Origin of the sequence: Pseudolysinimonas yzui (assembly GCF_014653215.1) — a bacterium.
GTDB lineage: Bacteria > Actinomycetota > Actinomycetes > Actinomycetales > Microbacteriaceae > Pseudolysinimonas_A > Pseudolysinimonas_A yzui.
The window spans coordinates 112,500-169,172 of record NZ_BNAI01000001.1 but is presented as its reverse complement, the minus strand read 5'-3'; the positions used below and the strand labels follow the sequence as shown (position 1 = coordinate 169,172).

Sequence of the window (56,673 nt, the reverse complement as noted above, 5' to 3'; positions counted from 1 at the left end):
GTAGAGGGCGAGTTGCAGCTGCTTGCGCTCCAGGTCTTCCGGCTCCTTCGGCGCCCGCCCGGTCTTCCAGTCGATGATGCGCACGCGGCCGTCGGGCTCGGAGTACACCGCATCGATCTTGCAGATGACGACCCGACCGTCGAACGGCAGATGGATCTCGCGCTCCACCTCGAGCGGGCGGCGCTGCGCCCACTCCGACGCCTCGAAGCGGGCCTGCAGCGCCGCCAGTTCGCTCCCGCTGATGTCAGTGCCGGCATCCTGCTCGTCGACGAGCGCGTCGATCTCCTCCGCCCCCGTACCGAACCCGAAGCGCTGCTCGACCCAGGCGTGGAACAGGGTGCCGAGCCGGGTCGCCGAGAACGGCCGCTCGGGCATCGGGCGCCGCAGCTCGCCGGCGACCCGCTCGGGCTCGGTGACGTAGTCGTGGAATCGGGATGCCGGAACGCGGGTGGGGATCGCGACCGGTGTCGGCGCGAGCCGGGCCTCCCGCTCGGCGAGCAGCAGCTCGAGGTCGCGGGTCCACGGTCCGGTGAGGGCCGGGTCGGCGGTGCGCACCTGCTCGGCCGCCCACTCGACCGCCGACCGGCGCGACCCCAGCGGATCGAGGGGCCAGACGATGCGTTCCAGATCGTCGCCGAGTGGATTCTCGGCGTGCCCGCTCGCGTCGGGCAGGGCGGGTATCAGCCCGGCGTCGGCGAGATCGCGCAGGAAGACGCTCGGTTCGCGCGGCTTGGCCTGCGTCGCCCAGAACGACCCCGACAGCAGCAGGTGGTGGCGAGCGCGGGTCACCGCGACGTAGGCGAGTCGCCGCTCCTCGTCGAGGGCCCGCTGCCGCACCGAGGCGCTGAACTGCTTCTGCTCGTCGAGCAGCTCTTTGCGGGTGGTCGCCCCTTCCCAGGCGAAATGCGGCAGCTCGGCGGCGTCACCGCGCAGCGGCCACGGGTACTGCCCGAAGCCGAGCCAGCCCTGAAACCCTTCGCGTGGCTTCGCCGGGAACTCGTCGGTCACCATCCGCGGCACGGCGACGACATCCCATTCCAGACCCTTCGCGCCGTGCACGGTGAGCACCTGCACCGTGCCGGGTTCCGGCGGCTCGGGGCGCGGCGAGAGGTCTTCGCGCAGCTCGGCCTCGCGCAGCCAGCCGAGGAAGCCCGAGAGCGTCGCGATCTCGGCGATCGCCAGATACCCCGCGACCGCGTCGGCGAAGGCGTCGAGGTTCGCCGAGCCGAGCACCCGGTACTCATTGGCGGCGACCTCGATGTCGAGCCGCAGCTCCTGGATGACGAGGGCCACGAGATCGGGCAGGTCGAGGCGCACCCGGGCGCGCAGACGGGTGAGCAGCGCGCCGGCATCCCGCAGTCGCTGCAGCCCCACCGCGGTGAAGTTCTCGAGCGCGACGTGGCCGACCGGGGCGGTGGCGAGGAAGTCGAGCGCGTCGACGATCGACCCGCCCTCCCCGGGTGCGACGGCGGTGTTCAGCAGTTCCCGCACCTCGTCGTCGTGCTTGCGTTGCGTGTGGTCCCGGGAGCGCAGCCAGGCGGCGAGCCGGTTGAGGGCGTGCAGGTCGGCGACCCCGACCCGGAACCGCGAGCCGGCGAGCACCCGCAGCAGCTGGATGCCGGCCGCCGGGTCATCGATCGCCGACAGCACGCACACCAGGTCGGCGATCTCGGGTTCAGCGAGCAGCCCCCCGATGCCGAGAACGTGGAACGGGATGCCGCGGTCCCGCAGCGCGGCGAGGAAGTACGGCTGCGTGGCGCGGGCCCGCAGCAGCATCGCCGCACTCGTGGTGGGGTCGACCCGAGCCGCGAGCCAGTCGGCGACGGCCGCGGCCTCCTCGGCGACGGTCTCAGGGAAGACGGCCTCGACCTCCCGGTCGGACGCGACCGGGCTCGGCTCGAGCCGCTCCACGGTCACCCCGCGGCCGGCGAAAGGGGCGACCAGGTGATTGGCGGCGGCGAGGATGCCCGTGCCGTTGCGCCAGCTCGTCGAGAGCGCGAAGCGCGCCTCGGCCCCGAAAGCTGTGCCGATGAACTGCTCCGCGAACTGGTCGAGGTTCGCGGCGCTCGCGCCGCGCCAGCCGTAGATCGACTGGTTCGGGTCGCCGACCGCCATCACGGGCGCCTCCCGGAAGAGCTCGGCGAGCAGCTGCGTCTGCACGACCGAGGTGTCCTGGTACTCGTCGAGCAGCACCACCCGGTAGCGGTCGCGCAGGTCGGCCCCGAGCGCGGGCTGCTTCTGCGCGATCCGCAGCGCGAGAGCCACCTGGTCGGCGTACTCGACGACGCCGCGCCGCACCTTCTCGGCGTCGTAGTCGGCGGCCAGGTCGGCGAGCACCTCCAGTGCGCCGAGTTGCGCGGCGAGTTCGACGGCGGGCAGTCGCTCGAACCGGTCGACGGGGTCGTTCGTCGGCAGGTCGCCGAGGGCGCCGAGCCGGGCGCTGAGCGCGCGCACCTCGTCGAGGTCACCGGCATGCTCGGCCACACCGCGGGCGACGGCGAGCACGGCCCGGGTGAGCGCGTCGAGGTTCTTGCCGAGGTCGGGCAACCGGGCATCCCGGCTGCGGATCACGACGCCGCGCGCGAGCTGCCACGCCGCCGCCTCGCCGAGCACCGGCGCGTCGCCCTCCCGACCGAGCAGGATCGCGGACTCGCGGTAGAGGGTGTTCGCGAACGAGTTGTAGGTCGCCACGACGGGGGCGTCGAAGACATCCCGCGGCGGCAGCAGCCCGGCGGCGTCGAGTTCGGCGATGCGCTCCCGGATGCGCAGCCCCAGCTCGCCGGCGGCCTTGCGGGTGAAGGTCAGCCCCAGTACCTGCGCCGGCTCGACGAGGCCGTTGGCCAGCAGCCACAGCACCCGGTTGGCCATCGTCTCGGTCTTGCCCGACCCTGCCCCCGCGACCACCAGCGCGGGGGCGAGCGGTGCCTCGATGACGGCCCGCTGCTGCGGGGTCGGATGCTGCGGCGCGACGCCGCGCACGGCCGCGAGCGCCTCGGCGATGTCGATCGCACTGACCGCGCTCATTCGCCGCTCACCGCCCCGACCCGGTGCAGACGCAGTTCGGGCACCGCGCCGAGGCCGTAGCCGCCGACCTCGAGCACGCCCTCGAAGGAGGCCGCCGCCATCCCGATCGCCACCTGCCGGATCCGCTCCCGGAACGCCTCGAGCCCCTCCTCGCCGAGCGGCGCCTGCACCCCCTCGCGGTATCGCTTGCCGTCGACGCCCGACTTGACGTAGAGCAACTTCGCGCCGCCGGGCCGGTGCTCACCCAGGTCGGCGAGCACGTCGTCGAACAGCCCTGCCCGGTAGGCGAGCTGGTACGCCCCGAGCTGGGCGGTGGCGTCGATCTTCGCCTGGTTGGTCACCGGGGTGCCGGTCTTCAGGTCGACGATCACGACGCTGCCGTCGGCGGCGCGCTCGACCCGGTCGATCGTGCCGCGCACGGTCGCGCGGTCGACCTCGAGCTCGAACTTCTTCTCGGCGCCGACGACGCTTCCGCCGCTCGCGGCGAAGTCGCCGAGGTAGGCGGCGATGCCATCGGCAAGCACCCGGGCGCTGCGCCGGTGATGCTCGGCGAGCCACGGCGACTCGAACAACAGCTCGCCCCAGCGCTTCTCGACCCGGGCCCACACCGCGTCGGCATCCGGCGATTCGGCGGTCTCCATCGCCCAGTGCAGGATCGTGCCGACATCCATCAGCGTCGTCGACGACGAACCGCCGATCGTCTCGAGGAACCAGTCGAGCGGCGACTCCTCGAAGCGTTCCAGCCGCGACGGCGAGACGGGCACCTGCAGGCCCTCGAACAGCGGCGCGTCACTCGAGGGCGCGAGCAGGCCGTGCCAGTCGTCGGGGTGCGCCCCGGGCACGCCGAGTTCGGCGAGCCGGGCAAGAGAGGATGCCGCTGCGGCCCGGGTGCGCGGGTCGATCCCGCGCGAGGTGAGCAGTCGGCGCAGCCGCCCCGTCGTGCCCCGCAGGGTGAGCGGCGGCGCCTCCGCGAGCACCGGGGTGTCGGGCGGCAGCAGGTCGACGAACACGCTGCGGGATTCGTCGTCGTTGACGACCGCGGCGAGCAGCACCCGGTCGCGCGCCCGCGAGACGGCGAGGGCGAACATCCGCAGCTCGTCGTCGAGCACGAGCCGTCGCTCGTCGAGCACGCCGTCGTCGCCGTCGAGGGCGCGCGCGAGCGCCTGCGGGGCGAGGAGCGTGCCACGCGGCCGGCGGTTCGGCCAGGCGCCGTCTTGCAGCCCGGCGACGACGACGGTGTCGAACTCCAGGCCGACGGCACCCGACGGCGTGGTCACCAGCACGGCGTCGTCGCTGCGGGTCGGCACGATGAGGTCTTCCGACACGTCGGTGTCGCGCAGCTCGGCGAAGAACTCGCTCGCCGCGACATCCGGCCGGCGTTCGGCGAACCGCTTCGCGGCGGCGAACAGCCCGACGATGCCGTCGAGGTCGCGGTTCGCCTCGGCCGCCGCGACCCCGCCGCCGAGGGCGTGCGCGCGCCACGGGCCGGCCAGGCGGCTGCGCTCCCAGGCGAGCCAGAGCAGCTCCTCGGCTGTCGCGGTCGCATCCGCGGTGCGCAGCGCGTGGAGGGTGCCGGCGAGACGCTCGGCGGTGCGGGCGACGGGGGCGTCGATCGTCGCGAACCGGCCGGGGGCGGCGAGCGCCTCGACGAGCAACTCCCCGCTCGGTCTCATCCCGCCCGCGAGCGCCTCTTCGGTGCGTAGCGCGATCTTCAGCCGGCGCAGCCCGATCGGGTCGAGCCCGCCGAACGGACCGGTCAGCAGATCGGCGGCGACCTCGGCGGTCAGCTCGAGTCGCCCGGTTCCGGCCTCGACCACGGCGAGCAGCGCCCGCGCCGCGGCGTCGTCGCGCAGCGCGAGCCCGCCGCCGCCCGTGCGGGTCGGCACCTCGGCGAGGGCGAGCGACCGGGCGAGCCCCGGCACGGCGGCGCCGCTGCGCACGATGACCCCCAGCCGGCTCCACGGCACCCCGTGCAGCACGTGCTCTTCACGCAGGGCCCGGGCGATCACGGCGGCCGTGCGTGCGGCGGTCGGTGCCTCGATGCGGGCCAAAGGCGGCCGCGGCGTCGGGGTGCGATCGGCGACCGCACGCCGCTGACCGCCGGCGGCGGCGGTGCCGATGCGTTCGGTGATCGAACCGGTGAAGGCCCGGATGGCGGTGTTCGGTCGATGCGTGTGCTCCAGCACGAGCGTCGGGATGTCGGGCACGCCGAGCACGCTGGCGAGGCGACCGAGGGCATCCGGTTCGCCGCCACGGAACGCGTTCGTCGCGACGTCCGGGTCGCCGAACGCGATCACCGGAATGCCGCGCCGGGCGAGGGCCGCGAGCAACCCGAGCGTCGCCTCGGTGGCTTCGGGCAGGTCGTCGATGACGACGAGCCGCAGCCCGGCGACACGTTCCCCGCCTCCCCCCGCGTCAAGGGTCGCGATCGCGAGGCGCGCGAGTTCGGCGGGGTCGCGCTGCTCGGGCCGGGCCGAGGCGACGACGTCGAGGTGCTCGTCGAGGAACTCCCCCGCGGCGACCCACTCCGGGTGGCCGGTCGCCCGGCCGAGGTCGCGCAACCGCCGCGGGTCGACCCCCTGCTCGGTCGCCCGCGCGAACAGGTCGCGCAGCTCCGAGCGGAACCGGGCGGTGCGCCGCACGTCCGGCGTGAGCGGTTCGGGCCAGTCCGGGCCGGACCCCGTCGCCAGGTGCCCGTCGAGCAGCGCCGCGAGGTCGGCATCCTGTTCCGCCCCGGTGACGAGTCGCGGCGGGGTCTCGCCGGCCGCCCGCGCCGTCACCCCGACGATCTCGTAGGCGAGCGACGGCGCCGTACGGGCGAGCGGCCCGTCGGTCGGCACCCCGAGCCGCACCGCGATCAGGTCGCGCAGCCGCGCCGCCGCCGTACGAGCCGACGTGAGCACGAGCACCGACCGCGGATCCCACCCCCGCTCCAGCACCCGGTCGGCCACCAGCTCGACGATCGTCGTCGTCTTGCCCGAGCCGGGCGCCCCCAGCACGGCCGCCGACGCCCCATCCGCCAACCCCACAACCGCAAGCTGCGACGCATCGAGCTCGAAACCGCGAGCTGTCGCGGGTTGAGGAGCGCCCGGCTCCGCCGGACGCGTCTCGAAACCCAGCCCGCTCACTCAGCCGAAGATAACCGCGACCGCCGACCCCGGCATCCGTCACCCGTCTTTTCCGCCCCAGGCGAACCGGGCCATGACCGGGATGCCGCCGACAGTACGATCGCATTCGTGGACATTCGTATCGGCATCGCCAACTCGCCCCGTGAACTGAACTTCGAGTCGACCCAGTCGGCCGCCGAGGTGGAGAAGATCGTGTCGGCTGCGCTCGACTCCGATGCGAAGTACATCAAGCTCAGCGACGACAAGGGCAAGGTGTACATCGTGCCCGTCGCCTCGTTCTCGTACCTCGAGGTCGGCAGCGAGTCCAGTCGCCGCGTCGGCTTCGTCGCCTGACCCCGCCGGAGACAGCCATGGAAATCGTCTACGTCACCGTCGTCGGAGCCGGGATCGGGCTGCTGCTGCGTTACCTGCTTCCGGGCCGCGAGGTCTACGGCGTCGCCCTGCTTCCGGCGCTCGCCGCGGCCGTCACCGTCGCCGCGTGGGCGGGTCTCACCTGGCTGGGCTGGAAGGCCGACGGCGGATGGATCTGGCTCGCGTCTCTCGGAGGTGCAACGGTGGCGTCGCTCGTCGTCGCACTCGTGTTGAGCCGACGCCGCCACGCCGCTGACGCCCGCGAACTGCACGTGCTGTCGGGCGGCAAGGCGTAACAACGCCTCTCAACGCCACATCTGGGCCGCTTCAGGCGGTGAGGCCGAGGGCATCCATCCGTCGGGTGTGCGCGGCGATCAGTTCGGTGAAGATCGGCTCGATGCGCTCCTCGCCGTCGGCGCGGTCTTCGAGACGCAGGGCCGAGCGGGCGACGAGCATCGTGTCGCCGACCAGGCGGCGGCCCCACATCGCGAGCCGGGATGCCAGCCGCGGGTTGCCGTCGATCGACTCGCGCAGCTCTTCGACGAGCAGGTCTTCGGCATCGTCGTCGGACAGCAGCGCGGAGATGCGATCGGAGAGGCCGCCCGGCAGCCCGGCGGCGAGTCCGGCGAAGAAATCGAGCAGGAATCCCGACGTCAGGTAGCAGGTGATGAGGATCTCGTGCCAGTCGTCGCCCTCGGTGCGACGTTGGAAGTCGTCGAGCACGGCGCGGTAGGGCTCCATCGCCTCCGTCGGGTCGATGCGACGCGACTCGAGCTCGGCGAGCACCGCTTCGTGGATCTCCAGAACCTCGGCGGCGACCCGCCCCAGGCGGCTCTTTCCCGACACCGTCGGGGCGACGGCGGCACCCCGTCCGAGGTTCTCGAACAGCACGAGCGTCAGATACGCGAGCTGACCCAGGTAGGCTTGCGCATCGGGGGCGAGTTCGGCGAGTTCGACGCGTGTGGCCTCCACGGCCTCCGATCGGACCGGCCGGGTCACACCTCGGGCGCGAATCCGTCTCCGACGCAGCCAGCCCAACACGTAAACCAGCCTACTGTCCTCAAGGATCGACCGATCCCGGGTGCGACGGAAGGCACCGACGACAGACAGGTAGTTCCTTTTGACTTTCAGTGATCTCGGGGTCGAGCAAGACCTCGTCGACGCCCTCGCCGAGAAGGGCATCATCGAGCCCTTCGCCATCCAGACCCAGACGATCCCGCTCGGCCTCGGCCGGCAGGACATCATCGGCCAGGCCAAGACCGGCACCGGCAAGACCTTCGGATTCGGTCTGCCGCTCATCCAGCAGCTCGGGCCCGACCCGGCGCCGGGCGTTCAGGCGCTCGTCGTCGTGCCGACCCGCGAGCTGTGCGTGCAGGTGGCCGAAGACCTCGAGCTCGCCGCCTCGAAGCGCCCCACGAAGATCGTCGCGATCTACGGCGGCAAGGCCTACGAGGGCCAGGTCGAGCAGCTCAAGGCCGGCGCGCAGATCGTCGTCGGCACCCCGGGGCGCCTCCTCGACCTCGCCGGGCAGCGTCTGCTGTCGTTCGCGAACGTCAAGGTCATGGTGCTCGACGAGGCCGACAAGATGCTCGACCTCGGCTTCCTGCCCGACGTCGAGAAGCTGTTCGCCCAGACGCCCGCCGACCGGCACACGATGCTGTTCTCGGCGACGATGCCCGGCCCCGTGGTCGCGCTCGCCCGCCGGTTCATGAACCGGCCGATCCACATCCGCGCGACCGACCCCGACGAGGGGCTCACGCAGGCCAACATCAAGCACGTCGTCTACCGTGCCCATTCGCTCGACAAGGACGAGATCGTCGCCCGCATCCTGCAGGCCGAGGGTCGCGGCAAGACCGTCATCTTCACCCGCACCAAGCGCGCCGCCCAGAAGCTCGTCGAAGAGCTGAGCGACCGCGGCTTCAGCACCGCCGCCGTGCACGGCGACATGAGCCAGGAGGCGCGCGAGCGTTCCATGGCGGCGTTCAAGGCCGGCAAGAAGGAGGTGCTGATCGCCACGGATGTCGCGGCGCGCGGCATCGACGTCGACGACGTGACGCACGTCATCAACCACACCATCCCCGAAGACGAGAAGACCTACCTGCACCGCGCGGGCCGCACCGGCCGCGCCGGCAAGACCGGCATCGCGGTGACCTTCGTCGACTGGGCCGACATGCACAAGTGGGCGCTCATCAACCGCGCGCTCGAGATGGGCATCCCCGAGCCGACCGAGACCTACTCGTCGTCGCCGCACCTCTTCGAGGAGCTCGACATCCCGGCAGGAGCGAAGGGCCGGCTCAAGATGACCCCCGCGGCCCCGCACGTCGAGCGCGAACCCCGCACCTCGTCGGGCGAGTCGGGCTCGGGCGACCGACCGCCGCGGCAGCGTTCCCGTTCGCGGGGCGGCTCAAGCGGCGGTTCCGGCGCCACGTCGGCTCCGCGTCAAGAGGGCGGCGGCACGCACGACGGCGGCAGCGGTACCCCGCGCAAGCGCACCCGTCGTCGTCGCAGCGGTTCGGGTGGCGGTACCGCCACCCCGCCTGCGGCTTGACGGGCCATCCGGTTCACCCGACGCTCGGGTTCGACCTGCTCAGACGCATCTTCAGTGCCCGGCTCGGGCACAAGCGACTTCGCTGACCACGCGCACGGCCTGTGGCAATGCGGGCAGAGCAAGAGCGCGATTCGCGGCGAGTCTTGAGTACGCACCCCGCCGGACCACTGCGACGCGCGAGCGGATGCAACACTGTGCGGGTGAGTGAAACAACCGAAGGGGACTCAGGCGCGAGGGAAGAACCAGTAGTCGCCCCCTACAAGGCGTTTCCAACTTTCAAGGAGTGGGTCGCCGCGCCGTTCGACGCCTCGATCTTCGAGCGGTTCGAGCTGCAATTGGAAGAGGCGCGCGCCACAGCCGATTCCTCCGTGTTCGACGAGGTTGTGACTCAGGCGACCCGTTCGGCGGCGGTCGACACTGGGGCGCTGGAAGGCATCTTCGAGACCGACCGCGGGTTCACGTACTCGGTGGCTGCGGGGGCTGCGTTCGCGGATATCCGCGCGGTGAAAGGGGCTACTGCGGCCCGGGCCATCGAAGACGCTTTGAACGCCTACGAATTCGTACTGAACGCCGCGACGCGCAAGGACTATCTGACTGAGGTATGGATTCGCGACCTCCACGCAACCATCTGCCGATCCCAGGAGACTTACACCGTCGTCACCGAGCACGGGTCCGCGCAGAGAGATCTGCCCAAAGGCGTCTACAAGACAGAGCCGAACAACCCGATCCATCTCAATACGAACGTGATCCACAGCTATGCGCCCGTTGTTGACACCGCCCCGGAAATGGCACGACTTGTGGACGAGCTCCGCTCCCCTAGGTTCGAGGCGGCGCATCCCGTCCTTCAGGCGTCGTACGCTCACTACGCGTTCGTGTGTGTCCATCCGTTCGCTGACGGGAACGGGCGCGTGTCACGTGCCCTCGCTTCGGTCTACCTTTACCGACGCCCCGGTGTTCCCCTGGTGATCTACGCCGACCAGAAGGCGGCTTATCTGGACAGCCTTGAGGCTGCGGACAGGGGCGACTACGCGAAGTTCATCGACTTCGTCAAGTTCCGCCTGATCGACAGTCTCGCATCGGCACGGCAGGATATCCGGGCGGCGGCAGCGCCTTCGGTGGCGAAGCAGCTAGAGCAGCTCGCCATACTCCAGACGGGTCGTGCCGGGCTGCCGCACGCTGAGCTGGATGCTCTGGCCTCGTACCTGCTTGAGGCGCTGCGAGTCGCATTCGGCGAACACGTGACCGAAGCGCTGGTCACTCCTCCCCTCTCGACTCGAAACCAAGTCACCCAAGGTGACCCGGGAGCGACCCCACCCGAGGGAATGCGCAAGGTCGTTCAAGCGCCGACCTTCCTCGACGTCCAGATCGCGAGTGCTGCGCCTGGCTCGGCGACGTCGCGTCGCCTTTATCTTCCAATGGTGACCCGACCTGGGGTCGCCGGGCCAGATTTGTCGATCGTTCGCGACGGAGAGGTCGTGTTGGAAGCGTTCGTGCATGATGTGACGCCGAACATTTCCGAGTCGCTGCGCCACCGGGCAAGTCGAGTAGCAGCGACTGAGCTGTCGGCGATGCTGTCGGATGTCGCCGCCCAGTCCGCGGAGTCGTTGCGGAGCACCGGCTACGGGGTTTGACGCGTTTGCGGCACGACGTCTGTCCTCGCTCAGCGCTCGACGCGCACGCTCGGGACATCGGTCGTCGCCACGCCGCATATGGTCGCGCGCTAACCCGCCCACTCCCAGGGAGGTCGCGAGTTCAACGAGTTCGGCCCGACATCATTGCGAGCCCGATCCGTTCGCAGGCAGGTAGGTTCGCCAAGGCACGAAGATCGGCCGAGTACCTGCCGTGGTGGCGCCCCACGAACTCGAACCTGGTGCAGGTTCACCCAGTGCGGGACTTGTCACCGCCCGACGAGCGCACGACGCAGTGCTCGGTTCGCACTACCGAACTGCCAGCAGAAGATAGTCCCGCCAACCGGATCACGCGGTCGCGCGCAACCTACTTCGGCCCGCCGCACGCCAAACCTGATCCGGATCGATCCATCGCGGAGCGAGAAGTTCGGGTAGTCCCTGATTCATCCGCATCCGGTACTCACCTCGATGCAGCAGGTGGTGATGGTACGGACAGAGCAGGGTGCCGTTGTCGACATCGGTGGGGCCGCCCTCCGAGACCGGGATCACGTGGTGGGCGTGAGTCCAGGACGGGGGCGACGTGCACTGGGGCCAGACGCAGCCGCCGTCTCGGACGGCCAGGGATCTTCGCTGGGCGGCAGTGAAGAAGCGCCTGCGATCGCCCTGAAAGAGCGGTTCGCCATTGCGGCCCGTGATGTGCAGGCGGTATCCGGCGTCGCACGCGATCTCTTGGGCCCTGGCGGCCGAGATCGCCTCGTCGACGTCGTCGAGGAAGGCGTGACCGACCCCGGAGACGAGATGGTCGAGCGACACCACGACGTTGACCGTCGCGACCGAATGCAGAGACCCGGTTGCCTGCGCGTCAGCACGGATGCCCGCCTGCAGCAGCCCGATGAACGCGTCGAACGTCTTCTGCGGGCGGGTGCGGCGGTCTTCGCCGAAGACGCCCAGCCCTTCGCAGTCCACGTCGGGATCGCCCTCGTGGACGAATCGCGGCTGCCGGTACGGGGAGGTGCGCTCGCTCACTGCCGCGCGCATGAGGGCGGCAGAGGTCGGATCGGCCCAGCCGTGGAAGGGGGTCATGCCGTCGACCTCGCGACCGAGGCGCAGCTCCCGTCGGGCCCGCAGCTCTTCTTCCCGCGGCTCGGCGCCGTCGGGGTCGAGGGCCTCCCGCCACAACCGGGCCTGTACCGCGACGAGATCCGCGGAATCCGAGTGGGCCGCGGTGACAAGACTCTCTTCCGCAGCCTCGAGGTCGAGGGGCGACGCCTTCGCTGCCGCCTGGCCGAGCGCCCGGGTGATCGCCCAGGCGGCATCCGTGCCGATCTCTCCGGCCTCGACCGCCGCGCCGGCGATCGCGAACTGCGCGGGTAGCGGTGAACCGTCGAGCGCGCACCGTGGCGCCAGCACCGACCCGAGTTGCGCCCGCCGGGCCGCCTCCCGGCCGGAAACCCGGGTGATGCGTTCCAGAAGCTGCGCCGCGGTTCGGCACCCGTGGCGCCGGGCGAGCCCCTGCTCACCGAGCTCCGGGCGGGACCGCCGCGCGAGGTCGGCGGCGCTCTGCACCCGCAGCGCGTCGATCAGCCGCCCGGCCTTCTCGACCAGCGCCGCCCGCTCGCAGGACTCGTCATCGGTCAGCCCCCGCGCATCCGAATGCACGGCGTCGCGCAGCAGCTCGATCACCGCATCCAGCTCGGGGGCTTCCGTCATGAGAACACTCTGACACCACCCACCGACATTGCCTTATCCCTGATCAGAGGCATGTTTTCCTGTGGAGAACCGGCCCCCGCAGAGCCTGTGGAGGACGCGATGCCCGGCCGCCTACTCCTCGGGATCCTCCGGGCGGCGCGACCCGCGCTGCTCGTGCGCGACCTCGTCGACGCTCGGGGCCGTACCGCCCCGCCGCACCGGCTGCCACCACTGACCGGTGCCGTCGACCGGGTAGATGTCTTGCAGTTCGTCGGTGAGCTTCTGCAGGGTGAGGCGCAGGGCATCCGACGCGTCATGGATGTCGGCATCCGCCGCGACCTGCACCGGCGCACCGATCTTCACGTACACGGGCACGGCCACGCGGTCGCGCACCTTGCCCTTCGCCCCCTTCGTGAGGATGCGCTGCGCCCCCCAGACGGCGACCGGGATCAGCGGCACACCGGCCGCCTGGGCAAGTCGCACGGCGCCGGCCTTGAGCGGCTGCACCTCGAAGCTTCGACTCACCGTGCCCTCGGGGAACACCCCGACGAGTTCGCCCCGACGAAGTGCCTCGACGGCCTCGTCGTACGCCCCGGCCCCTGCGGCCCGGTCGACCGGGATGTGCTTCATGTTGCGCATGAGCGCTCCGAGCGGCCAGCCCTTGAACGCCCCCTTCTTCGCCATGAAGCGGATGCGGCGGCGGTTGGCGAGCCAGGTGACCCACTCGACGATCGCGAACTCCAGGTATCCGAAGTGCGTCACCGCGATGACGGCACCGCCTTCGGTGGGGAGGTTCTCGCGACCTGCGACCCGGAGTTTGACCCGCAGCACTCCGAACAGCAGGCGACCGACGCCGATCGCACCGGTGTAGATGGGCTCATTGCGATAACGCCGCATGATTCAGGGTAGGCCGTCAACCGTGGACGCGGCTCGGCACGTCGTGGGAGCGTAGACCCGACGCGGAAGGACGTTCCCATGCGCACCACGATCTCCCTCACCCTGGCGGCCGCCGCCGTCGTCGTCGTGCTCGCGGGGTGCACCGCCCCCGGCGGTTCGGCCGACCCCGACGCCGACCCGCCCGTCGACGGCGAGACGGGCGAGACGTCGTGCCTGGTGGGTGACTGGTACCTCGATCTGACCGACTACACGGCGCAGAGCTCCGAGTACCTGCTCGGGATCGGGATCCCGCTCGAGGATCTCGACATCTCGGGTCAGCAGAAGCTCACCTTCACCGCCGACGGCTACCTGAACATCGCGACCGACCTCACGACATCCGCCGTCGTCATGGGGCAGTCGATCGCGACGACGACGCAGAGCGCCGGCGGCGCCGACTGGTTCTGGGATGCCACCAACGACGCCGACGGCGACCTGACGCTCGAGAACTGGGCGTGGACGGTGGAGCCAGGAGGCGAGACGGATCCGGCCGCGCCGCCCGCCGCCCCGTTCTTCGACCCCGAGAGCGGCGACACGATCGCGGTCGCCTGCTCGGCGACATCCCTGTCGTTGCAGGGTTCCGGCGCGCCGCTCGTCGGCAACTTCACGCGGTAACTGCGAGCCTCAGCCGACGAACGGGTTCGACCCGGTGCCGAGTTCGACGATGCGAGCGTAGTTCTCGGGGGTCGTGGTGTTCTCGGCGAGCACGTTGGGCTTGCCGAGGCCGTGGTAATCGCTCGAGCCGGTGACGATCAACCCGTAGCGCTCGGCGACGTCGGCCCACCGCTCGCGGGAGGCGGGCGGGTTGTCACGGTGACCGATCTCGACCCCGGCGAGGCCGGCATCCACCATCTGTGTGATGCGCTTCTCGCTGAACACCCGATCGGGCCCGCGCCCGCCGGGGTGCGCGAGCACCGGCACCCCGCCGGCGGCGACGATCAGCTCGACGCCGGTCAGCGGCTTGGGGGCGAGGTGCGGGCGGTAGTAGCCGCCCCGCCAGTGCAGGATGCTCTGAAACGCCGCGCTGCGATCCGGCACGTGGCCGCGGTGCACGAGGGCGTCGGCGATGTGCGGGCGGCCGATCGTCGATCCGGGCTGGGCCTGGGCGAGCACGTCGTCCCACTCGAGGGCGTAGTCGACGGCGATGCGTTGCACCATCGCCTCGGCGCGGTGCAGGCGTTCGGCGCGGATGTGCTCGGTCTCGGCGAGCAGGCCGGGATGCGCGGGGTCGACCAGGTAGGCGAGCAGGTGCACGCTCGCCCCGTCGAGCTGGGTCGAGACCTCCATGCCGGGCAGGATCGTGATGCCGGTGCCCTGCGCCGCCTCGAACGCGGGCACCCAGCCCGCCGTCGAGTCGTGGTCGGTGATCGCCAGCACGTCCAGCCCGGCCGCAACTCCGGCGGCGACGAGGTCGGCCGGCGACTCGGTGCCGTCGGAGACACTGCTGTGCGCATGCAAGTCGATCAACGCCTGCGGGTCGGACGGATGCAGCGACACCTCGCCATCGTAGGCTCGACGGGCCATGTTCCGCCGTGTCCTCTCCGCCGCCGTCATCGTCCTGCTCGGGGCGGCGCTGCTGCTCGCCGCCTGGCCGCAGCTCGTCGGCATCCAGCGCGAGGCCGGCGTGGTGCAGGTGACGACGATGCGCGGGATGCTGGCCGCCGTCGCGCTGCTGTGCGCCGTGCTGTTCACGCTCATCGCCCTGCTGTGGGTGGGCGGGCGCCGGTTCGCCGGGGCCGTCGCCCTGCTGTTGCTGCTCTTCGCCGGCGTGCAGTTCGCGGTGCTCGCGACGCGCGGGGCGGGTGACCTCGCGTTCGAGACGAAGGCACCCGGCGACGTCACCGTGCTCGCCTGGAACACCCTCGGCGACACCCCGAGCGTGCAGACCACCGTCGACCTGATCGTCGCGGAGGATGCCGACATCGTGGTGCTGCCCGAGACCAGTCAGGAGTACGCGGCCCTGGTGCAGAGCCAGGTCGGCGCCGCGGGCATCGGGATGCAGCTCATCCCGCTGTCGTACGACCAGGTCTCGAAGGCCCGGTCGACGATGGTGCTCATCTCCTACCAGCTCGGCGAGTACGCCCGCGACGACAGCCGCGGCGGCACCGACACCCTGCCGTCGGTGCTCGCGGTTCCCGTCGACGGCACCGGCCCGACGATCGTCGGCGCGCATCCGGTCGCTCCCGTCCCCGGCGAGATGGCGGAGTGGCGCCAGGGCCTCGACTGGCTCGCGGCGCGCTGCGCGGGCGACAACGTCATCCTGGCCGGCGATCTCAACTCGACGCTCGACCACTACACGGGGCTCGATGCGGCATCCGACGCCAGCGGCGGACTCGGGGGATGCCGCGACGGCGCCCGCCTGACCGGCAACGCCGCGGTGGGCAGCTGGCCGACCCAGGTGCCCACGCTGCTGGGCGCCCCGATCGACCATGTGATGGCGACCGAGAACTGGGATTTCGTGGGCTTCCGGGTGATCGCGTCGCACGACGGGCACAGCGACCACCGCCCGGTCGTCGCGCAGTTGCGGCCCGCGGGCTGACGCGCACCGGCCGCTCGGGAGAAGATGGGGGCATGGCCGACACGTCAACGCCCCGAGTCACCGCCAACCGGTCCGCCCTGCCGACGACGACCGAGTTCCGCAGCTACATCTCGTCGGACTGGGCCGAGCGCCCCGACCTGACGCCGTCGCCGCGCGTCGCCGCCCCCTATGCGGCCGCCCGCCGACTGCGGATCTCGGCGCAGTATCCGGGCAAGCGCCTCATCGTGCCAGCCGGCCCGGCCCGCGTGCGGTCCAACGACACCGACCACCCGTACCGGGCGCACTCGGCCTTCGCCTACCTCACCGGCTGGGGCTCGGATGCCGTGCCCGACTCGGTGCTGGTGTTCGAGCCGACCGCGGAGGGCCACGACGCCACCCTCTACTTCCTCGCCGCCGCGGGACGGGAGACCACCGAGTTCTACGCGAACGCCGCGATCGGCGAGTTCTGGACCGGACCGCGCCCGTCGCTCGAACACGTCGCCGCCGACCTGGCGCTCCCCACCCGCGACCTCGCCGACCTCGAGACCGTGCTGGATTCCGTGGATGCCGACACCCTCGTCGTGCGCGACGCCGACGCCGGGCTCACCGACCAGATCGACGGCCGCCGACTTCTGACGGCAGTCGACGCCGACTCGGTCGACGACGAAGCCGACATCACGTTCGCCAGCGACCTCAGCGAGCTGCGGTTCGTGAAGGACGACTGGGAACAGGGCGAGATGCGCGCCGCGATCGCCGCGACGAAGCGCGGCTTCGACGAGATCATCAAAGGCCTGCCCGCCGCGATCTCGACCGAGCGGGGCGAGCGCGTCGTCGAGGGCACCTTCAACCGACGAGCTCGCATCGACGGCAACACCGTCGGCTACGACACGATCGCCGCGAGCGGCCCGCACGCCTGCTACCTGCACTGGACCCGCAACGACGGCCCCGTCGTGCCGGGCGACCTGCTGCTGGTCGACGCGGGCGTCGAACTCGACAGCCTCTACACCGCAGACATCACCCGCACCCTTCCGGTGAACGGCACCTTCAGCGACATCCAGCGGCGCGTCTACGACGCCGTGCTCGAAGCTGCCGATGCCGCCCGCGCGATCGTGAAGCCCGGCATCCGGTTCCGCGAGGTGCACGCCGAGGCGATGCGCGTGATCGCCGAGAAGACCGCCGAGTGGGGGCTGCTGCCCGGCACCGCCGAGGAGTCACTCGACACCGGCCAGTGGCACCGCCGGTACATGATCCACGGCACCTCGCACCACCTCGGCCTCGACGTGCACGACTGCGCGAAGGCCCGCCGCGAGCTCTACCTCGACGGCGTGGTCGAACCGGGGATGGTGTTCACGATCGAGCCGGGGCTCTACTTCCAGGTCGACGACCTCACCGTGCCCGAGGAGTTCCGCGGCATCGGCGTGCGCATCGAAGACAACATCGTGGTGACCGAGGACGGCTGCGAGCTGCTCTCCGGCGACATCCCGCGCACCGCGGACGCCGTCGAAGCCTGGATGCGGTCGCTGCTGCCTTAGTCGGTCGGCGCGGGGCGGGAGAGCACGTCCTGCGCCTTCGCGAGGTGCTCCCCCGCGACGAGAACCTGATAGTTCGACGCCAGCACCTGCGTCTGCGAGTCGAAGTCGCGGCTGCGGCGGGCGATGCCGTAGGAGATGAGGCGGAAGAACATGCCCGCCACCGCACCGATGAGCAGCGCGGCGAGGAACAGGCCCCAGTTGATCGTCGGCGAGAAGAACGACAGCAGCACGCCGACGAAGAGGCCGAACCAGGCCCCGCTCAGGGCGCCCTCGAGTGCGGCGCGGTTCCACGACAGCTTGCGGGTGACCCGCTCCACCGTCTTCAGGTCGTTGCCGATGATCGACAGGTCGGCGACGGTGAAGTCGCCCTTCGCCAGACGGTCGACGACGGCCTGGGCTTCGGCGTAGGTCTCGTAGGTTCCGAGCACGTCGCCCTTCGGCACGCGCTGCTGGAAGGGGCCGCCGCTGCGGCCGAATGCTCCTGGGTTGCTCACGCGGAAAGTATCTCAGGTCACGCCTACGTCTGTTCCCCAAGCTGCTAGGGATACCCTTTCAACCGTGAGCGCGACGCGGGTCTTCGTCGCCCGGTTGGCCGGGTGCTCCGTCTTCGACCCCGCGGGCGACAAAGTCGGCAAAGCTCGGGATGTCGTGGTCGTCTATCGCACGACGCGGGCGCCGCGGGTGGTCGGGCTGATCGTCGAGGTACCCGGCAAGCGCCGGGTGTTCCTCAACATCGGGCGGGTCACGAGCATCGGCTCGGGTCAGATCATCACCACCGGGCTCATCAACCTGCGCCGGTTCGAGCAACGCGGCGGCGAGGTGCGGGTGATCGCCGAATTGCTCGGGCGCAAGGTCGCCCTGCGCGACGGCTCGGGTGACGCGACCATCGAAGACGTCGCGATCGAGGAGACCGCGCCCGGCGAGTGGGAGGTCGGCGACCTCTTCCTGCGGCGGCCGCGCACGGCATCCCCCTTCTCGAAGGGCGCGACGACGTTCGCCACCTGGGATCAGGTGCGCGAGAACAACGCTCCCGGTGAGTCGCAGTCGGCCGAACAGCTGGTCGCGACCTACTCCGACCTGCTGCCCGCCGACCTCGCGAGCACCCTGCTCGATCTGCCCGAGGGTCGTCGGCTCGAAGTCGCCGAAGAGCTGCCCGACGACCGGCTCGCGGATGCCCTCGAAGAGATGCCCGAGCAGGAGCAGGTCGACCTGATCAGCCAGCTCGACGACGAACGCGCCGCCGACGTGCTCGACCAGATGGAGCCCGACGACGCCGCCGACCTGATCGCGCAACTCTCGACCGAGCGCGGCGAGGCTCTGCTGGAGCTCATGGAGCCCGAAGAGGCCGACGACGTGCGCTTCCTGCTCGCCTACGGTCCCGACACCGCGGGCGGCCTGATGACGACCGAGCCGATCATCGTGTCGGCCGACGCGACCGTCGCGGAGGGGCTCGCCCTCATCCGCCGTCACGAACTCGCGCCCGCCCTCGGCGCCGCGGTCTGCGTGACCCTGCCCCCCTACGAGCCGCCGACCGGGCGGTTCCTCGGCATGGTGCACTTCCAGCGGATGCTGCGCTACCCGCCGCACGAACGGCTCGGCACGCTGCTCGACACCAGCCTGGAACCCGTGAAGCCGCACACGAGCGCCGCCGAAGTCTCACGTCGGCTCGCCTCGTACGACCTCGTGCAGTTGCCCGTCGTGGACGAGCAGCACCGACTCGTCGGGGTGGTGACCATCGACGACGTCCTCGACTACCTGCTGCCGGACGACTGGCGAAGTACCAGCGAGGATCCCGAGCCCGTAGGCACGGGCACCGCATCCATCCCGACTCGCAGCCAGACCGGAAGGAGGACGCCGCATGGCCCGCACACCACGTCAGGCACGTAACGACCACCGGCTCGACCTCCCGAAGGGTGCCCGCGGCAGTTTCGCGTCTCCGTTCGGCACCTTCCGCCCGTCGGGCCGCGACCGCATGGGCCGCTTCTCGGAGTCGTTCGCCCGCGCCATGGGCACCTCGTGGTTCCTCATCGCGATGTCGGTGTTCGTCGTCGCCTGGCTGCTCTTCAACACCCTCGCCCCCGAGCATCTGCAGTTCGACCCGCGGCTGACCAACTTCACGCTGCTCACCCTCATCCTGTCGCTGCAGGCGTCGTATGCCGCACCGCTCATCCTGCTCGCGCAGAACCGGCAGGATGACCGCGACCGCGTGCAGATCGAGCAGGATCGGCAGCGCGCCGAACGCAACCTCGCCGACACCGAATACCTCGCGCGCGAGGTCGTCGCCCTGCGGCTCGCGATGAAGGACGTCGCCACGAAGGACTTCATCCGCGCCGAACTGCGCGCCCTGCTCGAGGAGCTCGAAGCCGACGACGGCGAGGCGCCGGGCAAAGCAGGCGCCGCGAAATGACGGCCGAGGCCGTCCGCGCGGCTCTCGGCCGGGTTCTCGACCCCGAGATCCGCCGCCCGATCACCGAACTCGACATGGTGCGCGCCGTCTCGGTGTCGGGCGACGTCGCGACCGTCGAGCTGGTGCTGACGATCGTCGGCTGCCCCGCCGCCGACACGATCGAACGGGATGTGCGCGCCGCCGTCCTCGGCGTCGCCGGCATCGCGACCCTCGACTTGACGGTCGGCGTGATGACCGTGCCGGAGCGGGAGGCCCTCGTCGCGCGGCTGCGCGGCACCCGCACCACCCAGTTCGGCCCCGACACCCTGACCCAGATCTACGCGATCACGAGCGGAAAGGGCGGAGTCGGCAAGTCGACGCTCACCGCCAACCTCGCGGTCGCCCTCGCCGCGCGCGGGCTCAAGGTCGGGCTCGTCGACGCGGATGTCTTCGGCTTCTCGATCCCCGGAATCCTGGGCTTGGGACCGGAGGCTCGCCCGACGAAGGTCGGCGACCTCATGATGCCGCCGTCGGCCCACGGCGTCGCCGTGATCTCGATCGGCATGTTCGTCGACGCCTCGACCGCGGTGTCGTGGCGGGGGCCGCTGCTGCACCGCACGATCCAGCAGTTCCTCACCGACGTCTGGTTCGGCGACCTCGACGTGCTGCTGCTCGACCTCCCGCCCGGCACCGGCGACGTCGCCATCTCGATCGGGCAGTTGCTGCCGCACGCCTCGGTGGTCGTCGTCACCACCCCGCAGCCCGCCGCGGCCGATGTCGCCGAGCGCTCAGGGCTCGTCGCCCGGCAGACCGGTCAGACGGTGGTCGGTGTCGTCGAGAACATGACGGGCGAGCTGTTCGGCTCGGGCGGCGGGGATGCCGTCGCCGCCCGATTGGGTGTGCCGGTGCTCGCGCGCATCCCGCTCTCCGTGCCGCTGCGTGAGGGCGGGGATGCGGGCGCCCCCGTCGTGCTCGCCGCGCCGACCGACCCGGCCGCGGCCGCCATCCTGGCCCTCGCCGACACGCTCGCCGCCCGGGGACGCGACCTCACGTCCCGGAAGCTGCCGCTCGCGCCGCGGTGACCCGGCCTCGACCCGACCCGACCTCGCCCTGACCTCGACCCGACCTCGCCCCGACTAATCCGTCACATCTGCGACGGATTAGTCGCCGGGGACGCGCGGAATTGGCGGATTAGTCGCTCAAGAGGCCGCGCGGCACGCGTCAGACCGACGGCGCGGCGGGCGCGGGCGTCGGCAGGTCGATGTCCTTCTTGCGCAGCGGGTAGCGCAGCAGCGGGATGAACGACAGGGCCATCAGCGTCGCGGGCACGATGCTGAACGACATCACGATGCCGAAGATCGCCGAGTTCGGCTGCGCCTCGACGGCGGTCGCGGCCGTCGACTCCAGGTATCCGGAGATCGCGAGGATGACGGCGAGGATCGTCGTGCCGAACGCGAGGCCGGTCGTCTCGCCGGCCGTCCACATGCCGCTGAACGAGCCGCCGCGGCCCGGGCCGTTGGTGCGGGCGTCGTGGGCGATGACGTCGGGCAGCATCGACAGCGGCAGCGCCTGGATGCCGGCGTACGCGACGCCGACGAGGCCGATCGGCACGACGATCCAATAGCCGGGTACGAGCAGCAATCCGGTGAGCGACAGCGCGGCGACGAAGAAGATGGACGTCGCGATGAGGTAGGAGCGCTCCTTGCCGATGCGGCGGGCGACGACTCCCCAGAGCGGTGCGGCGATGATCGCCGGGAGGATGAGGGCGACGAAGAGCAGCGTCACGGCTTCGTCGTCGCCGAGCACCCAGGTAGCGACGTACTGCGTGCCGGCGAGCATCCCGCCCGCCGCGAGCGCCTGCGTGAAGAAGGTCGCCAGAAGGGTGCGGAACGGCCTCGACGACCGCAGCATCGCGATCCCCCGGCGGGCCTGAACGGCGATCGAGTCGCGTGGCGGGGCGATCTCCGAGAAGACCCGGGATGCCGGTTTCGGCGGTGTGGCGATCTCGCCGCGGGCGGCCTTCTCCACCGATGACGTGACGAGAATCGCGACGACGAAGATCGCCGCGGCCCCGATCGCCATGAACAGGTAACCGCCGAAGTCGGTACCGAACAGTTCGACCCCGACTTGCCGCAGCGCGGGGCCACCGCCCCCGTAGAGCAGGATCGCGGCTGTCAGCACGACGACCCGGGCCGACAGCAGGCGGGTGCGCGCGTCGTAGCCCGATACGAGTTCGGCGGGCAGCACGTTGTACGGCACCTGGAAGAACGAGAACCCCGTCGCGGCGAGCAGGAAGGCGACGAACACCCACCCGGCGGCGAGCAGCGGTGCGGTACCGGTCGGCACGGCGAACGTGACCACGAAGAACACCGGCAGCACCACCGCGCCGAGCAGCATCAGCCGGCGCCGGGAACCCCGGGCCGCGAACTCGCGGTCGCTGTACGCCCCGACGATCGGGTCGATGATGATGTCCCAGATCTTCGCGAACGTCACGACCGCGCCGGCGAGAAGTGCGGGCACCGCGAGGGAGTCGGTCAGGTAGTAGACGAGCACCAGACCCGGCAGCGCCGCGAAACCACTCGTGACGAATTCACCCGTCGCGTACCGGGCCGTGACACCGGCACGCAGCTCGCGGGTGCGACGGGGCGCCGTAGTGGTCACTTCGCGATCCTATGTGTTGCTCGGGGGTAGGGATCGGATCGCCGAGCCGAAGGAGCGGGGACCCCTACCCCGATCGACTCGACGACCCGATCCGATCCCCACTGCCGAAACCGCGGCTCGCTTCATTCGTGGGGCTCGATGAGTCTCGCGAGGAGCTCGGTGAGGAGGCGCTCGGCGAGCGGGGGCGGCGTGACCTCGATGATCGCCAGCAGCGGGGCGAGGGTGTCGGGGAGAGCCCCTCCCGCGCCGATGCCGAAGCCGGCGAGGATCGCGGCGGCGGTGTCGGAGTCGAGGGGTCCGGTGAGGGGCGGCAGCTGGCCGAGCGCGGCGGTCGGGTCGACATGCGGGATGCCGCGCACGGCATCCGCTGCGGTCGTCAGCACCCCGAGGAGGTCGGGCAGCACGCTCTCGGTGACGGGCGTGATCGTGAGGTGCGTCGTCGACGGGATGCCGGAGGATGCGGGTTGCAGTTGCAGCACGAAGCCGAGGCCGCGCGCGGCGTCCGCCCAGTGATGCGGGTCGACCTGCCGCTCGGCCGAGACGGCGGGGTCGGCGGCCACGGCGAGCAGCGGGCCGGTCGGGGTGCCGACGACGCGGAGCCCCTCGATCGCGTCGACCGCCTCGACGATGGCCGCCGTGGAGCGCCGCGTCGAGTCGGCGAGCGCCTGGAATCCCTCGACGCCGAGGGCGTGCGTGATCGCCCACGCGGCGGCGAGCGGCCCGGCCGACTTGGACCCGAGGATCGTTGGGTTGACGACCGGGTACCCGGGCCAGCGGGTCGTCGCGAAGTACTGCATCCGCTGCCGGTCGCGCCCGCGCTGCAACAGCACCGAGACGCCCTTCGGCGCGTAGCCGTACTTGTGCAGGTCGGCGCTCACGCTCGTCACGCCGGGCACCGCGAAGTCCCAGGCGGGGAGGCCCGGCCAGAACGGCAGCACGAGTCCGCCGATGCAGGCGTCGACGTGCAACGGGATGCCGCGGGCCGAGGTGAGGGCGGCAACTTCGGCCACCGGGTCGAGGGTCGCGGTCGGGTAGGACGGGGCCGAGACCACGACGAGCGCGACATCGTCGCCCAGCCGCTCCTCGATCGCGGAAGCCGAGACCACGCCCTCAGCCGACACCGGCACGAGGTCGAGCACGAGCCCGAAGTAGTGCGCCGCCTTCTGGAAGGCCGCGTGCGCGGTGACCGGCATCACCAGCCGGGGCTGCCCGGTCCCGCCGGCGGCGACCCAGGCATCCCGTGCCGTCTTCACCGCCAGGAGGCAGCTCTCGGTGCCACCGGTCGTGACGGTGCCGACGACGTCGGAGTCACCGTGCAGCAGCCCCCGCACGAACCCGAGCAGATCGCGCTCGAGCGCAGCGACCGATCCGAACGTCGTCGGGTCGAGGCCGTTGACCGGCTGCATGAGCCGGGCGGCGTCGGCCGCCAGTTCGTCGAGTTCGGCGAGCCCGGGATCGTAGACGTAGGAGAGCACGTGCCCGCCGTGGGTGGGAGCATCCCCCTCCCGCAACTCGCGCAACCGCGCCAGGATGTCGGCGGGCTCTTCGGCGAACGTCATGCGACGGGCGCCGCGGACGGCGGCGGTGCATCCGCGTGCCGCACCAGACGGTCGATGTCGGCCTTGCGCAGCGGATAGCGCGCGAGCGAGATGAGGCTCACGAACATCAGCAGCGCCGGGATGACGCTGAAGCCCAGGATGATCCCGACGATCGCGCTGGCCGGCTGGGTCACCGTCTGGTCGGCGACCGTCGGGATGAACCCGGTCACGGCGAGCACGATCGACAGGATCGTTCCGCCGAAGGCGAGACCCGCGGTCTCCCCCGCCGTCCACACCCCGCTGAACGTGCCGGCCCGCCCGGGTCCGTGCGTCTCGGCGTCGTACGCGACGGTGTCGGGCAGCATCGCGAGCGGCAGCGACTGCAGCCCCGCGTAGGCCGCTCCGGCGAGCGCGACGGGCCCGTAGAGCCAGAGCCCCGGGAACCAGACGAGCAGCACGAGCGAGAGCGCCGCGAGCCCGAACAGCACGGTCGCGAGGCGGAAGGCCCGCTCCTTGCCGATGCGGCGGGAGATCACCGACCAGAGCGGGGTGACAAGCATCGCCGGCGCGATGAGCGAGAGGAACAAGAAGAGGGTGCCCTCCAGGTGGAGCACATCCGCCGCGACGTAGGCGACCCCGGCGAGCATGAGCCCGATCGCCAGCGCCTGCAGCACGAAGGTGAACAGCAGAGCGCGGTACGGCTGGCTGTCACGCACCGCCGACCAGCCCCGCCGGAAATGCATGAACATCCCGGTCTTCGGCGCGGCGATCCCCTCGATCGGATCGGAGCCGGGGGCGGTCGGCGTGCGATCGACCCGGGCGCTGCGCTCGACCGTCGAGGCGATGAGGAACGCGACGAGGAACACGAGCCCGGCCACGGCGGCCATGGCGAGGTAGCCGAGGTACTCGGTGCCCCCGTTGTCGACCACGAGGGCGATGATCTCGGGAGCCCCGCCGCCGAAGGCGAGGATCGCGAGAGTCAGCACGATCACGCGCGCCGACAGCAATCGGGTGCGGGCGTCGTAGCTGTCGACGAGTTCCGCCGGCAGCGCGATGTAGGGCACCTGGAAGAGGCTGAACGCGGTCGCCGCCAGCAGGAAGGCGACGAGCACCCACGCGGCCGAGAGCAGCGGCGGCAAGCCCGGCGGCACGGCGAAGGTGAGCACGAAGAACACCGGCAGCAGGATGGCGCCGAGCACCATGAAGCGGCGGCGGGCTCCGGTGCGCGCGAGGCTGCGGTCGCTGCGCGCCCCGATCCAGGGGTCGATGATGACGTCCCAGATCTTCGAGATGGTGAAGGCCGCGCCGGCGAAGGCGGGGCTCACCCCGAGCGTGTTGGTCATGTAGATGAGCAGCACCAGACCGGGCAGAGTTCCGAATCCCCCTGTACCGACCGAGCCGACCGCGTAGCGGACGACGGTGCCGCGGCGCAGATCGCGTGCGGGCGTGGCCATGCGTGAATGCTAAGGGAACGTAGGCTTTCTCACATGTCGGGATCGCCGGTAGATCGAGCCACAGCGCAGGAGCTGACCCGCGACCTCACGGCGACGGCGAGGAAGCCGATCGCCGTCATCGCCCCCTTCACCGGGGAGACCCTGCACGACCTGCCGCAGAGCACGGGCGCCGACGTCGAGGTCGCAGCGGAAGCCGCACGCGAGGCGCAGCGCGCCTGGTGGGCGGCGGGCTTCGCCCATCGCCGGAAGGTGCTGCTGCGCGCCCACGACCTGCTGCTGGAGCGCCGCGAGGAGCTGCTCGACGCCGTGCAGACCGAGACGGGCAAGACCCGCGGTCAGGCGTTCGAGGAGGTCTTCCAGGCGGCGAGCGCCACCCGGTATGCCGCCCTGTCGGCACGCAAGGTGCTGGCTCCGGCGCAGCGGCGATCCGGCATCCCGGTCGTGCTGCGCACCCGGGTGATCTACGAACCCCGCGGGCTCGTCGGCGTGATCACGCCGTGGAACTACCCGCTCTCGCTGAGCATCATGGATGTCGCCCCCGCCCTCGCCTCCGGTAACGGCGTCGTGCAGAAGGCCGACGACCAGGGCGCGCTGACGATCCTCACCGCGCGCCGGGCCTTCCTGGATGCCGGCGTGCCGGCCGCACTCTGGGGCGTCGTGTGCGGGCCGGGAGCCGAGATCGGAAACGCCGTCGTCGACGCCGTCGACTACGTGTGCTTCACCGGCTCGACCGCGACCGGGAAGGTCGTCGCCGAACGGGCATCCCGCCGGCTGATCGGCGTCTCGCTCGAACTCGGCGGCAAGAACCCGATGATCGTGCTCGACGATGCGAACCCCGCGAAGGCCGCGGCCGACGCCGCCTACGGGTGCTTCTCGGCATCCGGACAACTGTGCGTCTCGATGGAGCGGGTCTACGTCGAGAAGGGGGTCGCCGACGCGTTCATCGCCGCATTCGCCGAGCGCACGCGCTCGCTCAAACTCGGCACCGCGTTCGACTATTCGACCGATGTCGGGTCACTGGCGACGAAGGCGCAGTTCGAACGCGTCACCGCCCACATCGACGACGCCGTGAAGAAGGGGGCGACGGTGCTCGCCGGGGGCAAACCCCGCCCCGAGATCGGCCCCTACTTCATCGAGCCCACCGTGCTGACGGGTGTCACCAGCGAGATGAGCTGCGACCGCGCCGAGACCTTCGGGGCGCTCGTGGCCGTGCACGTCGTCGACAACGCCGACCAGGCGATCGCCCTCGCCAACGACTCCGAGTTCGGTCTCAACGCGTCGGTGCTGAGCGGGTCGAAACGACGCGGCCTGCAGGTCGCCGCCCGGGTCGACGCCGGATCGATCAACGTCAACGAGGGCTACCGCGGGTCGTTCTCGGCGGTCGACGCGCCGATGGGCGGGGTGAAGCTCTCCGGCCTCGGCCGCCGCAACGGCCGCGAAGGGCTGCTGCGCTTCATGGAGGCGCACACGATCTCGCACGCCACCGGCATCCTGCAACTCCCGCGCACCGGTGCCGAGTTCCGCCCCCTCACCGGCCCGCTTCTTCTCCTGCTGCGAGTGCTCAAGGGGCTGCGCCGCCGGTAGCTCGTGGGGCGGAAGGGCGGATCCGATCTTCGAGCCGAAGGAGCGGGGTCCCCTACCCCGATCGACTCGAAGATCGGATCCGCCCCTCCGCGTGCCCCCGGACGCAGACGCTTTTCGGGGCTAAGTGGACTCCGCGTCGAAGGGCGCCGGGCGACCCTTCCCCAGCTTTCTTTGGCGCTGCTCGTAGGCGGATTCGCGGTACTTCGGGGTGGCGGTCGGGGCGTTGGGTGAGACGGGTTTCGTCGGTGGGAGGACTTCGTCGACGAGGGCTTCGCGGATGATGCGGCGCGGGTCGTACTGACGGGGGTCGAGTTTGCGCCAGTCGACCTCGTCGAACTCGGGGCCCATCTCTTCGCGCATGCGCTCTTTAGCGCCGTCGGCGAACCCGCGGAGGGTCTTCACCAGGCGCGCGAGCTGGGCGGCGTAGCCGGGCAGGCGGTCGGGGCCGATGAGGAACAGCGCGATCACGAGGATGATCAGCAGCTTGTCGAAGGTCAGCCCGAAGGACACGCCCCTCACGATACCCGCGGTGCCCGTCGGCGGGCGGGTCGGCGGATACGCTCGAATCATGGCGGACAAGGAGTCGAGCTGGCGGTACGCCGAAGAGTTCGTCGCTGAGCCGGAGGCGATCGCCGTCGCCCGCCAGCATTCGATGGAGCTCGGGATCGACGCGGTCACCCCTGCGATGGGCGCCCAGCTCGCTCTGCTCGCCGCCGCGAGCTCGTGTCACTCGATCCTCGAGATCGGCACCGGGGCGGGAGTCAGCGGACTGTGGCTGCTGCGCGGCGCCCCGAACGCGGTGCTGTCGTCGATCGACATCGAGTACGACCACCAGCAGGTGGCGCGCACGGCTTTCGCCGACGCGGATGTGCCGGCCAACCGCATCCGCCTCATCACCGGAACCGCCTCGCAGGTGCTGCCACGCATGAACGACGGCGCCTACGACCTGGTGTTCATCGACGCCGACCCGGAGTCGTTGCTGGACTATGTGGAGCACGGCCTGCGCATCGCGCGACGGGGCGGCATCGTCGTCGTCGCCCACGCGCTGTGGCGGGGCAGGGTCGCCGATCCGGCGGCGCGCGACGACACCGTCACCGATTACCGTGCGTTGCTCAGCACGATCGCCGAGTCGTCAGCGGTCGCTGCCGCCCTCAGCACAGCAGGAGATGGACTCCTGCAACTCGTGAAGCTGTCTGACTGAGGTCTCGACACGCGCCTACGGCGCTACTCGACCCAAGGGTCAGACGTTGACGACGCCACCGAGGGCCTCGTACAGTTCCTTCGCCTCGGCGTCGTTGACCGACACCACGAGGCGGCCACCACCCTCGAGCGGAACGCGCACGATGATCAGGCGACCCTCCTTGACGGCCTCCATCGGCCCGTCAACAGTCCGCGGTTTCATCGCAGCCATGAATTTCCCCTTTCGGATGCCCTGAACTTCTATTATCCCGCACTCGGGGGACTCCCGAAAACCGCGGACGCAATCCGAGGGTCCCGATCAGGCTGCCGTGCTAGGCGCGGGGCCTACGGCGGGGTCCAGTCGTAGACGTCGGCACGCCACAGTCCGTAGGTCCAGAGCACCTGCCCGGCGACGCCGAGAACGAGCAGCGCACCCCGCCAGATGCGCGACGTGGGTACGGCGAGGGCGCCGAGCGCCGGGGCGAGCGGCACGAGCAGCCGGAACGTGCTCGACTGCGGAAAGAACACTGCGAGCAGGTACAGCGGGTACGCGAGCAACCAGAACCGGATGTCGGGGCCGAGCCGCTTCGCCCACGGGCTGAACAGAAACCCGGCGTATCCGCCGACGAGGGCGACGAGGGCCGCGGCGCCGAGCACGAGCGACCACGAGTCGGGCAGGCCGAACCAGTCGTCGAACCAGAACTCGGCTCCCTGAATCCACGGCGTGAACGGGATGAGGTGCCCCTCGATGCCGAACCCGCGGCGCCAGGCGAACTCGGTGTCGGTGTAGGCGGTGAACTCGCCGGTGACCGCCCACGCGATGAGCAGCCAGGCCACCCCGGAGAGCGCGCTGACCAGACCGAGGATCACCACCTCGATGCGCTCCCGCCAGGGGAACGGGTCGCGGGCCCGGGTGATGAACCGGTGCACGAGATGCAGCAGCAGCACGAGGGCGAACGCGAGCCCGCTCGGCCTCGTGAGCGACATCACGACGACGACCGCCACGAGGAGCGCGTACCGCCGGTCGACGAGCAACAGCAGGGCGACGAACAGCAGGAACAGGTGCAGCGACTCCGCGTATGACACCTGCAGGATCGTCGACAGCGGCGCGAAACAGAACAGCGCCGTGGCGAAGAGGGCGGAGCCCTGCGGCAGGAACCGCGCCATCAGCCGGAAGAAGACGAGCGCGGCGGCCCCGGCGAACAGCAGCGACACGAACGGCGCGATCGCGGGAAAGGGGATGCCCCACACGGTGAACAGCCGCAGCAGGAACGGGTAGACGGGCATGAAGGCCCACGCGTTCTCCTTCGCGTTCCCGTTCTCGTCGCGCGGGATCTCATCCGGGTAGCCCGCGGCGTTGACGTACCAGTACCACTGACCGTCCCAGATGCTCGCGAACTCGAAGAAGTCGGGGTTCGCTCCCGTGCGGTCGCTCACCTGCTGCACGCTCGCGACGATGAGGAAGATCGTCGTCGTCACGATCCGCGACACGACGAAGATCGCGAGAACGCGAGTCACCCAGTGACTCGCGACGGCGGTCAGGCGGAGAGCCAAGCTCGCAGGCCCCGCTCGCAGCGGTCGATCTGCTCGACCGGCACGCGCTCGTCGTCGGCGTGGGCGAGCGACGGGTCGCCCGGTCCGTAGTTGACGGCGGGGATGCCGAGAGCCGCGAAGCGGGCGACATCCGTCCAGCCGTACTTGGGTCGCGCCTCCCCGCCCACCGCAGCCAGAAAGTCGAGGGCGAGCGGGTCGGTGAGTCCGGGACGCGCGCCCTCGGCGATGTCGGTGACCTCGACCTCGAAGCCGGCGAAGACATCCCGCACGTGGCGTTCGGCGGCCGCGGCGTCGCGGTCGGGGGCGAACCGGTAGTTGACCTCGACGACGCACTCGTCGGGGATGACGTTGCCGGCGACCCCGCCCCGGATGCCGACGGCGTTGAGCCCTTCGCGGTAGACGAGCCCGTCGACTAACGGCTCGCGCGGAGTGTAGGCGACGAGCTGCTGCAGCACCGGCGTCATCGCGTGGATCGCGTTCGACCCCATCCACGCCCGGGCGGAGTGGGCGCGCTTGCCGGTGACCCGCACGTCGGCGCGGAGCGTGCCGTTGCAGCCGCCCTCGACCTCGGCGTTCGACGGTTCGCAGAGCACCGCGAAGTCGGCGTGGAGCAACTCGGGGCGAGCTCGGGCGATACGACCGAGGCCGTTGAGGTCGCTCGAGACCTCTTCGTGGTCGTACCAGACCCAGGTGACGTCGACGGCTGGGGCGGCGATCTGGGCGGCGAGGGCGAGCATGACCGCGCACCCGCCCTTCATGTCGACGGCGCCGCGGCCCCACAGCACGTCTCCCTCGAGGCGGGCAGGCAGGTTGTCGTTCACCGGAACGGTGTCGAGGTGACCGGCGATGACGACCCGGCGGTCCCGCCCGAGGTTCGTGCGCGCGATGACGGCGTCGGCGTCGCGGCTGACCTCGAGATGCGGATATGCCTGCAGCGCCTGCTCGACGGCGTCGGCGATCGCCTTCTCGTTGCCCGACACCGACTCGATGTCGACGAGCTGCCGGGTGAGGTCGGCGACCGACGCGCTGAGGTCGAGGGGCGGAGCGTCGCGGGGCACGATCCCGAGCCTACTGAGGCTCGACCGGACTCTTATCTGAAAGCAGGCAACTCGGACGCCGGCGGAAGATCCTCAAGATCCCTCACGCTTTGCACGCCACGAGCATGGGCGCCCAGATCTAGATACGCCGGGTTCAGGCGCCGCAACCCGTACTCCACAGTTTGCTGACGGTGAAAATGGGAACGATGCGCGATCGCCACCCAGACTCGGGCAAGTACTGAGAGAGCTAGGGACATCAGGCAGTTCGAGACGCTCACCTCGTCTGGCGCCTCGAAATGCCAGTCCCCGTGCCCTGCGAATGGCTCCGAGCTTGTCCCCGGGGGATAGGGGTTCTTGCCACGCCCCTTTGGTCCGATCAACACCACATGGATGTACTCATAGCCATCTCTGGTCGCCGTCAACCAGTCGTACGCCGGAAACTGCTGCGGATGCGCAAGCAGTGCGCGGAAGACGCGAGCACGTTCTAGCTCCGTCGAACGGTCGTGGGTCAGTTCGGAGATCTCGGCTCGCGCCCACTTAAGCAGGGGTCCATTGTCGGAGAAGTTCACGCCAAATGCGGGAACAAAGCGAGCGATCACGCCGGACACCGATGACAACGCCGAATAGTAGGCCTCGAAGAAGTCACGCGTGACGTTGAAGAGCTCGCGCTGTTGTCGGCTTGTCGGCCAGTGCCATGCGTACACCTCCTCGATTGGCCGGGGAATCCGATCGCGCACCTCGTCCACTCGGTCTCGCATTGTGAGCAGTCGCTCGCACTCTTCTGTCATGGCCTGAACACTGAGTCGTTCAAATCGATTCAGGGGCAACCCGTCGAAACAGCGAACCCACTCGTCAATGACATGACGATTCGCATATCGCGAGATTCGCCCGGAGAACTCGTGCACAGCCGCGAATCTATCTTCCGCTTGCGACATGCGGACCCCGTGACTTCATCTATCCGAAGCGAGCGAGCGTGTCGTCCTGTGCGGCGCGGGGCGCTGTCCCGGCACTAACCTGAAGGAATGACGTCCGTCTGGGGCCACGGGCTCGCCACCATCGCCGACGACGGCACGGTGCTCGACACCTGGTACCCGGCACCCTCGAACACTGAGCCGCCCGATCACGGTCTCCCGGCGGAGCTCGCCCCCTATCTCGGACCCGACAAGCGCCGCGAGGTGCGCGTCGAGCATGTGCTGCTCGGCATCGACCTCGACGCCGCACCCGACTCGACCACGGACGCCTACCTGCGGCTGCACGCCCTGTCGCACCTGCTCGTCGCCCCGAACGACCTCAACCTTGAGGGGATCTTCGCGCATCTGCCGATCGTCGCGTGGACGACCGGCGGCCCGATGCTGCCCGAGGCCTTCGACCGACTGCGGCCCGCGCTGCAGCGCGCCGGCATCTCGCCGCTCGGCGTCGACCGATTCCCGCGGCTGGTCGACTACGTCACCCCCGCCCGCGTGCGCATCGCCGACCCCGCCCGGGTGCGCCTCGGCGCTTATCTCTCCCCCGGCACCACCGTGATGCACGAGGGCTTCGTGAACTTCAACGCCGGCACCCTCGGCGCCTCGATGGTGGAGGGCCGCATCTCGCAGGGCGTCGTCGTCGGCGACGGGTCCGACATCGGTGGCGGGGCATCCATCATGGGCACCCTCTCGGGCGGCGGAACCCACCGCGTCTCGATCGGCGCCCGCTCGCTGCTCGGCGCCAACTCCGGGATCGGCATCTCGATCGGCGACGACTGCGTCGTCGAGGCTGGCCTCTACGTCACCGCGGGCACGAAGCTCACCCTGCTCATGCCCGGCGAAGCGCCCCGCACTCTCAAGGCCGCCGAGCTGTCGGGCGCCTCCGGCATCCTCTACCGCCGCAACTCCGCCACCGGCGCGGTGGAGGCCCTCCCTCGCGAGGGCCACGGCGTCACCCTCAACGAGCAGCTACACACCTAAGCCTGCTCTGCTATCGTGATCTATCTCGCGATAGGAGACAATATGCCAGGGTCGATCGACGGCCGCACAGACATTACAGATCTGATGAGCTCCCTCGCTGGCGGCGACGAGTCCGTTTCGTATTACCTCGTCACGGAGGGGTCGATAGTTCCGGATCATGACGTTCTCGCCAAGACTCTCGACGCCCTAGCCGATGCGATTCTTCACGAATCCGCCTTGCGCACGGCCGCGCGGAGAGCCGCGGTCGATGTCGGCGATCTTCATGCAGCGATGCTCGACGTACTAAGTGAGTCGCCCCTTGTACGACACGAGACGCACCAGTTCTCCGAGGGCGAGGCGGCGATCTTGGCAACCAGCGGCGTGAATCTCGAGGGCGCCGCCGACGGCATCCACGACCCAACCGCCGCGACAGCCGCGCGCATCGCTCTCCTGATGGCGGAGTCGCTCACGACGGCCGACTGCGCGGCCCAGCTGCGAGTCAGCCCGGGCCGGGTTCGTCAACGGATCTCGGCGAAAACCCTCTACGCATTCGATGATGGCGGAGAGTGGCGCATCCCGATTTGGCAGTTCGTCGGAAGAAGTCAAGTCGTCGGGCTGGAAAAGGTCGCGCAGAGCATTCCGACTGATGTGCACCCGCTTGCCGTCCAGAATTTTATGGCAAGACCGTCTGTGGATCTTCTCGTCGACGGAGTGTCCCTTTCACCGCTCGAATGGCTGGCGTCGGGTGGTTCGCCGGAGAAGGTAGCTGAGCTAGTCAGAGAGCTCCCCTCGGCGTCATGACGACTCGCCTACCGCCGCCCGAGGATCTGCCGACGCCGTCTGCACTAGAGACCATGACCTGGGCGGCAGGCAGCACTTTCGGTCGCCTTTTCTTCCGAGGCGGCGCGCACGCGACCGAATGGGACACCTTTCGGAGTTTCGGCCCCGTCAGCACGATGCGATTCGACCATCATCCTCCTCCCGCCAAGGAACATCCGAAACGAGCCATAACCTATCTCGCACCCTCGACAATCCGGGCGGGTTCGCAGGACCCATTCGAAGTGTGCGTCGTCGAAACCTACTCGACGACAAAACTCATCGACACCCGATCGCGCGAGCCCTGGTTCACCCTCTGGTCGACCACTCGGGACCTGATCGGACTCGATGTCGTGGATGGCCCATGGCTTGCGCGCGCTCACGGGAATGCGGCAATCTCATCGGGCCCCCGAGCCATCTCTCGGGATTGGTCACGCGCGATATACCGCAGCTTCGACACCCTGGACGGAATCTATTACGGAACGTCGAGCCTGCCGATGGCTCGTTCGGTGGCCTTGTTCGAACGCGCGCGATCAGCGCTTCCTGCCCGCTATTTGCTAGCGCTTCCGCTATCCCATCCCGGCTTCGGCCCCGCCCTCCGACGCATCGCCGCGACGTACGGCTACGACCTGATCGTCTGACGTCTCGTCCGAGAAAGCTTCCCGGGGAAGGCCATAGACGTATGGGCCCCGTCGAACGAGTTCTGTGGCGATATCCCGCATCCCCCGCTCGGAGACGAAGGGAAGCGTGTAGACGCGCGGGGCTTCCGTCGCCACGTTCAGCATGTGGGGATCGGCCAAGACAGGAGTCGCGCCCCGTCGGCCCCCGACCACTGACATGAGGCGCCAACCCGACCGGAACTTCCGCCATGACACGAGCCGGCGATTCCAACCTCCGCGGTCGTTGAGAGCACTCACGACTGCTGGCACCGAGCAGTCAGCCCATGTGGACAGCGCGATGGCCGTCGGTAGGTCGTCGGCAACGCCCTCAGCGTTGCGCAACAGCCATCCCCGAGGAAGCAGGAGATGCGATGCGAACCGATCGCAGTAGCTCTCGATCTTCCTACTTCGCAGTTGCTCGACTAGAGGCAGATTTTCTTCGAGCGCCAAGAGGTAATGCGCCAGCTCGTGCGCCGCGCTGAACCGCTTCCGGGCACGACTTGCTTCGTTCACCAAGATCGTGACGCGCCCATGGATGAGCTGCAGCGATCCGGACGAAGCAAGACCGGGCCGCGTCGTCACCGGAAGACCAAACGCCTCGGCTACTTGCCAGACGTGAAAGCGGGGGTCGCCCACCCCGGCCTCATCCCGAGCCCAACGCGCAAGTGATTCAGCCGAGCGCACCGTCTGCCCACTTCTGCGCGAAGACGTCCCACCCACCGGGCTGTCCGAGCCCAACCGACTTGCGCTTGATCACCGGAGAACGAAGGTCCGCGATCGCCGACTCGAGAATGAGTCGGGCGAACGTGGAGTTCTTCGAGCGCGACCAGATCTTCCACGCTTTGAGTTCAGCCTGGGACAACGTGTCGAGGGCTGCACGCCCGGTTGCATTCCAAGAGAGGTTGATACCGAGAGTCGAGGTGATCGTCACGAGGACTGTGCTCGAGATGTCCGCAAAGGGAGTAACGAGCTCGGCCCGCTCCAGCAGCTCGGCGTGAGAGTAGGGGATGAGCGGCTCCAGCCGTCGCCACGCCGAGCCGTCGGCCGCCGTTATCGCCTTCTCCACCAGTTTGGCGGTGGGCGCCCAGACCGCGTCGATCTCCTGTCGCGACTGAGCACCTTCGTCGATCGACGTCTCCACGTCGGACAACCAGTCCTTGGCGATCAGCATCGCGTCTTCCGGTGCTCTGTAGTCGCGAATAGTGAGCTGTGCATAGCGATCACGGCGACCTCGAAGTGCCTTGGACATCGTGGTCGTGTCCCGCGCGAGCACAAGCACGGGGATGCGACGGCACGATTCAAGCGCCTCGTGCACCAGCCATCCGAGGCTGAGACTTCCGTCCATGTAGTCGTTGACGATGACCGCGTCACTTGCGGCGAGGCCCGACTTGTTGATGTGCACGATCTCGTCGAGGGAGTGCGGGTTCGCCTGCTCGCCCCAGGCGGGGATGATCTCGTGCAGCGGAAACTCCGCCCACTGCCGCGCCGTGACGAAGTCATTCACAGCACCACCCACCGCGGTCAGGTCCTCAACCAGCGGAACACGTTCCTCACGCACGAGGTCAGTCATGCGGCACGCACCGTGCAGAACCCGAGGAACGTAGCGGTGCTGTGTCAGCAGCCACTCGAAGTTGGACACCACCTACGTTCCTCCTCGCTCGAACCGATCGAATGTCTAGCCGCTGCCCGGCCCGTCGTGGGGCTTACGTGCCGCCTTCTGGGCCTGGATCGCTGCGTCGAGCTCGGCGACCCCGTCCTCGACGAGCGACGCCGCAAGCTGGGCAGGAGCGACTCGACGTCCGGCGACGCCGAGCGTGTCGGCAAGAGCCTGGAGCGTGTTCCAGGTCTCCGGGGTGAAGGGCACCCGTCGGCTGATCGTCCAATCTGGATCCGTCGGCCGCCCTCCGGCGGAAACCAGACGTCGCGAGAACATCGCGACCAAGCGGTCGAGATCATGGTGGGATCCGCTCTCGAAGCTGACATCCGCGCCGATTGCCGAACCGACAGCCTCAGCCAGGCCCGCGGACCTGGTCCGATCCGACGTCTCCCGACCGTCGAAATTCTTGATGCTCATGACTCTCCCAATACAAAGTTCGTGACGCCGAGGTAGTGACCATCGAGGACAAAACCCACCTCGCGCAGTTCCAGGTCTCGACCGAGTTCGCGCATCAGCGTCCGAAGCGGACGCATGACGTCGGCATCCCGCAGTACATCGACCGGCGCGTCGCACGAAACGACCACGACTCCCCTTTGACGAGCAGTGGCCGCGCGGGTTTCAAACAGCTTCGTCATCGTTTGTTCCACCTCTGCTGTCCACCGATCGACACGCGCGTCATGAGGAGTCCCGGGTGGGGCGAAAAGCAGCGCGACGGGGACTCGCGTGTCGCTCGCCACCAGAGTCTCCGACATCCACCCTCCGTCCGCGCAACCTTACTGTACAGAAAGTGGTCGGGTCAAGGAACCACACGGGAGCCGAGGAATGAGTCATCCTTTCCCCGCGGGCGGAGTGCCGTGGGTGTGGAACGTCTCGATGGTCTGCATCCCCCAGGCCTGCCCCTTCTTGCGCTCCTCTTCCGTCCACACGACGGGTTTCCAGTCGGGCGCGAGGATGAGGCGGGCGCCGGCGTTGGCGAATTCGATGCGGTTGCCGCCGGGCTCCCAGACGTAGAGGAAGAACGTCTGGTTGATGGCGTGCTTGTGCGGGCCGGATTCGATGTGGATGCCGTTCTCGAGGAAGATGTCGGCGGCCTTGAGGATGTCTTCCCGGGTGTCGGGGGCGAAGGCGATGTGGTGGAGGCGCCCGTGGCTGCCGGTGTGGTCGGCGGAGTAGACGAGGTCGTAGGACTTGTTCTGGAAGTGGAACCAGTGGGCGGCGATCTTGCCGTTGTCGAGCTGGATGAGTTCGGTGTCTTCGAGTCCGAGCACGTCGCGGGCGAAGGCGGCGTTGTCTTCGACGCTCGCGCCGAGGTAGTTGATGTGGTCGAGGCGGCGGGCGTTGACGCCGTGTCCGGGGAACCGGCTGGCCTGGTTCTTGAGGGCGGGCTTGTCGTCGGTGGCCTGGTACCACTCGGTGTCGTAGTACAGCGCCTGCGGGTGGCTGTCGGGGTCGGTGAAGCGGTAGACGCGGCCGACGCCGTGCTCCCCCTCGCCCCAGCCGAGCCCGCGGCCGGAGGCTTCGATCGACGCGACGAGCCGGTCGAGGGCCTCGGGTGAGGATGCGCGGTACTGCACCTCGCCGACACCGGAGCGGTCGCGCGGGGTGAGTTTGATGCTCCAGTTCTCGTAGTCGTCCCAGGTGCGCAGGAAGACGGAATCGCCGGCCCGCGCGAACTCGCGCATCGCGAGCAGGTCGTTGAAGAACCAGTAGCTCTCGTCGAACTTGTCGGTGAAGAGTTCGACGTTGCCCATGTGGGCGATGTCGCGGGGGCCGGGCTTCGTCATTGAGGTGCTCCTTGGGTGCGGTCAGTGGGTACGGGGAAAGACGGTGCCGTCGAACAACTTGCGGGCGGTGCGGATGGAGGTCGACGTGCCGCGCCAGGTGCCGTCGGCGTGGAAGACGCGCACCTTCGCGTCGAAGGTGCCGCTCGGGTGCTCGATCCGGGTGACCTCGTCGTCGGAAGCGGCGGCGATCGCGGCGGCCACGGTACCCGGGATGCGCACGGCGGCCGCGATCGAGGCGGCCATGAGCACGCCGATGGAGGTGTGCACCGACTTCGGGATGAAGCCGCGCGTGCCGATCGCCCCACCGTGGCGCGGTGCCGACAGCAGGAAGACCTTCGGCACGGTCTGCTCGGTGACGTCGCCGAGACCCATCAGCTCGCCGCTGGTCCGGCGAATGGTCTCCACCGCGGCAACGAGGTCGGCGCGTGACTCGAGTTCGGCCGGCGCCTCGTCGCCCGAGACCCCGAACTCGGCGGCGTCGAGCAGCACGACCGGCATCCCGTTGTCGATGAGGGTGACGCGGTGCCCCGCGACCTCGTCGACGACGTTGCCGGTCGGAAACAGCTCTTTCGCCGTGGACGCGTCGCCCATCTCGATCTCGATCGCGGCGGCGGTGCCGGGCACCCCATCGATCGCGGCGTCGCCGGCGTACTCGGGCATCCCGTCGGGGGTCGGGAAGGTCTCGATCGCCAGGTCGCCGGTGTTGATCAGGCGGATGCGGGTAGTCGTCGTCGCGCCGCCCGCGGGGATGAGCCCGCGCTCCACGGCGAACGGCCCGACGGCGGCGAGCATGTTGCCGCAGGTCTGCAGCTCGGCGACCACCGGCTCGTCGACGGCGACCTGCAGGAACAGGTAGTCGAGGTCGACCCCGTCTTCCGTCGACGGCGAGACGACCGCGACCTTGCTGCGCAGCGGATGCCCGCCGCCGACGCCGTCGATCTGCGTCGGGTCAGGGCTGCCCATGATCTCGAGCAAGATCCGGTCGCGTTGACCTGCGTCGGCGGGCAGGTCGGAGGCGACGAAGAACGCGCCCTTCGACGTGCCGCCCCGCATGAGCATGCAACGCAGTCCTGTCCGCGAAAGATCGGCGCTGGCCATGTCAGTCGCCGGAGTAGGGCTCGTAGGTGACGCCGAGGTCGGCGAGCACGCCGCGGAGCTTGTTCTGGTCCATGCTGACGGCGCCCCCGAGGTAGGCGGCGCGGGCGGCGGCCTCCTTCTCGGTGCGCGCCTGCGACGACGCGATCGCGGCGGCGACGTCGAGGCGCGGCACGACCATCACGCCGTCGTCGTCGGCGATGACGGCGTCGCCGGGCTTGACGATCACGCCTCCCACGATGATGGGCACGTTCACCGCCCCCGGGGTGGCCTTCACGGTGCCCTGCGCGTTGACGGCGGCCGACCAGACCGGAAAGCCCATCGCCCGCAGGTCGACGGCATCCCGAACCCCGCCGGTCGTGACCAGCCCGCGCACGCCGCGGTGCTGCAGCTGGGTCGCGAACAGCTCGCCGAACGAGCCGTCGAGCGACGGCGAGTTGGTGGTGACGACGAGGATGTCACCCGCCTGGCACTGCTCGATCGCGGCGTGGATCATCAGGTTGTCGCCCGGCCAGGAGAGCACGGTGACCGCGGAACCGGCGATGCGGGCGCCCTCCTGCAGGGGGTGCAGGGCCGCGCCGACCAGACCCGTGCGGCCCGTGGCCTCGTGCACCGTCGCGACGCCGTACTCGGCGAGGCGATCGAGGTCGGCGATCGCCGTGCGGGGCGGATCGGTGACGATGACGTTCTTCATGCGACTCCCAGTCTGGCCCGGCGTTCAACGATTGTCGACAATTCTGGCACCAATCTAGCGCACAAAGCTATGCAACTACCTATGTCGAAAGGTAGTGTGCCTCCCAAGCCCCGCGCGGGCGAGCGACGACGACGTCAAGGAGAAGCGAATGAACGCCCCCACCAACCTTCAGCAGAAGATGGATGCCGCCGGTGGCGCCGTCGAGATGCTGCGCAACAACAAGCTCGGCACCTACATCTACCCCGTGGTGCCGTCGGAGTTCACCAACTTCCGCCGCGAGGTGCGCGCCTGGCGGCAGACCGCGGTGCTGTTCGACCAGTCGCACCACATGGACAACCTGATCCTCAAGGGCTCCGGCGCGCTCAAGCTGCTGAGCGACACGATGATCAACTCCCCCGAGAATTTCCCGGTCAACATGGCCAAGCAGATCGTGCCGGTCGCCTCCAACGGCGGGGTCATCGGCGACGGCATCCTGTTCCACGAGGCCGACGAGGAGTACGTCTACGTCGGGCGCTCCCCCGTCGCCAACTGGCTGCGGTACCACGCCGAGAAGGGCGGCTACGACGTCGACATCGAGGTCGACCGCCGCTCCAACTCGCGCCCCTACGGCAACGCGGTGTCGCGCAAGTACTGGCGCCTGCAGATCCAGGGGCCGGCCGCCTGGGACATCATCGAGAAGGTCAACGGCGGTCCGGTCGACAAGGTGAAGTTCTTCCACATGGGCCACATGAACGTGGGCGGCATCCAGGTGCGCACCCTGCGGCACGGCATGGCCGGCGCCCCGGGGCTGGAGATCTGGGGACCGTACGCCGACGCCGAGAAGATCCGCACCACGATCCTCGAGCAGGGCGCCGAGTTCGGCATCGAGCCGGTCGGCTCGCGTGCGTACTCGTCGAACACCCTCGAGTCGGGCTGGATCCCGTCGCCGCTGCCCGCCGTGTACTCGTCGGAGGCCGAGCGGGGCTTCCGCGAGTGGACCGGGCCCGCCGAATACGAGTCGATCAACGCCCTCGCCGGATCGTTCGCCTCGGCCGACATCGAGGACTACTACACGACCCCGTGGGAGCTCGGCTACGGCTCGTTCGTCAAGTTCGACCACGACTTCATCGGTCGCGACGCGCTCGAGAAGATCGACCCCACCACGCAGCGCAAGAAGGTCACGCTCGCCTGGAACAGCGACGACGTCACGACCAAGATCTTCGGCTCGTACTTCACCCCCGAAGAGGCCGACGGCGCCCAGTTCTTCGACCTGCCGAACGCCAACTACGGCTCGAGCAACTTCGATTCCATCGTGGATGCCGGCGGCACCCAGGTGGGCGTGTCGATGTTCACCGGCTACTCGGCGAACGAGCGGCGCGCGTTGTCGCTCGCGACGGTCGCCCCGGATGTCGAGGTCGGCACCGAGCTCACCCTGCTGTGGGGCGAGAAGCCGAACACCGAGAAGACGACGGTGCAGCCGCACACCCAGGTCGAGATCCGGGTCGTCGTGAGCCCCGTGCCCTACTCCGAGGTGGCCCGCACCGAGTACCACGGAGGATGGCGTACCGCCGCGAAGTAACTGAAGCGTCGAAAAGGGTCGCCGGGCAGCGCCCGGCGCGGCCCTTTTCGACGCCTCAACGTCAGGTGCGCTGCAACAGTCGCCAAGATTGTCGACAATTCGGCTAGCATCCCGGCATGAGGATCGCGGTGCTGGGCCTCGGTGAGGCGGGGTCGATCTACGCCCGCGGTCTCGCCGAGCGCGGTGCCGACGTCGTCGGCTTCGACCCCGTGGTGCGCGATGCCGTGCCCGGGGTGTCCCGCGCCGCGAGTGTCGGTGACGCGGTCGACGGAGCCGACCTCGTGCTGAGCCTCGTCGGGGCGACCGCTGCCGACACCGTGTTGAGTGAGAGCCTCCCCCGGATGACCCCGACCGCCGCCTACGCCGACCTCAACACGGGCGCTCCCCGCGACAAACGCGGGCTCGCGACGCGCGCGGTCGAGGCCGGCATCCCGTTCGCCGATGTCGCCGTCATGGCACCCGTGCCGCGGGCCGGTCTCGAGACCGAATTGTTCGCGAGCGGCGACGGCGCCGAGGCGGTGGCCGACGCCCTCGGTTCCTACGGGGTTCCCATTCGCGTGGTCGGCACCGCGGCGGGCGATGCCGCCGCGCTCAAGCTGGTGCGCAGCGTCTTCATGAAGGGCCTCGCCGGTCTGGTTCTCGAGAGCCTCACCGCCGCCGAGAAAATCGGTGCCTCCCCCGAGGTGCGCGCCCAGATCGCGAACGAGCTGGGACCCGACGGGGATGCCCTCGTGCAGCGGCTGCTCGACGGCACCCGGCAGCACGCCGCGCGCCGGGAACACGAGATGCGCGACGCGCGCGCGATGCTCGACGACCTGGGCTCACCGACCTGGATGACCGACGGCACTCTCGCGTGGCTGCACTCACTGACGACGTCTGGTTCTTAGGATGACGGCCATGAGCACCGCCACCGCATCACGCGTCGATCTGACGAAGATCCTGCGTGAGGCGATCGTGTCGGGCGAGTACGCGCCGAACCAGCGCCTCATCGAGGCCGACCTCTCCGCCAGCTACGGCGCGAGTCGTGCCGCCGTGCGCACCGCCCTCCTCGAACTCGCCGCCGAGGGTCTGGTCGACCGGTTGCCGAACCGCGGCTCGCGGGTGCGCGCCATCCCGCTCGCCGAGGCGATCGAGATCCTCGAGGTGCGCATCAGCCTCGAGGGGCTGTGCGCCGCGAAGGCGGCCGAGAACATCACGGATGCCGAGATCGCCGAGTTCACCGGGCTGCGGGCCGACATCCTGAAGGCCGCCGAGTCCGACCTGTTCGAGTACTCCCGCCTCAATCAGCTGCTCGACCGGCGCATCCGGGAGATCGCCCACCACCCGACCGCCGTCGGCATCCTCGAGCGGCTGCGCGCGCAGGGGGTGCGGCACCAGTTCCGGCTCGCCTTCTACCCGGGGCGCGCGGCGGTGTCGGCGCCCGAGCACGCGGCGATCATCGACGCGATCATCGCGCGCGACCCGGCACGGGCCGAAGCCGAAACCCGGCGTCACCTGGGCAGCGTCATCCAGGCCCTGCGCTCGATCGGCTGAGCGAGACGACTCGAACCCTGCCTCATCAGCGCAGGCCGAGCCGTCGCAGGTGGGCGTTCGCGAACCGAGCCTGCGGGTCGAGCCGGTCGAAGACCGCGCGCGCGTCGGCGAGCCGTGGAACGACCGCGGCCACGGCATCCGCGCCCATCGTGTGCCACTTGCCCCAGTGCGGGCGCGCCCCGAACGGAGCCAGCGCCGCCTCGATGGCCGGCAGCAGGGCGCGCACTTGCTCGGGGTGATTGGCCCAGGTGAAGTGGATGGCGAGCGTGTCACGTTGGTACGCGCCGCTCAGCCAGAGGTCGTCGGCGCGCACGGTGCGCAGTTCGCTCACCAGCAGATGCGGGCGGATGTCGTCGGCCAGCCGCCGTACCGCCGTCAAAGCTGCCGCGGCCTCCGATCGCGCGACGAAGTACTCGCTCTGGATCTCGTCGCCGTTGCTCGGCGTCGCGTCGAGCCGGAAGTGCGGCAGGCGATCGCACCAGGCGCCCGGGATGCCGAGCTGCTCGGTGAGGTTGTCGGTGGATCCGACGAGGGATGCCGTCTCGGCGTACGGCCGGGCGCCGGCGAGCGGCCGAAAGGCGTCGAGACGCGACTTCACCCAGATGTCGCCCACCTCGTCGTCACCCCAGGTGGTGAACACGCTCACGCTGTGGGCCGCCCCGGTGACGGCGTCGGGATCGGCCAGGAAGGCGTCCCAGGTCAGGCCCGCGTAGACGTCTTGCCGCATCCGGTAGCTCGGCTCGATCGTGAGGGTGACGCGCACGACGATGCCGAACGCCCCGAGGCCGACGGCGAGCGCCGCGAAGTCGGCGTCGTCCGACCGCACCTCGGCGAGCGCCCCCGCCTGGTCGACGTATTCGAGCCGGCGCACGGCCGTCGTGAGCACGCCGTTGCCGTGCCCCGAGCCGTGGGTACCGGTCGCGGTCGCCCCGCCGATCGAGATGTGCGGCAGCGACCCGAGGTTGTGCAGCGCCCAGCCTCGGTCGTCGAGCCAGCGCGCGAGAACCCCGTACCGGGTTCCCGCCCCGACGGTCACCTCGCGACGCTCTGCATCGAGCACCGGATCGGCGGGGATGCCGGTGACGGTGACGAGAGTGCCCGCGGTGTCGGCGAGGTCGTGGAACGAATGCCGGGTGCCGAGGGCGCGCACCGGTCCGCCCGCCGCGACGACGCGGCGCACCTCGTCGATCGTGGTCGCGTCGACGAGGGCGGGGGCGGTGAAGACGTGGGTGCCCGCCCAGGTCGCCCCGGCGGCGGTCACGCCTTCCTCGCCGGGCGCCGTGCATTCGACGCGTAGACGTCGACGTACTCCTGCCCGCTCAGCCGCCGGATCTCGTGCATGATCTCGTCGGTGATCGCGCGCAGCACGAAGCGGTCTTCGGTGAGTCCGACGTAGCGCGAGAAATCCATCGGCTCGCCGAAGGTCACGATCACCCGACCGCCGAGCTTCGGGAACTTCGCCCCGCGGGGCATGATCTCCGCGGTTCCCAGGACGGCGACCGGAACGACGGGCACCGACATCTCGAGCAGCATGCGGGCGACCCCGGTGCGGCCGCGGTGCAATCGCCCGTCGGGGCTGCGGGTTCCCTCCGGATAGATGCCCAGCAGCTTGCCGGCGCTCAGCACGGCGATGCCGCTGCCGAGAGAGATCTCCGACGCCGACCCGCCGCCACGGTCGATCTCGAGCTGCCCCATCGCCCGCATGAAGCCACGCCGGAACGAGGCCACGAACCCTTTGCCGGCGAACCACTGCTCCTTGACGAGAAAGGCGACGTGGCGGGGCATCGCTCCCGGAACGAATGCGGAGTCGAGGATGCCCACGTGGTTGCTCGCGATGATCGCGGCGCCGTTCTTCGGGATGTTGTGCACGCCGTGCACCTCGAAACGCCAGAGCAGCCGCAGCAGCGGCACGACGACGAGGTTCTTCAGCAGCCAGTAACGCACGACCCCTTGCTTATCAGACTCCGTCGGTGGGTGGGGGCATGATGGGAGAGTGACGCGACGCGGTGTGATCCTGTTCGCCGCTCTCGGCATCGCCTGGGGCATCCCGTACCTGTTCATCAAAGTCGCGGTCTCCGAGCTCGAGCCGCAGATGGTCGTGCTCGCGCGCGCCGGCCTGGCGGCGGTGCTGCTGCTTCCGCTCGCGCTGTTCCGGCGCGAGATCGGCCCGGTGCTGCGGCGATGGAAGCCGGTGCTGGCGTTCACCGTCGTCGAGATCGTGCTGCCCTGGTACTTCCTCAACTCGGCCGAGCAGCGCATCCCGTCGTCGACCGCGGGGCTGCTCATCTCGGCGGTACCCCTCGCCGCGGTCGGAGTCGCCTTCGTGCTCGGCCGGGCCGCGAAGCTCACGCCGATCAACTGGCTCGGCATCGTGCTCGGGATGGCCGGCGTCGCTGCGCTCGTCGGGTTCGAGATCGGCGGGTCGGATCTCATCGCGGTGGCGGAGATCGCGGTGGTCGTGGTCGGCTACGCCCTCGGACCGGCGATCCTGGCGCACTGGATTCCGGAACTCCCGGGGATCGGCGTCACCGCGGTGTCGCTCGCTGTGACCGCGGTCGTCTACGTGCCGTTCGTCGCCGTCACCGGTGCGTTCCCGAGCGAGTGGCCGTCGACATCCGCCATCGTCGCAATCGTCGTGCTCGCCGTCGTGTGCAGCGCGCTTGCGTTCATCCTGATGGTCGCGCTCGTGTCGGAGATCGGCCCGTTCCGCGCGACCGCGATCACCTATGTCAATCCGGCCGTCGCGATCCTCGCCGGAGCGATCTTCCTGAGCGAGCCGGTGACGGTGTGGACGATCGTCGGCTTCGCGCTCGTGCTGAGCGGCTCGTACCTCGTGACGAAACGACGCAGGGACCCCAGCGCGCCATCGGGTCCCGAAGAAGCGGTCGCCGAGACGACCGTCCCTCCGCCACTGCGGCCCGAGTCACCTCACTCGTAGCGCAGCGACTCCACCGGGTCGGCTTTCGCCGCACGCGCGGCAGGCAACGTGCCGGCCAGGAACGCGACGCCCATCACGACGAGCACGATGACAACGATCGACACCGGATCGAAGGCGATAAGGGTGAGGCCGGGAAGGTCGGCCAACAGCCCTGTCGACAGCACCGAGCTGATGGCGGTGCCTGCGAGCATCCCGAGGATCACCCCGATCCCGCTCCCGAGCAGGCCGATGAAGGTCGCCTCGAGACTGAACAGGCCGAAGACCTTGCCGCTGCCCATGCCCATCGCCTTCATCAGGCCGATCTCGCGGGTGCGTTCCTGCACCGACATGAGCAGCGTGTTGACGATGCCGAAGCTCGCGGCGAGCAGCGCGATCACCGCGAAGGCGTTGAGCACGAGCACGATGCCGTCGATCACCGTGGTGAAGGCACCGAGCTGGTCGGCGACCGTCGTGCCGCTGTAGCCCGCGTCGGCGAGACGCTCTTTGAGCGCCGCGATCTGCGCGTCGGTGGCGTCGGAGGCGAACCAGACGCTCGCCTGCGCGTACCGTTCCGTCAGGTCGGAGGGCAGTCCGATGTTCTGCGTGGCGTAGAGCTCGTCGGTGAGGGCATCGTTCGGCACGATGCTCGCGCCCGCCGGCGAGGCGATGCCCTCCTCCGCGACACCGACGATCGTCGCCTCGACGAGATGCCGGGTGCGTTCCGCGTCGGTGAGGGCGATCGTGACGGACCGACCCACGGCATCCGCGTTCTCGGCGAAGCCGAGCGGCTCGACGTACGACACCGGCAGCACCACCTCGAACGCGTCGGAGGCGTCATCGGGAGCCTCACCCGCGGCGAGTTGCAGGGTCTGCCCCTCGACGAGGGCCCCGACGCCCACCACATACGGGGTGCCGTCGCCGACGACGATGTAGTCGGCCGAGATCGACTTGGTCGCCTGCACGTCGAGCACGCCGTCGATGCCGGCGAGGGTGTCGAGGTCGTCGGGGGTCAGCGCGATGACCGTCCCCTGCCCGACCTGGCCGCTGTCGATCGCGTCGGGGTTGTATTCGGCGGGTCCCGAGTCGCCTCCGAACCCGGTGCCGGCGGACTCGCTCACCTTCGTGACGGTCATCACGTCGGACGCGCCGATGCCGGTGACGGTGTCGTCGATGTAGGCGTTGATGCCGGTGCCCATGCCGCTGGTCAGCGTGAGGGTGAAACCGCCGACGAAGATCGCGACGACGGTGAGCGCGGTGCGGGTCTTCGAGCGGAAGGTGTTCGCGACGGCGGAGACGATCAGGTCGGGGGTCCTCATGCCGCCACCGCCACCGAGTCCTCGACGAGCAGCCCGTCGCGGATGTAGACCCGACGGTCGCAACGTGCGGCCAACTCTTCGTCGTGGGTGACGACGAACAGCGTGATGCCCTTCTCGCGGTTGAGCCCGAACAGGATGTCTTCGACGATCGCTCCCGTCACGGAGTCGAGGTTGCCGGTGGGCTCGTCGGCGAAGATGATGCGGGGGTTGTTGACCAGGGCGCGTGCGATCACGGCACGCTGCTTCTGGCCTCCCGAGAGGTCGACCGCCCGGTTGCGGGCCTTATCGGCAAGCTCGAGCTGCTCGAGGGCGGCCATCCCGCGCCGCTTCCGCTCGGCGCGCCCGACGCCGGCGATCTTCAACGGCAGGATGACGTTGTCGAGCACCGACGCGCGCGGGGTGAGAAAGAACTGCTGGAACACGAAGCCGAAAGTCTTGTTGCGGGTGCGGTTCAACCGCGAACCGCGCAGCGTGCGGGTGTCGGTGCCTTCGAGCGCGATCGAGCCGCCGCTCGGAGCGTCGAGCAGCGCGAGCAGGTGCATGAGCGTCGACTTGCCCGAGCCGCTCTTGCCGACGATGGCGACACTCTGCCCTTCGGGAACGTCGAAGCTCACCCCCTTCAGCGCCTCGAACCGGCTCTGTCCGCTGCCGTACGTCTTGTGCACATCCCGGACGGAGAGGATCGGCGTATCCATCTGACTCCCTGCTGGTCGTCGCGGCTGTCGCGGCGTCGTACCCAGCATTCGTGGAGCCGGTTGCACGCGCATCCTCCCCACGGATGCACCTGGCTACTCCGAATGGGGGATGCCCGTTGGGGTCAGAGCCCGAGCGTCGGGTTCGCCGTGCGGAGCGCGTCGAGCGCCGAGCCCGTCACCGCGCCCGTGAGGTCGAGGGACGTGCCGTTGCACACGATCATCACCTCACCGGTGAACAGAAGTGTGTCGGCCAGCGTCGAGACCTCGCCCTCGCGTTCGGCGTCGTAGCCGGTGACGGTGCCCATCGTCACCGCGCCGAACCCCGCGCCCGTGAGGGCGGCCTCGAGGGCGGCCCGGTCGTCGGGCGCGATCTCCGCTACGAGGAGGGTGAACGCCCCGTCGGAGGAGGGAACGCCCCATCCGCAGAAGCGCCACAGGCTCGCCCCGGCCAGCGCGGTTGCCGCCTCGGGCACCCCGTCGACGCCGAACTGAACGGCCGCGAACTCGCCGAAGAACTCCGTGTTGGCGCTGAACAGCGCCTGGGCGTCGGCGAGCGGCAGTAGGGTCTCGCAGTCGGGGATGGTGAGCGGCTCAGCGGTGGCCTCGGCTGTCGGCGACGGAGTCACCGACGGAGTGCTGGTCGAGCTCGCGGAGGGCGACGGATCGGGTGCGGCGCATCCGGCCAGCATCGCCAGGATCACACCCGCGATCGGAATCACGATGTGAGAACGGCGTCGAGTCCCGAGCATCCGAACCACCCCCTCCGCACCACAGCGTAGCTGTGGGTCGAGATCCGAGGTGAGAAGGATTCCGCAACGTGCGACAACGGCCTATGGTGGAGATGGGGGGAATTGAACCCCCGTCCATCGCTGAGGACCTGCGCCTTCTCCGGGCGCAGCTCGTGAGAGCGTTCTACTCGGCTCCGACCTTTGCCACGAGCATCTAGGTCGACGAGCCCAGCCTCAGTGAAAGTCCCGCGAACCCCTGAGACTCAGGTTCGCAGCAAGTCCTCTAGATGACGCCAGGATCCGGGGCGAGGACATACCCGGACTGACGGACTCGGTCTACGCCTTAGGCGGCGAGAGCGAAGTCGGTGCGCTTAGCATCGGCACCTGTTTTTTGAGGAGGTCGTTTACGAGATAACCCCTCATCCTCGGCCCGCTTCTCGCAGCTTCACAGACGATGTCGAAACCGATCATCCCCATGGAACCTTCTGACGAAGGTGGCCGTTGTCGCACGCTGTGGAGTTGTGTTCTGCCCGCAGGCAGCCTCTCAGTCTACATCGGATGCGAGGATGGCGTCATGACCGAGACCATCATCACCGTGCAGGGCACCGCATCGGAGTGGTTCGACGCGGAACGGGCGACCGTGAACGTGACGGTGTCGCACGACGGACCGAAGCGCGAGCCCGTGTTCGAGGCGACGACGAACGTCGGCGCGCAGGTCACCGCGGCGCTGAAAGAGCTGGAGGGTTCGGCGATCACCCGCTGGTCAAGCGACCGGGTCAGCGTCTGGTCGAACCGGCCATGGAACAACGAGGGTAAGCAACTGGCCCCCGTCTACTACGCGGCGCTGTCGGCATCCGCCCGCTTTCAGGATTTCGACGCGCTGAGCGCCTTCGTCGAACGGTTCGCGACGGTCGCCGGGGTGACGATCGCCTCGATCACCTGGGACCTCACCGAGGAGCGCCGCCTCGCGGTGACCAGCGACATCCAGACCCGCGCCGTGCAGGATGCCACCGTCAAGGCGACGACGTACGCCCGAGCCGCCGGCCTGTCGACGGTGACCGCGCTCGCGATCGCCGACCCGGGAATGCTCGGCGACGGTTCGTCGGGTGGCGGGCCGGGGCCGATGCCGCGCGGCGCCGGCAAAATGATGATGGCGATGGATGCCCAGGGCGGCGGCACCCCGCTGACGTTCACCCCCGACCGCATCGAGGTCGCGGCGAGCGTCGACGCCCGGTTCCGGGCGAGCTGAGACGGCTCAGCCGATCGCGGCGAGAACCGACAGACCGACCCCGATGGCGAAGGCCGCCGCTCCCCCGAGGGTGAGAGCGAACGCCACCTTGAGTGACGCGTTCGCTCCCGAGACCCCGAGCAGAAGCAGGGCGAGGGCGAACACGACCGCGGCGACCGTCTGCTGCAGGCTACGTGCGCCCAGGGTCTCGGCGAGGTCGTCGGCGACCGTCGACGCCTTGTTGGCCCCATAAGTCGGCGCGAGGCTGAGCGCGGCATACTCGGGGTTCTGCACCGGGATGTCCTCCGGCTGGTAGCCGCCGTCGATGAAGTCATGCCAGTCCTCGAGCACTCCGGGGGTGGCGGCGCGCAAGATCGCGTCCTGTTGCGCCCGGGTCTCGTCGACGTCGGTCGCACTGCCCATGATGACGTCGAACTCGAGGTCGAGGGCCTGGAAGATCCGCTCGCCGTCGTCGAAGCCGGCGAGTTGGGAGGCGATGAAGGTGCTCAGACTCTCGTCGCGCAACTGCCCGCCGATCGACTCGAACCGACTCGCCTCCTGCGACCACTCCGACGCCTGGTAGGCACCGAACGCCGTCGCCACCGAGACCATCCCCAACAGGATCGCGGTGGCGATCTCGAGGGCCCCGCGCATCCGCTCGTCATCAGCCATCAGCAGCCCCTCAGTACGCCGTCGACATCAGGAAAAGACCGAAGAGGAAGGTTGCCGCGCCCATCGCGAGCGTGACGTAGCGCGTCGTGCGCAGCCGGTTGATGCCGGCGACACCGAACAGGAAGAGGGCGAGGGCATGCACCAGCGACGCTTGGCCGAAGATCTCGGCGCGGGCCGTGAGCTGCTTCCCCAGCGCGCCGAGCCGCTGCGAGGTGAGCGACAGGGCGTCGGCTTCGCCCTGCCCCTGCACCAGGTACTCCGGGGATGCCGCCGGGTTGCCGTCGGCCGGGAAGCCGGCGGCACGCCACTCGGCGAAGAGGTCGGTGGCCCCGTCGACGTAGATCGTGCCGAGCGTGTTCGAGATGTCGGCCTCGAGTTCGATGGCGCGGATCTGCTCGCCCGCGGCGAGCGCCTCATCCTGCAACCGGGCGAGCCGTTCGGCCTCGTACATCGCCCCGAGGTCGGCACGCGCTTTGAGCTGGGCGACGACGGCGACCGAGACGCCCTGGTCGCGGGCATCCGCCGAGTCGCGACCGAACCGTGCGGCATCGCCGTTCCAGATGCTCGCCTGCAAGACCCCGAGAGCGGTGACGAGCGACACGACGCCGAGCGCGATCGCCGTCGCGACCTCCAAGCCGCGCCCCGCGGGAAGGCTCTCCACATCCGATACCGTATATCGCTGTGAGCGACGTCAGGCGGCCGAACGGGTGGTGGAGTCGCCTCCCGGCGTGGGCGCGCATCGGACTGGTGGCGTTCGCCGTCGTCGTGATCGCACTGGCGGCGCTGATCGCCTTCCGGGTCGCGACCCGCGCGCCGGCCATTCCGCTCGGCGAGACCGCGATCGCCGACCTGCAACCCGGCTCCTGTGTCGCCGAAGACCGCCTCGACCTGGCCACGTACACCGTCGTCGCATGCTCGGCGCCGCATCCCCAGCAGGTGTTCGCGAGCGCCGACCTCGAGTTGGACGAGAGCGTCTACGCACAAACCGGCGGTGCCCTCGACGCGTTCGGCGATGCCGTGTGCGACCGCTACCTCGAGTACCGGCTGTTCCTGGATCAGGAGATCGAGCGCACCGACTACACGGCGCGAGCCATCGGCCTCCCGACCCCCGACGAGTACGCCGCCGGCGACACGGACGCCCTCTGCGTCATCGCGCGCGGCGACGGGGACGACCTGACGGACGACCTCTACCGCCCGATGCCGTAACAACCCGCCGCGGTGCTCTACTCGCCGCGATTGGTGCGAGTCGACATCGCCCGCGCGGCTTCGCGCTTGTCCTGCCGCTCGCGCAGGGCGTGCCGCTTGTCGTACTCGCGCTTGCCCTTGGCGACCGCGATCTCGACCTTCGCCCGGCCGTCGAGGAAGTAGATCGACAGCGGGATGAGGGTGTAGCCGCCCTCTTTGGTCTTGTGCGAGATCTTGATGATCTGCGCCTTGTGCAGCAACAGCTTGCGCTTGCGGCGGGGCGGGTGATTGGTCCAGGTGCCCTCGGTGTATTCCGGGATGTGCACGGCATCCAGCCACGCCTCGTTGCCGTCGATGAACGCGTACCCGTCGACGAGCGACGCGCGACCGGCGCGCAGCGACTTCACCTCGGTACCGGTGAGCACGAGACCGGCCTCATAGGTGTCTTCGATCGTGTAGTCGTGACGGGCTTTGCGGTTCGTCGCGACGACCTTCTGACCCTGTTCCTTCGGCATCCTGCTCACCTCCTTCGCGTTCGTCGGCCCGCGCAGTAGGTAGCGCCGAGCAGCCGCTCAGTCTACGACAGCTCAGGCTTTGAGGTAGCGGCGGATGGCGACGGATGCCGAGAGGGCAGCCAGCACCGCTCCGATCCCGAGCAGGATCGGGGCAACGAGGAAGGCGTCGGTCGTGCCGACGAAGCCGATCGTGGGAATCTCGGCGACCAGGTAGCCGCGCACGAAGAACTGGGTGAGCGCGACCAGGCCGACGCCGGCGAGCGTCGATCCGATGAGCGCGGCGAACACCCCTTCGAGGATGAACGGCGTCTCGATGAACCGGTTGGAGGCGCCGACGAGTCGCATGATCGAGATCTCTCGCCGTCGGGAGAAGGCCGACAGCCGGATCGTCGTCGCGATGAGCAGAGCGGCGGCGATCAGCATGAGCCCGGCGATGCCGACGGCGGTGAGGCTGAGGGTGTTGATCACCGTGAAGATCGGCTGGAGGAAGGCCCGGTCGTCGGTCACCTCGTCGACCCCGGGCATGCCGCTGATCTGGTCGATGATGATCTCGGCCTGATCGGGGTTCACCAGTTTGATGCGGAACGCCTCGGGCAGGATCTCGGGGCTCGCGAGTTCGGCGATCGCGGTGCCCTCGTACTGTTCGAGCACGTTCTGGTAGGCCTGCTCGCGGGTCTCGAACTCCACCCGCTCGATGTACGGCGCGAGGGTGTCGCCGTTCAGCTCGTCTTCGACGGCGTCGATCTGACTCTGCGTCGCCGCCTGGTTGTCGCAGCGCAGCGGCTCGAGGTCGGTGCACAGGTAGACCGCGACCTGCGACCGGTCGTACCAGTAGCCCTTCATCTGGGTGATCTGGAACTGCAGCAGAATCGCCGCACCGACGAACGTCAGCGAGATGAAGGTGACGAGCACGACCGACACGACCATCGAGAGGTTGCGTCGTAGCCCCTGCCCGACCTCGCCGAGGATCAGCCCGAGTCTCATCGTTCCGGCCGTGCGTCGGGGGCGGTCGGCCACTGGAAGCCGGGCGGGGGGCCCGATCCGGGTTCCGGGATGACGGTGCCGCGGGTGGTGGTCGGCACGACCGAGACGGGAACGGATGCCGGGGCCGCCTCGGCGACGGGCGCCGGCTCGGGCTCGGGCTCGCGCTCGCGCTCAACCTCGGGCATTGGGTCGGGCACGGCCGCCGCGAGATCGTCGAACGACGGCTCGGGCTTCGCGGGCCGCTGGATCGGAACCGACGTGGTCTGGTAGCCGCCCTGTCGCTCGTCGCGCACGATCTGGCCGCCGATCAGCTCGATCACGCGGCGCTTCATCTTGTCCACGATGCCGGCGTCGTGGGTGGCCATCAGCACGGTCGTGCCGTTCGCGTTGATCGTCGACAGCAGCGTCATGATGCCCGCGCTGGTCGCCGGGTCGAGGTTTCCGGTCGGCTCGTCGGCGAGCAGGATCGCCGGCTTGTTGACGACGGCCCGGGCGATCGCGACGCGCTGCTGCTCACCGCCGGAGAGTTCGTGCGGGAACCGGTTCTGCTTGCCGCCGAGGCCCACCATCTTGAGCACGTCGGGCACGGCCTCCTGGATGAAGCCCTTGCTCTTGCCGATCACCTGCAAGCTGAACGCGACGTTGTCGAAGACCGTCTTGTTGGGCAGCAGCCGGAAGTCCTGGAAGACGACGCCGAGGCTGCGCCGGAAGTACGGCACCTTGCTCGACGAGATCGCGCCGAGATCCTGCCCGAGCACGAAGATCTTGCCCTTGGTCGGCCGGTCTTCTTTCAGCACGAGCCGCAGGAACGACGACTTGCCCGATCCGGACGCGCCGACGAGGAAGACGAACTCGCCTTTGAGCACCTCAAGGGTCACGCCGTTGAGCGCGGGCCGCGAGGTGCCGGGGTAGGTCTTGGTGACGCCGTCGAACAGGATCATGACCTGTTCAGGCTAGATCGGGCCGTTCGGGATACCCGGCGCGACACTCCCCCGCGCGCTACCTCCCCGGCGAGACGTCGGCGAGGGTGCGCTCCAGGGCCGCAGCCATGTGGCGGTGGCCGATCGACTCGAAGCCGACGATCGTCACCACCGGGGCCAGCATCACGATGATGAGGCTCCACCCGAGAGAGAGGCCCTGCGCCGCGAGCGCGACCGCGAGACCGAGCACCGCCATCGTCGCGGCGAACAGCCCCAGGTGGAACGGGTCGAATCCGCGCACCAGATAGCTGTAGAGCACGAAGTAGGCGAGGGTGGCGATCGCCACCGGGATCGCCGTGGCGAGAACGGCACCGATCACTCCGATCGTCGCCTCCCCTTCCACGACGTAGGCGGCGACGTGAATTCCCGCTCCGATCGCGGCGATCGCGGCGAGCAGCGGGATGTGCCCGTAGCCCCATCCCCACGAGCGATGGCGGTGGTGTTCCAGCACGTCGGCCGACGGGATGATGAAGTAGTTCCACCAGAGCCCGAAGGTCAACCCGACACCGGCGACCGCGACGAGGATGGCTTCGGCGCTCCAATCGACGTGGTCGACGAGCGCCGCGACCGCCGCGATGGTGCCGAGGATCCCCTCGCCGAGGGTGATGATCACGAGCAGTCCGTAGCGCTCGGCGATGTGATGGGGATGCCACGGCGTGCCCCCGTCACGCCGTTCGGCGAGGATCGGCCCGATCAGCTCGATTCCGATGAGCACGAGGGCCAGGGGCAGGAACGCCCCGATCCTCAGATCGAAGAACAGCGCGCCCGTCCAGCCGAGCTGACTCACCGTGATCGTGATCGCATAGCCGAGCGCGACGCGGGCGTGCGCGGGGTCCTGCCGCGCGACCCGGATCCACTGGGCGAGCATCGCCACCCGCATGACGATGTACCCGGCGACGGCCACGGTGTTGTCGACCGGCTCGCCATGATCGACCGACTCGAAGATGTCGGGGATGCCGAGGGCGAGCACCAGCACCCCGACCATCTGAACCATCGTCGTGACGCGGTAGAACCAGTCGTCGGTGTCGAACGCGGAGGCGAACCAGGAGAAGTTGATCCACGCCCAGCAGACGGCGAACATGACGAACGCGAAGGCCAGGATGGCCGCCGTGATGTGGCCCTCGGCGACGAGATGCGCGGTCTCGCTGCCCGCCTGAGCGAACGCGACCACGAGGGTGAGGTCGAAGAACAGTTCGAGCGGAGTGGCCCCGCGGTTCTTCTCGCCGGGATCCCGCCCCACCATGCGCCGCAGCCGGTGCTGGCGTCCGGCATCCTTCGTCTCGTTGGCGGGTGGGGCCGTATCGGTCACCCGACCAGGCTAAACCGCGGTCTCGCGTCGGCGACGCAATTGGATGATGAGCCCGACGCCCGCGAGCAGCACGATGAGCACGGTCCAACCGAGGATCGTCGGCAACAGCCCGAACGGTGCGATGAGCTGCCCCGCGATCACCGCCGGCACTCCGAGCGCCAGGTATGCGGCGACGTAGACAGCAGCGAACGTGCCCGCTCGCTGGTGCTCGGGAGCGAGCGGGGAGAGCCCGCGGAAGATGGCGCCGAACGCCGCGCCGAACGCGAGCGCCTCGACGACTCCGCCGATCCAGACGAGCGCGATGCTCGGGAACGCGACCCCGAGCACCACCAGCCCGACACCCAGGACGAGACCGGCTGCACCGCCGCGCAACGCGGTCGGCACGGCGAGCCGACCGAAGACGATGCTGCCGACGCAGACCCCGAAGGCATGGACGGATGCCGTGGCGCCGTCGAGCAGGCCACTTTCGAGGTGCAAGAGGTCGTGCACCACGGTCGGCGCGAGGCCGAGAAAGAGGGAGCCGGTCGCCCAAGCGGCGATCAGAATCGGCAGCATCCGCAGGAAGAACTGGCGGGCGGTCCCCGGCACGACGACGCTCGGCACCAGCGAGCGCGCCGAGCCCGGGATGCGCGCGGAAGTCTCGGGCGCCACCGCCGCGATTACCATCCCCCCGACGACGAGTACACCCACGACCATGAAAAGGATGTCATCGGCATCCGGCCCCCATAGCTCGACCGCGATCCCGCCGAGAAGGGCGCCGAGCCCCAATCCGCCGACCGGGGCCGCCGCCGCGACGACCGGCGCGACGCGAGAGCCTTCCCGCGCCAGTTCGACGAGAGCGGCAGTGTATGCGGCGGTCACGACGCCGACCGCGACACCCTGCACTGCCCGCGCCACGATGATCCACTCGATCGACGGCGCGAGCATGAACATCGCGATCGAGACCAAGGCGAGGGCGAGGGATCCGACGATGACAGGCTTGCGTCCGAGGTGGTCGGAGAGCGAGCCGCCGACGAGCAGCGCCACGAGAAAGGTGAACGCGTAGGCGGCGAAGCCGAGCGCGACGAGCGAATCCGGGAATCCCCACTCGTCTTGCCAGACGATGAAGAGCGGGGTGGGCGCGCCGCTCGCAAGATAGAGCGCCACGAGAGTCGCCGCGAAACCGACGAACGCGACCGGCCGGGGAAGCGTGGCTAGTCCTCGACGCGCGACTTGCGCCAGCGGATGCCGGCCGCGATGAAGCCGTCGAGGTCGCCGTCGAAGACGGCGGCCGGGTTGCCCGACTCGTAGCCGGTGCGCAGGTCTTTCACCAGCTGCTGGCCGTAGAGGAAGTAGGAGCGCATCTGGTCGCCCCAGGATGCCGTGATGGTGCCGGCGAGTTCCTTCTTCTTCGCCGCCTCCTCCTCGCGCTGCAGCAGCATGAGGCGGGTCTGCAGCACGCGCATCGCGACGGCGCGGTTCTGGATCTGCGACTTCTCGTTCTGCATCGACACGACGATGCCGGTCGGGATGTGCGTGATACGCACCGCCGAGTCGGTCGTGTTGACACTCTGACCGCCGGGGCCGGAGGAGCGGAAGACATCCACCCGGATGTCGCCTTCCGGGATGTCGACCTCGGTGGCCTCCTCCATCACCGGGATGACCTCGACCGCGGCGAACGAGGTCTGCCGCTTGTCGGC

The 56,673-nt window shown here is 69.5% G+C and carries 56 protein-coding genes and 1 other RNA gene (2 of these 57 running past the window's edge); 21 read left to right on the top strand and 36 right to left on the bottom strand.

The genetic code is table 11. From position 1 onward, the window contains the following. Together IE173_RS00845 and IE173_RS00840 are read right to left on the bottom strand one after the other, a co-directional pair. A protein-coding gene (locus IE173_RS00845) for an ATP-dependent helicase (protein ID WP_191281501.1) crosses the window boundary here: on the bottom strand, positions 1-3,024 show its 5' portion. 147 nt of this gene lie to the left of the window's left edge; 3,024 of the gene's 3,171 nt are visible here — the first part of the coding sequence; its start codon is at positions 3,022-3,024; the stop codon falls past the left edge of the window. Beyond that, on the bottom strand, positions 3,021-6,152 hold the full coding sequence (locus tag IE173_RS00840) for an ATP-dependent DNA helicase (RefSeq protein ID WP_191281500.1): 3,132 nt from the start codon (positions 6,150-6,152) through the stop codon (positions 3,021-3,023). Before IE173_RS00840 ends, IE173_RS00845 begins: the two co-directional genes overlap by 4 nt. Before the next feature lie 108 nt (positions 6,153-6,260). Here IE173_RS00840 and IE173_RS00835 point away from each other — a divergent pair, with 108 nt between their 5' ends. Together IE173_RS00835 and IE173_RS00830 are read left to right on the top strand one after the other, a co-directional pair. Next, positions 6,261-6,485, top strand: coding sequence for a DUF3107 domain-containing protein (locus IE173_RS00835; RefSeq protein ID WP_191281499.1), 225 nt, complete (start codon positions 6,261-6,263; stop codon positions 6,483-6,485). Between the two features lie 17 nt (positions 6,486-6,502). Continuing rightward, positions 6,503-6,799 carry a hypothetical protein gene (locus tag IE173_RS00830; RefSeq protein WP_191281498.1) on the top strand — a complete coding sequence of 99 codons (297 nt, stop codon included), beginning with the start codon at positions 6,503-6,505 and terminating at the stop codon, positions 6,797-6,799. Positions 6,800-6,830: 31 nt separating this feature from the next. Here the strand turns inward: IE173_RS00830 and IE173_RS00825 are convergent, their stop codons facing one another. Next, a complete protein-coding gene (locus tag IE173_RS00825; protein WP_229841785.1) occupies positions 6,831-7,475 on the bottom strand; it encodes a ferritin-like fold-containing protein in 645 nt (214 codons plus the stop codon). Positions 7,476-7,623: 148 nt separating this feature from the next. Between IE173_RS00825 and IE173_RS00820 the strand changes: the two genes are divergently transcribed. Both IE173_RS00820 and IE173_RS00815 read left to right on the top strand, forming a co-directional pair. Further along, positions 7,624-9,051, top strand: a complete 1,428-nt coding sequence (locus tag IE173_RS00820; RefSeq protein ID WP_191281497.1) for a DEAD/DEAH box helicase — start codon at positions 7,624-7,626, stop codon at positions 9,049-9,051. Positions 9,052-9,251: 200 nt separating this feature from the next. Then, on the top strand, positions 9,252-10,682 hold the full coding sequence (locus tag IE173_RS00815; RefSeq protein WP_191281496.1) for a Fic family protein: 1,431 nt from the start codon (positions 9,252-9,254) through the stop codon (positions 10,680-10,682). A 345-nt stretch (positions 10,683-11,027) separates the two neighbouring features. Here IE173_RS00815 and IE173_RS00810 read toward each other — a convergent pair whose 3' ends face one another. Together IE173_RS00810 and IE173_RS00805 are read right to left on the bottom strand one after the other, a co-directional pair. Next, complete coding sequence (locus IE173_RS00810) at positions 11,028-12,389, bottom strand: HNH endonuclease signature motif containing protein (RefSeq protein WP_191281495.1); 1,362 nt, start codon at positions 12,387-12,389, stop codon at positions 11,028-11,030. A gap of 111 nt (positions 12,390-12,500) precedes the next feature. Further along, the gene (locus tag IE173_RS00805) at positions 12,501-13,265 is read right to left on the bottom strand and encodes a lysophospholipid acyltransferase family protein (RefSeq protein WP_191281494.1); all 765 of its coding nucleotides are present in this window, start codon (positions 13,263-13,265) and stop codon (positions 12,501-12,503) included. A gap of 78 nt (positions 13,266-13,343) precedes the next feature. Here IE173_RS00805 and IE173_RS00800 point away from each other — a divergent pair, with 78 nt between their 5' ends. Beyond that, a complete protein-coding gene (locus IE173_RS00800) occupies positions 13,344-13,916 on the top strand; it encodes a hypothetical protein (RefSeq protein WP_191281493.1) in 573 nt (190 codons plus the stop codon). A gap of 9 nt (positions 13,917-13,925) precedes the next feature. Here the strand turns inward: IE173_RS00800 and IE173_RS00795 are convergent, their stop codons facing one another. Beyond that, positions 13,926-14,798, bottom strand: coding sequence for a PHP domain-containing protein (locus IE173_RS00795; RefSeq protein ID WP_229841784.1), 873 nt, complete (start codon positions 14,796-14,798; stop codon positions 13,926-13,928). A gap of 25 nt (positions 14,799-14,823) precedes the next feature. Between IE173_RS00795 and IE173_RS00790 the strand changes: the two genes are divergently transcribed. Then, on the top strand, positions 14,824-15,840 hold the full coding sequence (locus IE173_RS00790) for an endonuclease/exonuclease/phosphatase family protein (protein WP_191281491.1): 1,017 nt from the start codon (positions 14,824-14,826) through the stop codon (positions 15,838-15,840). 32 nt (positions 15,841-15,872) lie between these two features. Beyond that, on the top strand, positions 15,873-17,351 hold the full coding sequence (locus IE173_RS00785) for an aminopeptidase P family protein (RefSeq protein ID WP_191281490.1): 1,479 nt from the start codon (positions 15,873-15,875) through the stop codon (positions 17,349-17,351). On the opposite strand, the gene IE173_RS00780 is transcribed toward IE173_RS00785, so the two are convergent. Next, on the bottom strand, positions 17,348-17,845 hold the full coding sequence (locus IE173_RS00780) for a YflT domain-containing protein (protein ID WP_191281489.1): 498 nt from the start codon (positions 17,843-17,845) through the stop codon (positions 17,348-17,350). The two genes, IE173_RS00785 and IE173_RS00780, sit on opposite strands and share 4 nt — an antisense overlap. Positions 17,846-17,909: 64 nt before the next feature. Between IE173_RS00780 and IE173_RS00775 the strand changes: the two genes are divergently transcribed. Genes IE173_RS00775 through IE173_RS00765 form a run of 3 tightly spaced genes read left to right on the top strand, consistent with a single transcriptional unit; the run spans position 17,910 to position 20,819 of the window. Then, positions 17,910-19,238: a magnesium transporter MgtE N-terminal domain-containing protein gene (locus IE173_RS00775; protein WP_191281488.1), complete on the top strand. Its 1,329-nt coding sequence runs from the start codon at positions 17,910-17,912 to the stop codon at positions 19,236-19,238. Then, positions 19,210-19,758, top strand: coding sequence for a DUF1003 domain-containing protein (locus IE173_RS00770; RefSeq protein WP_191281487.1), 549 nt, complete (start codon positions 19,210-19,212; stop codon positions 19,756-19,758). The genes IE173_RS00775 and IE173_RS00770 overlap by 29 nt, the downstream gene beginning before the upstream one ends. Further along, entirely contained in the window at positions 19,755-20,819 is a 1,065-nt protein-coding gene (locus tag IE173_RS00765) for a P-loop NTPase (RefSeq protein ID WP_191281486.1), read from the top strand. Before IE173_RS00770 ends, IE173_RS00765 begins: the two co-directional genes overlap by 4 nt. 139 nt (positions 20,820-20,958) lie before the next feature. Here IE173_RS00765 and IE173_RS00760 read toward each other — a convergent pair whose 3' ends face one another. From IE173_RS00760 to IE173_RS00750, 3 genes are all read right to left on the bottom strand, one after another. Beyond that, positions 20,959-22,398 carry an MFS transporter gene (locus IE173_RS00760; protein ID WP_229841783.1) on the bottom strand — a complete coding sequence of 480 codons (1,440 nt, stop codon included), beginning with the start codon at positions 22,396-22,398 and terminating at the stop codon, positions 20,959-20,961. A 122-nt stretch (positions 22,399-22,520) separates the two neighbouring features. After that, positions 22,521-23,957 (bottom strand): pyridoxal phosphate-dependent decarboxylase family protein, encoded by a 1,437-nt coding sequence (locus tag IE173_RS00755; RefSeq protein ID WP_191281485.1) that lies wholly within the window; start codon positions 23,955-23,957, stop codon positions 22,521-22,523. Then, positions 23,954-25,390, bottom strand: coding sequence for an MFS transporter (locus IE173_RS00750; protein ID WP_191281484.1), 1,437 nt, complete (start codon positions 25,388-25,390; stop codon positions 23,954-23,956). Before IE173_RS00750 ends, IE173_RS00755 begins: the two co-directional genes overlap by 4 nt. Before the next feature lie 33 nt (positions 25,391-25,423). Here IE173_RS00750 and IE173_RS00745 point away from each other — a divergent pair, with 33 nt between their 5' ends. Next, positions 25,424-26,974 (top strand): succinic semialdehyde dehydrogenase, encoded by a 1,551-nt coding sequence (locus IE173_RS00745; protein ID WP_191281483.1) that lies wholly within the window; start codon positions 25,424-25,426, stop codon positions 26,972-26,974. A gap of 120 nt (positions 26,975-27,094) precedes the next feature. On the opposite strand, the gene IE173_RS00740 is transcribed toward IE173_RS00745, so the two are convergent. Beyond that, complete coding sequence (locus IE173_RS00740) at positions 27,095-27,484, bottom strand: twin-arginine translocase TatA/TatE family subunit (RefSeq protein WP_229841782.1); 390 nt, start codon at positions 27,482-27,484, stop codon at positions 27,095-27,097. Positions 27,485-27,542: 58 nt separating this feature from the next. Between IE173_RS00740 and IE173_RS00735 the strand changes: the two genes are divergently transcribed. Further along, a complete protein-coding gene (locus IE173_RS00735) occupies positions 27,543-28,175 on the top strand; it encodes an O-methyltransferase (RefSeq protein ID WP_191281481.1) in 633 nt (210 codons plus the stop codon). A gap of 39 nt (positions 28,176-28,214) precedes the next feature. Here IE173_RS00735 and IE173_RS00730 read toward each other — a convergent pair whose 3' ends face one another. From IE173_RS00730 to IE173_RS00715, 4 genes are all read right to left on the bottom strand, one after another. Next, positions 28,215-28,385, bottom strand: coding sequence for a DUF3117 domain-containing protein (locus tag IE173_RS00730; protein WP_191281480.1), 171 nt, complete (start codon positions 28,383-28,385; stop codon positions 28,215-28,217). 113 nt (positions 28,386-28,498) lie between these two features. Further along, positions 28,499-29,671 carry a hypothetical protein gene (locus tag IE173_RS00725; protein WP_191281479.1) on the bottom strand — a complete coding sequence of 391 codons (1,173 nt, stop codon included), beginning with the start codon at positions 29,669-29,671 and terminating at the stop codon, positions 28,499-28,501. A gap of 20 nt (positions 29,672-29,691) precedes the next feature. Next, entirely contained in the window at positions 29,692-30,765 is a 1,074-nt protein-coding gene (dapE, locus tag IE173_RS00720) for a succinyl-diaminopimelate desuccinylase (RefSeq protein ID WP_191281478.1), read from the bottom strand. A 32-nt stretch (positions 30,766-30,797) separates the two neighbouring features. After that, positions 30,798-31,649: a hypothetical protein gene (locus tag IE173_RS00715; protein ID WP_191281477.1), complete on the bottom strand. Its 852-nt coding sequence runs from the start codon at positions 31,647-31,649 to the stop codon at positions 30,798-30,800. 117 nt (positions 31,650-31,766) lie between these two features. Between IE173_RS00715 and dapD the strand changes: the two genes are divergently transcribed. The 3 genes from dapD to IE173_RS00700 are packed head-to-tail and all read left to right on the top strand — an operon-like array spanning position 31,767 to position 34,126. After that, positions 31,767-32,690: a 2,3,4,5-tetrahydropyridine-2,6-dicarboxylate N-succinyltransferase gene (gene dapD / locus IE173_RS00710; RefSeq protein ID WP_191281476.1), complete on the top strand. Its 924-nt coding sequence runs from the start codon at positions 31,767-31,769 to the stop codon at positions 32,688-32,690. A 15-nt stretch (positions 32,691-32,705) separates the two neighbouring features. Next, positions 32,706-33,470 (top strand): helix-turn-helix domain-containing protein, encoded by a 765-nt coding sequence (locus IE173_RS00705; protein WP_191281475.1) that lies wholly within the window; start codon positions 32,706-32,708, stop codon positions 33,468-33,470. Positions 33,471-33,523: 53 nt separating this feature from the next. Beyond that, entirely contained in the window at positions 33,524-34,126 is a 603-nt protein-coding gene (locus tag IE173_RS00700; RefSeq protein ID WP_191282527.1) for a hypothetical protein, read from the top strand. Here the strand turns inward: IE173_RS00700 and IE173_RS15645 are convergent. From IE173_RS15645 to IE173_RS00665, 7 genes are all read right to left on the bottom strand, one after another. Next, positions 34,055-34,780 carry an ImmA/IrrE family metallo-endopeptidase gene (locus tag IE173_RS15645; RefSeq protein ID WP_191281474.1) on the bottom strand — a complete coding sequence of 242 codons (726 nt, stop codon included), beginning with the start codon at positions 34,778-34,780 and terminating at the stop codon, positions 34,055-34,057. The two genes, IE173_RS00700 and IE173_RS15645, sit on opposite strands and share 72 nt — an antisense overlap. Positions 34,781-34,814: 34 nt before the next feature. Continuing rightward, on the bottom strand, positions 34,815-35,786 hold the full coding sequence (locus tag IE173_RS00690; RefSeq protein ID WP_191281473.1) for a hypothetical protein: 972 nt from the start codon (positions 35,784-35,786) through the stop codon (positions 34,815-34,817). Between the two features lie 33 nt (positions 35,787-35,819). Continuing rightward, a complete protein-coding gene (locus IE173_RS00685; protein ID WP_191281472.1) occupies positions 35,820-36,008 on the bottom strand; it encodes a hypothetical protein in 189 nt (62 codons plus the stop codon). Between the two features lie 206 nt (positions 36,009-36,214). Continuing rightward, complete coding sequence (locus tag IE173_RS00680) at positions 36,215-36,553, bottom strand: hypothetical protein (RefSeq protein ID WP_191281471.1); 339 nt, start codon at positions 36,551-36,553, stop codon at positions 36,215-36,217. A gap of 75 nt (positions 36,554-36,628) precedes the next feature. After that, on the bottom strand, positions 36,629-37,585 hold the full coding sequence (locus IE173_RS00675; protein ID WP_191281470.1) for a VOC family protein: 957 nt from the start codon (positions 37,583-37,585) through the stop codon (positions 36,629-36,631). 21 nt (positions 37,586-37,606) lie between these two features. After that, the gene (locus IE173_RS00670) at positions 37,607-38,644 is read right to left on the bottom strand and encodes a 4-oxalomesaconate tautomerase (protein WP_229841781.1); all 1,038 of its coding nucleotides are present in this window, start codon (positions 38,642-38,644) and stop codon (positions 37,607-37,609) included. Between the two features lie 40 nt (positions 38,645-38,684). Further along, the gene (locus IE173_RS00665; protein ID WP_191281468.1) at positions 38,685-39,374 is read right to left on the bottom strand and encodes a 4-carboxy-4-hydroxy-2-oxoadipate aldolase/oxaloacetate decarboxylase; all 690 of its coding nucleotides are present in this window, start codon (positions 39,372-39,374) and stop codon (positions 38,685-38,687) included. A 148-nt stretch (positions 39,375-39,522) separates the two neighbouring features. Here IE173_RS00665 and ligM point away from each other — a divergent pair, with 148 nt between their 5' ends. The 3 genes from ligM (at position 39,523) to IE173_RS00650 (ending at position 42,465) form a co-directional block, all read left to right on the top strand. Continuing rightward, on the top strand, positions 39,523-40,932 hold the full coding sequence (gene ligM / locus IE173_RS00660; protein WP_191281467.1) for a vanillate/3-O-methylgallate O-demethylase: 1,410 nt from the start codon (positions 39,523-39,525) through the stop codon (positions 40,930-40,932). A gap of 116 nt (positions 40,933-41,048) precedes the next feature. Continuing rightward, positions 41,049-41,819 carry a DUF1932 domain-containing protein gene (locus tag IE173_RS00655; protein ID WP_191281466.1) on the top strand — a complete coding sequence of 257 codons (771 nt, stop codon included), beginning with the start codon at positions 41,049-41,051 and terminating at the stop codon, positions 41,817-41,819. A gap of 10 nt (positions 41,820-41,829) precedes the next feature. Continuing rightward, the gene (locus IE173_RS00650; RefSeq protein WP_191281465.1) at positions 41,830-42,465 is read left to right on the top strand and encodes a GntR family transcriptional regulator; all 636 of its coding nucleotides are present in this window, start codon (positions 41,830-41,832) and stop codon (positions 42,463-42,465) included. Between the two features lie 25 nt (positions 42,466-42,490). On the opposite strand, the gene IE173_RS00645 is transcribed toward IE173_RS00650, so the two are convergent. Together IE173_RS00645 and IE173_RS00640 are read right to left on the bottom strand one after the other, a co-directional pair. Then, on the bottom strand, positions 42,491-43,726 hold the full coding sequence (locus IE173_RS00645; protein ID WP_191281464.1) for a D-arabinono-1,4-lactone oxidase: 1,236 nt from the start codon (positions 43,724-43,726) through the stop codon (positions 42,491-42,493). Beyond that, positions 43,723-44,409, bottom strand: a complete 687-nt coding sequence (locus IE173_RS00640; protein ID WP_191281463.1) for a lysophospholipid acyltransferase family protein — start codon at positions 44,407-44,409, stop codon at positions 43,723-43,725. The genes IE173_RS00645 and IE173_RS00640 overlap by 4 nt, the downstream gene beginning before the upstream one ends. Positions 44,410-44,458: 49 nt before the next feature. Here IE173_RS00640 and IE173_RS00635 point away from each other — a divergent pair, with 49 nt between their 5' ends. Further along, positions 44,459-45,403: a DMT family transporter gene (locus IE173_RS00635; RefSeq protein ID WP_191281462.1), complete on the top strand. Its 945-nt coding sequence runs from the start codon at positions 44,459-44,461 to the stop codon at positions 45,401-45,403. Here the strand turns inward: IE173_RS00635 and IE173_RS00630 are convergent. The 4 genes from IE173_RS00630 to ssrA all read right to left on the bottom strand — a co-directional run bounded on the left by IE173_RS00630 (position 45,394) and on the right by ssrA (position 48,596). Further along, positions 45,394-46,698, bottom strand: coding sequence for an ABC transporter permease (locus IE173_RS00630; protein WP_191281461.1), 1,305 nt, complete (start codon positions 46,696-46,698; stop codon positions 45,394-45,396). The two genes, IE173_RS00635 and IE173_RS00630, sit on opposite strands and share 10 nt — an antisense overlap. Then, on the bottom strand, positions 46,695-47,393 hold the full coding sequence (locus IE173_RS00625; RefSeq protein WP_191281460.1) for an ABC transporter ATP-binding protein: 699 nt from the start codon (positions 47,391-47,393) through the stop codon (positions 46,695-46,697). Before IE173_RS00625 ends, IE173_RS00630 begins: the two co-directional genes overlap by 4 nt. A 122-nt stretch (positions 47,394-47,515) precedes the next feature. Continuing rightward, positions 47,516-48,142, bottom strand: a complete 627-nt coding sequence (locus IE173_RS00620; protein WP_191281459.1) for a hypothetical protein — start codon at positions 48,140-48,142, stop codon at positions 47,516-47,518. Positions 48,143-48,226: 84 nt separating this feature from the next. Beyond that, positions 48,227-48,596: a transfer-messenger RNA gene (gene ssrA / locus IE173_RS00615) on the bottom strand. Positions 48,597-48,695: 99 nt separating this feature from the next. Between ssrA and IE173_RS00610 the strand changes: the two genes are divergently transcribed. Then, positions 48,696-49,370, top strand: coding sequence for an SIMPL domain-containing protein (locus IE173_RS00610; RefSeq protein ID WP_191281458.1), 675 nt, complete (start codon positions 48,696-48,698; stop codon positions 49,368-49,370). Between the two features lie 6 nt (positions 49,371-49,376). Here the strand turns inward: IE173_RS00610 and IE173_RS00605 are convergent, their stop codons facing one another. Continuing rightward, positions 49,377-50,021, bottom strand: coding sequence for a hypothetical protein (locus tag IE173_RS00605; RefSeq protein WP_191281457.1), 645 nt, complete (start codon positions 50,019-50,021; stop codon positions 49,377-49,379). A gap of 10 nt (positions 50,022-50,031) precedes the next feature. Next, positions 50,032-50,682, bottom strand: coding sequence for a hypothetical protein (locus IE173_RS00600; protein ID WP_191281456.1), 651 nt, complete (start codon positions 50,680-50,682; stop codon positions 50,032-50,034). A 20-nt stretch (positions 50,683-50,702) separates the two neighbouring features. Here IE173_RS00600 and IE173_RS00595 point away from each other — a divergent pair, with 20 nt between their 5' ends. Further along, positions 50,703-51,227 (top strand): hypothetical protein, encoded by a 525-nt coding sequence (locus IE173_RS00595; RefSeq protein WP_191281455.1) that lies wholly within the window; start codon positions 50,703-50,705, stop codon positions 51,225-51,227. Between the two features lie 17 nt (positions 51,228-51,244). Here the strand turns inward: IE173_RS00595 and smpB are convergent, their stop codons facing one another. The 6 genes from smpB to prfB all read right to left on the bottom strand — a co-directional run. Beyond that, positions 51,245-51,721 carry an SsrA-binding protein SmpB gene (gene smpB, locus IE173_RS00590; RefSeq protein WP_191281454.1) on the bottom strand — a complete coding sequence of 159 codons (477 nt, stop codon included), beginning with the start codon at positions 51,719-51,721 and terminating at the stop codon, positions 51,245-51,247. A gap of 72 nt (positions 51,722-51,793) precedes the next feature. Then, positions 51,794-52,705, bottom strand: coding sequence for a permease-like cell division protein FtsX (gene ftsX, locus IE173_RS00585; protein ID WP_191281453.1), 912 nt, complete (start codon positions 52,703-52,705; stop codon positions 51,794-51,796). Continuing rightward, complete coding sequence (ftsE, locus tag IE173_RS00580; protein ID WP_229841780.1) at positions 52,702-53,646, bottom strand: cell division ATP-binding protein FtsE; 945 nt, start codon at positions 53,644-53,646, stop codon at positions 52,702-52,704. Before ftsE ends, ftsX begins: the two co-directional genes overlap by 4 nt. A gap of 58 nt (positions 53,647-53,704) precedes the next feature. Beyond that, on the bottom strand, positions 53,705-54,994 hold the full coding sequence (locus IE173_RS00575; RefSeq protein WP_229841779.1) for a low temperature requirement protein A: 1,290 nt from the start codon (positions 54,992-54,994) through the stop codon (positions 53,705-53,707). A 9-nt stretch (positions 54,995-55,003) separates the two neighbouring features. Further along, complete coding sequence (locus tag IE173_RS00570) at positions 55,004-56,140, bottom strand: MFS transporter (RefSeq protein ID WP_191281452.1); 1,137 nt, start codon at positions 56,138-56,140, stop codon at positions 55,004-55,006. 47 nt (positions 56,141-56,187) lie between these two features. After that, positions 56,188-56,673, bottom strand: the 3' portion of a protein-coding gene (gene prfB, locus IE173_RS00565; protein ID WP_191281451.1) for a peptide chain release factor 2. The gene runs 624 nt beyond the window's last position; the window shows 486 of its 1,110 coding nt (coding positions 625-1,110); its start codon lies off the right edge, out of view — the gene reads right to left on this strand; the stop codon is at positions 56,188-56,190.

Excerpts from the sequence above, each read along its gene's own strand:
- IE173_RS00830 (WP_191281498.1), top strand. The coding sequence starts at position 6,503 with ATGGAAATCGTCTACGTCACCGTCGTCGGAGCCGGGATCGGGCTGCTG.
- IE173_RS00810 (WP_191281495.1), bottom strand. The coding sequence starts at position 12,389 with ATGACGGAAGCCCCCGAGCTGGATGCGGTGATCGAGCTGCTGCGCGAC.
- IE173_RS00805 (WP_191281494.1), bottom strand. The coding sequence starts at position 13,265 with ATGCGGCGTTATCGCAATGAGCCCATCTACACCGGTGCGATCGGCGTC.
- IE173_RS00800 (WP_191281493.1), top strand. The coding sequence starts at position 13,344 with ATGCGCACCACGATCTCCCTCACCCTGGCGGCCGCCGCCGTCGTCGTC.
- IE173_RS00790 (WP_191281491.1), top strand. The coding sequence starts at position 14,824 with ATGTTCCGCCGTGTCCTCTCCGCCGCCGTCATCGTCCTGCTCGGGGCG.
- IE173_RS00785 (WP_191281490.1), top strand. The coding sequence starts at position 15,873 with ATGGCCGACACGTCAACGCCCCGAGTCACCGCCAACCGGTCCGCCCTG.
- IE173_RS00770 (WP_191281487.1), top strand. The coding sequence starts at position 19,210 with ATGGCCCGCACACCACGTCAGGCACGTAACGACCACCGGCTCGACCTC.
- IE173_RS00765 (WP_191281486.1), top strand. The coding sequence starts at position 19,755 with ATGACGGCCGAGGCCGTCCGCGCGGCTCTCGGCCGGGTTCTCGACCCC.
- IE173_RS00755 (WP_191281485.1), bottom strand. The coding sequence starts at position 23,957 with ATGACGTTCGCCGAAGAGCCCGCCGACATCCTGGCGCGGTTGCGCGAG.
- IE173_RS00750 (WP_191281484.1), bottom strand. The coding sequence starts at position 25,390 with ATGGCCACGCCCGCACGCGATCTGCGCCGCGGCACCGTCGTCCGCTAC.
- IE173_RS00745 (WP_191281483.1), top strand. The coding sequence starts at position 25,424 with ATGTCGGGATCGCCGGTAGATCGAGCCACAGCGCAGGAGCTGACCCGC.
- IE173_RS00735 (WP_191281481.1), top strand. The coding sequence starts at position 27,543 with ATGGCGGACAAGGAGTCGAGCTGGCGGTACGCCGAAGAGTTCGTCGCT.
- IE173_RS00730 (WP_191281480.1), bottom strand. The coding sequence starts at position 28,385 with ATGGCTGCGATGAAACCGCGGACTGTTGACGGGCCGATGGAGGCCGTC.
- dapD (WP_191281476.1), top strand. The coding sequence starts at position 31,767 with ATGACGTCCGTCTGGGGCCACGGGCTCGCCACCATCGCCGACGACGGC.
- IE173_RS00700 (WP_191282527.1), top strand. The coding sequence starts at position 33,524 with ATGACCTGGGCGGCAGGCAGCACTTTCGGTCGCCTTTTCTTCCGAGGC.
- IE173_RS00680 (WP_191281471.1), bottom strand. The coding sequence starts at position 36,553 with ATGTCGGAGACTCTGGTGGCGAGCGACACGCGAGTCCCCGTCGCGCTG.
- IE173_RS00675 (WP_191281470.1), bottom strand. The coding sequence starts at position 37,585 with ATGACGAAGCCCGGCCCCCGCGACATCGCCCACATGGGCAACGTCGAA.
- IE173_RS00670 (WP_229841781.1), bottom strand. The coding sequence starts at position 38,644 with ATGCTCATGCGGGGCGGCACGTCGAAGGGCGCGTTCTTCGTCGCCTCC.
- IE173_RS00665 (WP_191281468.1), bottom strand. The coding sequence starts at position 39,374 with ATGAAGAACGTCATCGTCACCGATCCGCCCCGCACGGCGATCGCCGAC.
- ligM (WP_191281467.1), top strand. The coding sequence starts at position 39,523 with ATGAACGCCCCCACCAACCTTCAGCAGAAGATGGATGCCGCCGGTGGC.
- IE173_RS00655 (WP_191281466.1), top strand. The coding sequence starts at position 41,049 with ATGAGGATCGCGGTGCTGGGCCTCGGTGAGGCGGGGTCGATCTACGCC.
- IE173_RS00650 (WP_191281465.1), top strand. The coding sequence starts at position 41,830 with ATGAGCACCGCCACCGCATCACGCGTCGATCTGACGAAGATCCTGCGT.
- IE173_RS00630 (WP_191281461.1), bottom strand. The coding sequence starts at position 46,698 with ATGAGGACCCCCGACCTGATCGTCTCCGCCGTCGCGAACACCTTCCGC.
- IE173_RS00625 (WP_191281460.1), bottom strand. The coding sequence starts at position 47,393 with ATGGATACGCCGATCCTCTCCGTCCGGGATGTGCACAAGACGTACGGC.
- IE173_RS00620 (WP_191281459.1), bottom strand. The coding sequence starts at position 48,142 with ATGCTCGGGACTCGACGCCGTTCTCACATCGTGATTCCGATCGCGGGT.
- IE173_RS00610 (WP_191281458.1), top strand. The coding sequence starts at position 48,696 with ATGACCGAGACCATCATCACCGTGCAGGGCACCGCATCGGAGTGGTTC.
- IE173_RS00605 (WP_191281457.1), bottom strand. The coding sequence starts at position 50,021 with ATGGCTGATGACGAGCGGATGCGCGGGGCCCTCGAGATCGCCACCGCG.
- smpB (WP_191281454.1), bottom strand. The coding sequence starts at position 51,721 with ATGCCGAAGGAACAGGGTCAGAAGGTCGTCGCGACGAACCGCAAAGCC.
- ftsX (WP_191281453.1), bottom strand. The coding sequence starts at position 52,705 with ATGAGACTCGGGCTGATCCTCGGCGAGGTCGGGCAGGGGCTACGACGC.
- ftsE (WP_229841780.1), bottom strand. The coding sequence starts at position 53,646 with ATGATCCTGTTCGACGGCGTCACCAAGACCTACCCCGGCACCTCGCGG.